We start from the raw sequence: 43,145 nt of genomic DNA, 5'->3' as shown, positions 1-43,145 counted from the left end.
CCGATTGTCCCTTACGGACGTTTCCACCTAAATCCAGAATATAAAGCCTATCAAATTCATCTACGAGATGTTGCCGCATACCGTCAAACATTTGTCCATCAATAAAACCGTTTTCGTTACGAATGCCACAATACCCTTATCATCAATTTTATCCATTGCCCATCGGAATGCCTTAATGTACGGGTCATAGAGTTTGTTTTTCGACTGTGCATTAGAATCTGCAGCAAACGTGTCTCGGACGTGGGCATCAACGCCTGCATGCGGCTTATTTTTATTGTTATCGTTCTCGTTTGTCTGTCTGGCATTGTAGGGGGGATTTCCGATAACAACGAACATTGGGACCTCTTTCTGTTCCTCCACCCGCAGCGTATTCTCAGGTGTGAAATAGGTAAACTCTCCAGTTTGGTGCGGCGCATCCATCAGACCGAACGTATCAAACGTATCCACGAAGCAGATATGTGGAAAAGGTTCATAATTCCCGGTTTTCTCGTAATAGGCGTGCTCAATGTTCAGACTGGAGATGTAGTAAGGGAGCAGCATCACCTCATTGCAGTGGAGCTCCTCACGGTATTTCTGTGGCAATCGCCGCCCCCGGATCTCCTGCATGAGTCGGACGATGAAGTTGCCAGTGCCAACAAATGGATCGATAATGTGAACCCCCATATTCGACAGTGAGCGTCCAAATTCGGTCATAAGAACATGCTCAACGCTTTTCACCATGAAATCGACAATCGGCTGTGGTGTGTAGACGATACCGTGCGTGTCGGCAATATCGACGGAGAAGCCTTGAAAAAACTGCTCGTAGACGGTATTTAGAAACGCCTGTTTCTGTGAGAAATCGGTGATAGTAGCAGCGGTTTTCTCAATCGCAACGTAGAACGGATCCAGAGGACGGAGGAACTCGGAGCGACTCGGAGAACGAAGGGTGAGGATCTGGATCACCTTCTCAATTTCTTGGGCGATGATGTTTCTGTTAGTAAAATCGGGATTATCGAAGACGGTGCGGAAAATTCGCTCGGTGAGGAGATGTTGAATGAGCATCTCTTCAACTTGTGCCTCAGTGAGGTTCGGATCAATGGATGCTCGGCATTGCTGATGGAAACTCTGGAAGGCTTGTCGGAACTGGGGATTGTCCTGCATTTCGATCTCAATACGCTTTGCGACACCGCTCCCTAACACCGGAACCTTTTCTTTGAATTCTTCAACAGCGGCATACCAATCAACGATATTTTCTTCCCGATACGCGAAGAAGGTGTTCAACAGATTGATAAGGTTGCTCGGATCCGTGAGGTCTACATCAAGTCGGAGATACCCATTTTGGTAGAGGAGTGCCCGGGTCGGTGACTGAACGATCATATTTTTAAACGGGTAGCCTGCCTCCGACTTCTGCCGTGCTTCTGTCGGGAGGTCATCGTGTGTATCTTTTGCTTCCCAATGTCCGTGTGGCAAGTCAAACGCATCAACGACTTCACCATCTATCTGGATCCGCCTTTTCTGTGGGGTGTAGCGTGTCTTTTCACATACGAGGATGAGGTTTGCTTGTCGGCAGTAGTGTTGGAGTAGATTTTGGAATGCGGTTCGGACTGCGCCTTCGTGTTCTGCGCCGACTTTCGCGTATTCGGCAAGTTCGGTGTAGTAGTTTCTGATGGGTTTATGTGTCGATTTGATGTTGAGTGTCGGCACGAGTTTTCTCCGTGTGTTTTGGCGGTTGAACTTAGGATAAGTCCAATTATACACGGATGTGAAGGACAATTTCAAGAGAAATTGTAGGGGCTATAACGTGCTGTCCGCTTGGGAAGATCGGCGAGGTTAGAAACCTCGCCTACCAATATTAAGCCGCTATAAGCATATCTTTGTATTTGCTGGGAAAATTAAAAAACGAACCTTTTCCGAACAGATATGACTAAAGAAGCAGAACCAAATTGTGAACGCCTTTCAAAAAGCATTGGAGGCATTCACAAAATCAAAATTCCAATAGGAGAAATAAAAATGAAGCAGAAAATTTTGACAATCGGTGCAATCGCAGTTATCGCAATCGTAGGTTTGTTTGTTTTTGAACACGCAACATCAGCACAGCGTCCCGACCGGAACGCACAAGGGCAACGCGGAAACCGTCAGGGCGGCGACCGAGGCGGCAGGGGAATGACGGGAATGATGAACCCGGCGTCTTTAGTCGATAATTCTTGGATCGATTTGACCTTCACGCTGAAAGTCGATGATGAGACACTCGTGAAGGCACGTCCTATCTATCAGATGGCTCGCGATAAATTTCAAGCGAAGATGAAAGAGGCACAGGCATCGGGTGACATGAGAGCCGCTATGTCGGAGATGCAAAGTTTTGCGGCAACCGTCGGGAAAGAGTTCCAAACGAACCTCAAAGAGGTATTGACCGAAGAGCAGATGACGAAGCTCAACGAATTGACGAAAAAACGTCAGATGGACCAGCAGCAACGCATGAACCGTTGGCGTGGCGGCGGTGGTGGCGGCGGCAGACAGTAATCATCGCACAGTAGCAAACGCAAATCTCATTCGTTATTGCACGTTAGGTCGGGTTTTTTGCCCGACCTTTCTCTTTTTAAAGCGATTTCTGTAGGAGCGAGCTGTGCTCGCGATTCTCGAAAAATCAATTACCCCTGTGTTCTTCAACCCAATCGAGAATCATCTCTCGGTTTTCAGCATCCCCGTGTTGCTGGAACCACTTGGCGAGATGTCTACCGGTTTCAATAAGGTGTGAATCTATATCTTCAGATGTGCCAGATTTTTTCGCAGCATTCAGCGCAAATTGATATTTTTCGACCGCTGCAGTCGATTGCTTTCGATGCATCAAGGCGATGGCAAGCAGACATCGGACCTTGACGAGGGTAGCCTCTCTCGTTTTAGTGCCACGTTTGCGGATTAACTGGGATTCTAATGACAATAGATTCCTGAAGGCAGGCATGTTAATCGGATCTTTCCGCAGAACAGTTTCAAAGCCAACGAACGCTTTCGCATGTTCGCCTTCCACGAGATAGAGATAGCCGATGGTGTTATAAATCTCGGTGTCGCGCGCAGACTCAGGGATCGCCTCAAATTCAGCGAGTGCGTCGGTGTATTGTCGTTGCCGCATGAGGGCGTTGCCCCGTCGGATTTTCAGGTTAATCTGCTCCTCTTTTGCCTGTGGATTCCCGGGTTCCTGTGCCAAAACGCGCGATATTTCCGTAGCAGCACGCTCGTAGTTCTCAGCACCTTGATAGGCGTTCGCCAGGCTCAACCGTAAATTCAGATCGGTCGGTGAGAGTTGAAGTGCCTTTTCAAGCAGTTGAATCGCTGTTCCGTAGTCTTCCATATCGCTGAGGCTTCGTGCATAGTGATGGGACGCTGCAATGAGGTTATGTAGGGCGTGATCGGCGTTTGGATTGATGTTATAAACGTGCTGAAATACCGATAACGCATCGGCGTAGTCGCCTTTTTTGAGATATAACTCCCCAAGCAAATTCCGAATATGCATGTCGTTCGGATGGAGTTTCTGCAATTCGAGATACACCGCCACGGCTGCATCTAATTCGCCTGCTTCACTATGTGCCTTCGCCTTTCGGGTAAATGCGTCGCTCAGGTTCGTTCGAGCAATTTGGAGCGTCGGCATCAACCGTAGAGCGTTGCGATACGCCTCAATTGCCGCGTCCCATTCTCCACGGTTTCGTAGCGATACACCGTAATTGTTATAGCAGTGTGCGAAATTTTGCTGTGTCAGTGCATCCACGGGATTCAGGTCGATCGCTTTTTGATAGTAGTCGATAGCCTTCTCAAAGTGTCCGGCTTGCGCGTATCCGTTTCCCATGAGTTGATAGGTAGGGGCGTCGAGGGGCTCCATCTGTAACACCCTTTCAAAGGCGGTGGTAGCGGTCTCAAAGTCTTTTGATGCCAATGCTTTGAAGCCTTTGGCTCGGAGGAGTTGATGCAGGTTTCGCCGCGCGGCTTTGTGATACGGGGCGATGTGCAGTGCCTTTTCAAAGGCGTGGACCGCCTTTTCAACGTCCTTTTTGTCGTAGTAGAAGATGCCGAGCGTATTGTAATCTGCCGCCGAGGGTTTCCCCGCGATCCGTTCCTCAACAAGTGCTATTGCTTGATCGGTTTTCCCTGTTTCGTGGTAGATGTGAATGAGTTTTTCTAGTGCGGGTTGAAACTTCGGATTTAACGCGCTACAGGTTTGGAAGGTCGCGATAGCAGCGGGTATATCGCCTTTGTCGAAGTAGACGGCTCCGAGCAGATAGCGTGTCCGCAGCTGCGTTTGAGGGTCTGCGTAGGGTTTCTGTTCAATCTCAGTTTTCAGTACCTTGATAGCGACATCGTGTTGTGACATATTAAGCGGGGTATTATAGAGCTTACGCAGCGTGGCTATATCGCGCGCACTCGGCAGTTGTGCGGTCGCTGTCGGATAACAGATGTCTCCCGGATGCGGACTGTGTCCCCACAAGCCGATTGCGTGCCCGAATTCGTGAACGCATACCGTGCGCATCTCTTCCTGCGACAATTCCCCGACAGTTCCGTAACCCTCTAACATGAGGATAACCTCTACTGTAAAACTGATCTCCTGTGGTGTCTCGGTTTCTCGGTCTTCAACCGTAGTGATAGAACCCACCTCTAATCCATTAGAAAAGGTGCCGATTTGGACGCTATCTTTGAGGCGTGTGAGTTCTGCACTGCCGAGTCGGGTATCTTGGAAATCGGCGAGGAGACCGGTATATCCCCAGCTGACGCGGATATCTGCGTTCTGCGGTGTCTCAGTTTCTTCGAAGCGGATAGCACCCTCGCTGGCGGTGTGCCAAGTTTCCATCGCATATCGGATTTCAGGGAGGTATGGACTCTCTCTAAGGACAGGGGAGATATACACCCGGATCGGCATCTCTGTAAAACGGGTGATGCGTCCCTGCGAGAAAAGCGTGATATAGTCAAAATAGTCCGCATAGTCCGCGTTTCCCGATTGTGGTGCTACATGTGCTGTTGTATGTGTTGTGAAAGCAGATACTATGAAGGTAATAACGAAGAATGTCTGTAAAATTCTGGTTTGCATAGAAAACCTTTTTCTTTCGTGATTTAACTCCGACTCGCCAATTTGTTTGAGAAGATGCTGATTAATCCGCCCAACATCAAATACCCGAAAATGACTTCCAGTGTAACGAGCAAACGCGCAGCGGCGTTATCCGCAACGATATCCCCGAAACCGAGCGTCGTGAAGGTAACAATGCTGAAATAGAAACAGTTCCAGAAGGTTAACGGCTCACCACTATAAGCACCTGTCGATTGATGGAAGCGAGGGGTCCAGTCTTGCAGCCAAGGTGGCATCCACGTCGGGAGCGGCATATACGCAAGCGCAAACAGAAACGCAAAAAAGAGAGACCAGAACGCCCAGAGGACCAAGCTCCGACCGTAGTCGGAACTCCATCGCCATAACTTTGCCAATATCGGATTTGCCTGATTGAACGCACGTATGAACTGCCGGTCGGCGACGTACCTTTGAAAAAAAGGGTTCGCGACCTCGTCGATGTATCGGCTATCTAAATAGAATTCGGTCGGACGGTGCTGTTTTCTGCCAAGTTTGGCTTTCACAGCGTGGAAAAAAGTGTCTGGGGTATATTTAACGTCGCCAAAGGCAGCGACGGAGACAAACTGTGCGGCGGTGAAGTGGGCAGTCCCGAAAAATGTGGCGTTGCTGAATGTTGTCGTTTCAGGGAACCATGTTCCTGTGCAGTCGAGGATGCCTTGGAACAGCACGCTACGAAAATTGACTTCAGTGAGGAAGTTCGTCTCATGGAAAACCGCGTTTTCACGGAATTGAACCCTGTGGAAATCAGCGGCGTTATAAAATCGCGCCCGCCAAAAACTGGCACTCTTGTGGAAGATTGCGCTGTGGAAATCGGCACGCCGTTGGAAGATTGCTTCACGGAATGCGCAGGGACCGTGTAAAATCGCTTCATCGAAATCAAGATCCGACTCAAAAAGCGTGCGCCGAAAGTCCACCTCTTGGTGGAAAACGACTGTCCGAAAGTTGACGATGTTTTTAAACGTACACCCGATGCAGGAGAGTCTCTTATTGAGGAGTATCCGGTCATTCGCGTCCCGTTCCAATTCGATAGAAAAGAGGTCAACAACCCCTTCGATCGTGCAATTCGTCAAGGTAACGGATACGGCATCGCTTTGCAAGGCGTCAAGGAAGGTCTGTGCTTTGATTGTTTCTCCGTGCTTCTCGTACATCTGTCTATTTTTACCTTGATATTTATTTTATATAATACAGTAGACGGTGTAGGTTGTGTTAAAAATCTGAAAGGAGATCGGCAAGTGGATTTTTGAGAATCGACTTCTTTTTCGATTGGACAATAGAATGGCTTCTCCCGTCTTTAAGATGATAAACCTCCACATCTTCAGGCATTAACCAACATAGTTTTGGAACACGCGCCTCCATTGCAGCAGCAGCCTCTGGATTTTTCTTTGACCGTCGCCCGGCGGTTAGGAGGTTTTTAAGCACCGCCAAAAGATATGGACTGTGGGTTGTCATAACGATTTGGCTGTCAATGTAATTTCGCATCAGGGCGATGATATGCATGAGGTGTTTCTGGGTTGTTGGATGGAGATGCGCTTCGGGTTCTTCAATCACGCGGAAAATCATTTCATTGTAAAGCATACTCATGAAGGCATCTTGTAGGATCCGAATGAGATTTTGATGCCCTGTCGAGGCGTTTTCTAAGAATGTTGTGCTCTCACCCGCTGGGTGAAAAAAAAGACGGGATTGAGAAATTTTGTCTGTCGTTTCGTATTCACCGTTTAAGATAAAGGAAATTTTCTTGAGCAGGAATTCCATCATCGGTTTATCGACATCTCTCGATTCTTCCTCGATCCTTTCGTCAAAAAGGCTCCGGAAGTTCTGTGTGCTGAAGATATCGAGGAATTCTTCATTTTTTTCCAAGAAGCGTGCGATAAGATGGAGATTGGCACGTGAACGGGTTGCGGCGCGCGTATTGAGGTCGCTTTTTATGCCACCATAGAAGATTCTTTTAAGGGCATCTGGGTAGTTGGCAGCGATATTTCTATCTGCCGGAATGAAGAGACCGTCACGATGTTTACCGGCTAATTTCTCCGTGATCTTGCTCATTCCGATCGCCATATTCAAAATGTAATGGAATTGATCGGCGTTCTTATTGAGTTGAGCGTCACTTTCTGAAGACGCATCTGTTTCTTTAGGAGCGTCAGACGCCGTTTCAGTGCTGTCGGATTGTTTTAGGTCAATGCTTTTCAGTTTCTCCAATAGGTTGTAACACAGGTCTTCAACTTCGTCCATAACGGTGGGTAATTCAATATGGAGCGATTTCTCATCGGTTAGCGTCAGTCTGATGGCACTTTCAGCTGTATAGTGATAAACGATTTCAAAGTCGCTATCGACATTTGGCTCGCGGGGTGGAGGGACGGAGGGATGGGTCTCCTCTTTTTCACCCTTCTTCTCTTCCGTTCCAATCTCTTGCTGATGACTATTTAGTTTTGCGAACCCTTTGGCATCACCAAAAAACTCACGGAATTTACGAGCGATTTGTGTGCGAAAGACCGTCGCCAATTCTTGTCCTGGCGTTTTCAAATGTTCTGGAGGGTAGGCATTAATGTGTCTGATGTGTTGGCGAAAGTCGCCGATTAACTCTTGGAAAAGATAGATCAGTTTCGCGAGGACGCTTTTCCCGCTGGCGGTTTCACCGATGAAAACCACCAAGGTTTTATCCATATCGATTTCTGCTTCGCGGATATTTATGAAATTTTTGACAAATAGTTTGGGCATGAAGCCTCCAAGGAAGGAATAGGATGTTGCTTGTTCGGATTGCATCAATGGCGATTTGATAACGCTCGCCATCTTGAAAGGTCAGATACGGTTTGTATGGACGCATCCTCACTACCTACGACATTCTTAACTTCGACTGGCGAGTTTATTCTTAAGCCATTGCCATATTGTGTTTGTCGTATAACGGACATCCTGATACGAAGCCGAGATAGCGAACCTTGCGGAAGTGAAATCTATTTTTCCGAGGAATTTTGAATGATTAAAAACAGCCCTTTCGGAAAAACGTCCTTGTGCGAAGTCCAACCCTTTATGCTAAAATCTCACGGACGAGCCGCGCTCTCTCCTCAACGCCCGTTAATCGATGGTCAAGCCCTTGGAACTTGAAGGTTAACCGCTCGTGGTCGATACCGAGTTGATGGAGGATCGTCGCATTTATATCGCGAACGTGGACAGGATCTTTGACGATATTGTAACTGAAGTCATCGGTTTCGCCGTGGACGACACCGCCTTTGATACCGCCGCCAGCCATCCAGCGCGTGAAGCATTTCGGGTGGTGGTCGCGTCCGTAGTTATCCGGCGTAAGCGTGCCTTGACAGTAGACAGTTCGTCCAAATTCGCCACCCCAGACGACTAAGGTTTCATCAAGCATTCCACGCTGTTTTAAGTCTGTGATAAGTCCAGCCGAGGGCTGATCGATATCGCGGGCTTGGTTGCGGATGTTTTTGGGCAGCTCCCCGTGTTGATCCCAACCCCGGTGGAAGACTTGCGCAAGACGGACATCGCGTTCCATCATCCGACGTGCAAGGATACAGCAGTTGGCAAATGTCCCGGGGGTTTTGACCTCAGGTCCATACAGTTCTAAGACGTGCTCGGGTTCCTGGGACAAATCCGTAAGTTCAGGGACACTCGTCTGCATCCGAAATGCCATTTCGTATTGTGAGATACGGGCATGCGTTTCGGGATCACCCACTTCCTCATAGAGTTCCTTGTTGAGTTCAACGAGGGTATCTAACATCTGTTTTCTCGTCTTTTCATTGACACCTTCCGGATTCGAGAGGAAGAGGACAGGATCACCTTGACTCCGTAGGAGTACGCCTTGGTGTTCCGACGGGAGGAACCCGGATCCCCACAGTCGATTATAAAGTGCTTGTGCGCCCTTCGGACCGCTCCATGTGGCGTTCATTACGATAAACGCGGGCAAATTTTCGTTTTCACTCCCAAGCCCGTAACTCAACCATGCCCCAAGACTCGGTTTACCCGGACTTTCATCACCGGTACAGAAGAAGGTGATAGCCGGATCGTGGTTAATCGCCTCGGTATGAACCGTCTTGATAATCGCAAGGTCTTTCGCCACCGCTCCCGTGTGCGGTAGCAGTTCGCTAAGCCATACACCGTCACCCCCGTTGTCATACTTCTTGAATTCAAATATAGAGGGTGCGATCGGGAATTTATCCTGTCCTGAGGTCATCGTTGTGAGGCGTTGACCCATCCGGACGGATTCTGGGAGATCCGTATCGAACCATTTCCCCATATTCGGTTTATAGTCGTAGAGGTCCAGTTGGGAGGGTGCCCCGGACATGAATAGGTAAATGGCACGTTTGGCTTTCGGCGCAAAGTGTGGTAACTCTGGTAAACCGCCAAATCTCGGTGTCGCCTGGCTCTCAAGCGCGTTGGCAATCGCATTCGGTAGCAACGTAGCGAGTGCCGCACCACCGAGACCTGACGCACATTTACCGAAGAATTGACGGCGTGTTTCAAGTTTCAAATATTCTTTAACCGGGTCCATTGTCTATCTCCTTGCTTAATCTACCCTTTATTCAGGACTTCGTCCAGGTTGAGAATCAGGTTTGCAATCATTGTCCATGCAGCGACTTCGACTGCATCTAAGGTTTCATCGGGTGGCGACTCACCGACAGCAATGAGTTCTTTGGCTGCTTCTGGGTCCGTTTCCAACTCCGCATAGTGGGCTTGGAACGTCTTCAAAAGCAGTGCCTCCTCCTTCGGTTTCGGCAGGCGAGCCGTTGCCATCTCAAAGATATAGGCGATACGTGCTTCGGGTGTTTCGCCGCCCTCCTTGATAGTGCGCTCTGCGAACGCACGCGCCGCTTCAAAGAATTGCGGATCGTTCATCAGCATTAACGCCTGCATCGGTGTGTTGGTCCGTTCACGGCGGATTGTGCAAGCTTCACGTGAAGGCGCGTCGAGAATGTTCATCTGTGGCGGGGGTGCCGTCCGTTTCCAGAACGTGTAGAGGCTCCTGCGGTATACCTTATCAGCCCCGGTATCTTGAACAAATGTGTCCGTGTTGGATCCGGTAAACCCGACGGCTTTCCAGAGTCCATCGGGTTGCGGGGGTTTTACACTCGGACCGCCAATTTTAGGATACAGCAAGCCGCTGAGGGCAAGAGCGTTATCTCGCACGATTTCGGCATCGAGTCGATACCTCGGACTCCGAGAGAGGAGGAGGTTATCTGCATCGCGTTCCAATTTTTCGGGCGTGACCTGTGCGCTCTGCCGGTATGTTGCCGAAGTGAGCATCAATTTGAGCATACCTTGCACATCCCACCCAGAGGCGATGAATTCCGTCGCGAGCCAGTCGAGAAGTTCCGGGTGCACCGGCGGTTTCCCTTGTGTCCCGAAATCTTCTGATGTTTCCACAATCCCCATCCCAAAGACGTTTTGCCAGAAACGGTTGATCGTGACACGGGCAGTCAGGGGATGCTCGGGTGAAAGCAACCAATTCGCAAAGCCGAAGCGGTTCGGTGCTGTGTCTTCAGGCATGGCTGGTAGCACTGCTGGCGTTTGCGGATATACCTGTTCCTCTCGGTGCTGGTATTCACCGCGTGCTAAGACGTATGCCCCTCTCGGTTCCTCTCGCTCTTGCATGACGAGCGTCGTCGTAACCGAAGCATCGAGGGTGTCCCGTTTCCCTTGGACCTCCGATAGATCCGCAAAAAGCGTTTTCAGTTCCCCGAAGGCGCGCTTGGTATTTTCATTGATTGTCTTATCTGGCGTAATGTTCTGCCGGTAGTAATCTCGAATCTGTTCCATCTGTGCGGTTTCACGTTCACCGCGAGATATTCCCGCGATATCGACAATATCTGCTGGCACCATCGGGGGTTCGCTTTCCATACGGAAGTAGAAACCGGAGGGACCCGAGTAATTGACGACTTTCAGGAGCAGCTTATTGTTACCGGGCTTGAGAGTGACCTGTATCTGCTCTTGGTCGGCAGCGGCATCCCGTTGAACGTTTTTGGCGAGGAGTTCCTGACCGTTCATCCAAACCTTCAGGGCATCGTTGCTCCCAATATAGAGTAGTGCTTTCTGTTGTGTAACAGAGACGATGTTTCGGAAGAGATAGGTGGCACTGTTTTCACCAACGATGTCGTTATGCACCTGTTCGTCAACCCAATGCGCGTGCTTCTCCCATTTGATGGTTTTTCCATCTACCTCATAGGTATCGCCTGTGTTGACCTCTTTCGTTTCAGGTTCGTATGCCTTATAAAAAGCGAGGTTGCCGTGTCCAGCAGTGAACGGACCCGCGGCGTGCCAGTCGTCCAAAGTGATTTTGGAGCCGATGGGATAGATCGTTGTGACATCTGTAAGCGCGAGGCGGAAGCGTCCGAGTTGCTTCTGTCGCAAATCATATTCGTGTTTGAGACGAATTTTCAATCTGCCACCTTCCATTCCAAAGGGGGCGGCGACAAGGAAGATGGCTTGCCGATTTTCACTCTTTCTGTCGAGTGCCCATCCCGTTTCCGGTTTCTCGTCAATCGCATTTGCAACGACACCCTCGAGATTGTTTTCTCCGAGTGCTTGCTCGTGGTCTGCCCATGCATGCACGACTTGAATACGCGTCCACGGGGCATCGGTATCGACGCTTTCAGTCTCATTTTCTACTTCTGCCCATGCTTCATCTGTGGATTCGCTGTTTGTTTGATCTTCGGCATCGGTTTCGAGGGTAGGCGTATTTTCTGCTTGTGCTTCAGTCTCGACGGTGCTTCCGGTCTCTGCTTGCGTTTCAGCATTAACCTCGGTATCCGTGCTTTCCGGTTCAGCGGGTGCCTCGCTATCCGCTACGGAGGGCGCGATGAAGAGCGCGAAATCCGTCAAAATAACATTGCCGTTACTACTTCTACCGAACCCATTTTCCGGCAGGGATTCGTGTGTGAGACCTTCTAAACGAACGGCACTCCATTTACCGGGTGGCAGTTCCGCAATAATCTCGTAGATTTCCTGTTCAGGATTGGTGCCACTGGCTAAGATAGAATTATCCTCTAAAACTTCAAGGGTCGCGTCACCTTTTGAGTAAAGCGAGTTCGGTTTCAGTGTTGTCCAGCGGGGTATCCTGTTTTCCCAAGCGATTTGCGTGGCATCTATTTCAGGGATAGGTGCTTTCGTCTGCGTATCCAGTTCGGCGATCTGTTCGTCAAACGCGGCGAGTTCGGCTTCCTGCTCTGGCGTCGGCAACTTCACAACAGGGGGAGAGTCCTTACGGTTGCCGTCCATCGCCTTTTCGGTAATATTGTTGAAATAGGCGTAGAGTTGATAGAATTCCTTCTGCGTGATCGGATCGTATTTATGATCGTGACACTGGGCGCATCCAACAGTTAGTCCCATCCAGACGGTTGAGGTGGTGTCTGCTCTGTCAATCGCGTATTGGACATAATATTCCTCATCGATCGAGCCACCTTCACTGGTCGTGACATGGCATCGATTAAAACCCGTGGCGATCTTTTGGTCAAGCGTCGGTTCCGGCAAGAGATCCCCGGCTAATTGTTCGATCGTGAACTGGTCAAAAGGCATATTTTGATTGAATGCCTCGATGACCCAGTCGCGATAGGGCCACATTTCACGGTAGTTATCTAAATGGAGTCCGTGTGTGTCGCCGTAACGTGCGACATCTAACCAGAAGCGTCCGAAATGTTCACCGTATTCCGGCTTTGCCATGAAGGCATCAATCACTTTTTCGTAAGCCTCGGGTGAATCGTCTGCGAGAAATTGGTGAATTTCCTCACGCGTCGGGGGTAAGCCAGTGAGATCAAGGCTTAGGCGTCGGATGAGCGTCCGCTTATCGGCTTCGTTTGCGGGGTGTAAACCTTCTTTTTCAAGGCGTGAGAGTATGAACGCATCAATGGGATTTCGGACCCAGGTGCCGTCCTTGACAGCAGGTGGCGTTGGACGGACGGGTGTCGTGAATGCCCAGTGCTCTTCCCATTTCGCACCTTCTTGGATCCACTGTGTAATCGCTTCAATTTGTTCCGGTGTCAGTGTCTTGTTGAAACCCGCAGGCGGCATGCGGTAATTGTCATCGTTGGAGGTGACGCGAATGTGGAGTTCACTCTCTTCGGGTTTACCGGGAACGATGACCGGATATCCGCTCGGTTCAGAGAACGCCCCGGCTTTCGTATCAATCCGTAGGTTGGCTTGCCGACTCTTCGCGTCTGGTCCATGGCAAGCATAGCAATTATCCGAAAGGATCGGGCGGATGTCGAGATTGTAATTAAGGGGGGTTTGTGGCGTTTCGTGGTGTTCCGCAGAGGCAGTCGGAAGTCCTAATACGGCGAGACAGAAACATACCAACAAGGCTCCCGTTAGTGGAATCGTATTGTTAGCAGTCTTCACTGGTATTCTCTCCCTTTTCAGCGTTGTAGGCAGCAATGCGGCATAAAAAACGCACGCTGCAGCTTGCTATAACGGTATTAGCAATTGTGACGCTTCGTTAACAAAAAGGTTTAGCAATATTACGCTATTTTACGATGCGGTTGCATTTTTGTCAAATATTTCCGGTTCTGATTGTCGAAATCTGGTGTATGCTCAATCGTAAGGAGATGTCCTACGGGACCCCAATCTTCTCAAAGATGATAACATGCTGCCACGGCAGGTCATCGAGCGTTTCTACCCACACAAGCGGATGGGGGGTCGCCTCTTTGATCACCTGCAACTCACTCATCTTGTGCAAACGCTTGATCGGCACACGCCTGTCTTCGGCGCGGTATTCCACGAAAACAACCCTGCCGCCCGTTTTGAGACCTCGGCAGATATTCTGCAGCATCTCATACGGATGCGAAAACTCGTGGTAGACATCCACCATAATCGCCACGTCTACGGAGGCCGGCGGCAATTTCGGGTCGGTGATGGTGCCCAAGACCCCTTTGACGTTCGTGATCCCTGCCGCCGTCATTTTCTCATCAAGCAGGTCGAGCATCTCCTGCTGAATATCAACGCCGTAAATGGTTCCTGTCTCACCGATTTTCGGAGCGATCCGCCGAGCGATGTAACCCGTCCCAACACCGATATCCGCCACGACATCCCCTTCTTTGAGTTTCAGCAGTTCGACGAGGATGTTTGGCATCTCTTCGCGTACACGTTCCGGACGCTCCAACCAGTCCGCGCCTTGGTGTCCCATCACGTGAGAGATTTCGCGTCCCATGTAGAATTTGCCGATACCGTCTCGGCTTGGCGTTCTCTGTGCATAACGCGTGCTGGCTGGACGCTCCGCATTTTGCGCATTTATGGCGTGACTCAGTAGGAGCACCACGCTAACAATCAGCAATTTCAGGGCAGGCTGTTTAGTCAACTCGCCAAGTTTTCTGAACATCAATTTGACTCCCTATTTTTTGAATCCTGTCCATCCTTAAAAGGTGGCTCACCACCTGCCGAGGTAGAGCCCTCGGTTTTCCATCGGTATCGGCACTCGGAGTCCCCGCTGCCGTTGTGAGTCAACGATTGCGAAGACCATCTCGGTGCTTCGGTGTGCGAGGTGGATGTTGCCTTGTGTCTCGGTATCCGTCTCGATCGCCTCGACGATGTCTTCGATGCAGCCAACCGTGCCGCTCTTGCGTTCGTAGGGTGGGAATTGCGCTTCCAAAATCTCGTTAAACTCCCCCTGCCGTTTGCGGAGATGGAAACCGAGTCCGTTATTGAGTGCACGCACTGTGCCTTCGCTACAGTTCACCTCAAATTCATAAGCCGTGCCGGGAATACTGATGCCGGTAATGCCGTTCTGGAAACGGATGAATCCCATGACGATCCCAGGATCGGTGTCCGTGCGGTTGTCCTCAAAATCGGCGTCATCCACGGCAACGTTGCCTTGGACGTATTCTATCGGAGAATCGCTTGCCAAGAAGAGCAGCATATCCGCAGCATGTGTGTAACCCCAAAGCGCGGAACCTCCGCTATAAGCGATGATAGATCGTCTTTCACCGAGTTCACCGCTTTCGAGGATCTCGCGCATCTTGATGTAGCCGGGTGTGTAACGCCGCTGCGTGCCGAGGTTGAACTTGACGTTGTATTTTTCGCAGACTTCTACCATGGCATCGGCTTCTTCCATAGACGCACACAGCGGTTTATCGCAATAGATGCCTTTCACACCGTTTTCCGCTGCGAACTGCGTGATGTCGGCATGATTCCCCGGACGTGTCGCGATGCTGACAATATCCGGTTTCTCTTCAAGGATCATCTCTTGATAGTCTAAGTAGTATTTCGGGATATTCCATTTGTTACAGACGTATTGTGCCTTCTCTTCGACGACATCTGCAGCGGCGACAATGTCTGTCCGCTCGAAAGCGGTATACCCTGCGGCGTGTGAATAGGGCAATGCCCCGTGCGGTGTCGCACGGACCTCTTCATCAATGGTGCCACCCATTCTGCCACAGCCAACGATGCAAGCACGATATTGATTCGTTCCCATTTTTTTAATTTTCCTTGCGGTTCGGTCAGTAAGGTGTTAAACGCTTAACGCTACGACATCTTGTTTGACGATTTCTTTCGTATGTCCATAAGACGCGGTTTGCACCAGCTCCTGGACTTCAGGTGTTAGTCGGTTGATGATTGTCTCCGGCAGCGTCGGGTTCCCTTCATATTGCGGACGATAGCGGAGAATCAGAAAGCGTCTGTCGCGATCCTTCGGTTTCCACTGTAAAATACCGTGTGTCAGGAGTTCAGAGATGACAACGAAATCCCCTGCCTTGGGGGTAATGTTTGTAAAAACGTCATCCGGTTCGGGATCAATGCCGTCGGGTCCCGGGATTAAAAGATCTTCAGGTCTCTCGAATTTGCTCTTATGCGAACCGGGGATAACAATAAGCCCACCGTCACCGGGCTGCACATCTGTCAGATAGAAAAACGCCACAAAATCGTTGCAGTAAATGTGGCTGTTCTGAACCTCGTAACGGGTGAGCCAGTGCCGTCCCTCACGTGCGCAGTGCAAACCTGCTGGATTTGTCCCCATCGGTTGCCTGTCCGGGTTGTGCTGTTCGAGGGTAAGCGTGCCGGTGACAAACCGGGGTTTGTCGAAGGTGAACTCTTTGATAAGGGACCAGATAGCGGGATGCACTGTCATCGCTTCAAGCGACCGATCAAAGGCGAATCCGTGTTCATATCTTCCGCCTTTGCCGGGTTCCAAGTCGCGCGGACGCGTCGTGAATCCTTCGGGACGTTCATCAAGCGGTGTATGGATATATTGATCCACAGCCGCCTGTGCCGCCTTCAGGGCATCGCCTTTGACTGCGCCTTTGAGGTGTAAGTAGCCCGTAACGTCGAACAGATAACGTTGTTCCGGTGTCATTTTTCACTCCTGTTGGATTGTTTGGACATGTTCGCTTTCCTGAATTATACACACCCTTTTAGTTTCCGTCAAATATCTTTTTATAGGACTTACGCATTTTCTCTTAAAGTCCCCCTGATAAGGGGGATTTAGGGGGTTAAATCACGGAAATACACTGTTTTTTGCCCAATTTGCGTAAGTCCTGTTTTTATTTAAAGATACACTTGCACACTGCCCCTTTCTGTAGTAAAATGTCTGAAAACGAAACAGAGGTTGTGTATGAAACTCGGATTTGTGAGTGCAATTTTGCCGGAGCAGACATTGGCAGAAGTTGTCCAGTTCGCGGCGGACACCGGCTATGATTGCGTTGAATTGATGTGCTGGCCCAAAGGAAAAGCCGAACGCCGTTACGCCGGTGTTACGCATGTGGATGCAGCGGAACTTTCCGAAAAGGAAGCGGATGAAATCCTGCAATGCGTCTCGGATGCCGGGATAACCATCAGCGGATTAGGCTACTATCCCAACCCGCTAACACCCGATGAAGCGGAAGCCGCTATCTATAGCGAACACCTCAAAAAACTGATGCTGGCGGCGGAACGTCTGTCCGTAGACATCGTGAATACCTTTATCGGTAGAGACCAGACCCGCACGATAGATGCGAATTGGCACCGTTTCAAACAGGTATGGACCCCCTTAATCCAATTCGCCGCCGACCACGGTATCCGCATCGGGATTGAGAATTGCCCGATGTTCTTCACCGAAGACGAATGGCCCGCCGGACAAAACCTCGCCTATTGTCCCGAAGTGTGGGAACGGATGTTTGAAGAGATTCCCGCCCCGAATTTCGGACTCAACTTCGATCCCTCGCATTGTATCTGGCTCCAGATGGACTACCTGAAACCGCTCGTTACCTTTGCGGATCGGATCTTCCACGTGCATGCAAAGGACGCTCGGTTGGACAGAGCGAAACTTGACGAGGTCGGCATCCTCGCAACGCCGTTGTCGTATCATACGCCGAAACTGCCGGGATTGGGGGATGTCGATTGGGGCAGTTTCTTCTCTGTTTTGAGCGATACCGGTTATGAAGGCGCAGTCTGCGTTGAGGTAGAAGATCGAGCCTACGAAGAGACCTTGGAAGCGCGGCAGCGCGCCTTAAACCAAAGCCATATCTTCCTGAGACAATTCATCGGATAAATCTGCTACGGTATAGCCTCAAGAACTAAGTCCGTAAGCGAAGCGGAGGGTTTTTGCTTGGATATTTCTGCGGATTTCCTCTGGATCTATGCAAAGAAAGATGAGACCTAAGACTCCCCTGACCGAACCGCAAGGTAAATTAGAAAACTGGTTGGACGTGGAATGTGCAACACTGGAGGAAGCCGGTTTACGCCGCCACCTCCGCACCGTCAGGAGTGCCCCAACAGGGACAATTAATCTGGATGGGCGCGATGTTGTATTGCTCGGTTCAAACAACTATCTGGGATTAAGCACGCATCCCAAGGTGATCGCTGCTGCTGTCGAGGCGACGCGGACGTTTGGCACTGGGGCAAGCGGTTCACGTCTCATCTCAGGGAATAGCGAACGCTACACGAGTTTGGAAACCAATCTTGCGGCGGCAAAGGGGACCGAAGCCGCACTCGTCTTCAGTTCCGGCTATGCTGCGAATACGAGTGTGATTCCCGTGCTTGCCGGGGAAGGCGACCTCATCCTCAGCGATGCGCTTAACCATGCCAGTATCATAGACGGATGCCGTCTCAGCCGTGCCACCAAAAAAGTCTATCGACACTGCGATATGGAACACCTCAAATCCGTGTTATCAGAATCCCATGCATTTCAGCGACGACTCATCGTGACAGATGGCGTTTTCAGCATGGACGGCGATATTGCACCCCTACCCGATATTTGTAACCTCGCTGCAGCGCGCGATGCAATGGTGCTGGTAGATGATGCACACGGGTTTGGCGTCTTAGGGAAGAACGGAGGTGGGACCCTCGCGCATTTCGGATTGGAAGCGGAAAACATTATTCAGATGGGGACGCTCAGCAAGGCGGTTGGCGCGCTCGGTGGGTATATTGCAGGGAGTCGCGCACTGATTGAATTGCTCATTAACAAGGCGCGTGGCTTTATCTTCACGACAGGACTGCCACCGGCAACGTTGGCTGCTGCAAATGCAGCACTTGATGTAATTCGCGCCTCGCCTGAACTGCAGCAACGTCTATTCTCGAATGCAAGATGTCTCAAAACTGCCTTGACGCATTTAGGGTACACCCTACTACCGAGTGAAACGCAGATTCTTCCCGTAGTCTTGGGCAGCCCGAAACGGACAACAGATATTGCGGATGCGTTACTCGCCGAGGGCGTGTTCGCGCCAGCGATCCGTCCGCCAGCAGTACCGCCAGACACGAGTCGTTTAAGGCTAACCGTCATGGCAACACACACCGAAGCAGAGATCCAACGCGCGATTGACGCATTTGCAGCAGTCCTTTCCTAAATTTCATCTCTTGAAATTTTTCTCCCTTCATGCTAAAATTAGGCAAATCTTAAGAAAGATGGTGAATCAAAAATGAGTGCAAAAGCACACATCATCGACTTTGAGAAACAGAACCCTATCGACCGAGGCACCGGCGTGAAAACCGTCCCGTTAGCCGGTAAATGGATTGATTCCACATCACTCACCAACGGCGTGACAATGTTTGACCCAGGTGCAGCGATCGCACGTCACTATCACAACTGCGATGAATCCGTTACAATTCTCGAAGGCGAAGCCGCCTGCGAGGTTGATGGTGAAGTCTTTACCATGAAAGCCTTTGACACGACATTTGTGCCAGCGGGTATCCCGCATCGGTTTTGGAATGAGAGCGATGCTCCCATGAAAATCCTATGGACCTATGCGTCTGTCAGCGTGACCCGGACCTTTACGGAGACAGGCGAAACCGTGGCGCATTTGTCCGCGGGGGATCAGGCGGTTGTCAAATAGGGGTTTTTAATTATCCGCAAGGAAAAATTAAAATACGAACCGGTGATTATTTTGTATGTCCTTCTTAAAATCGGATCCCGAGTCCGTAACGAAGTGGAGGACGACTCGAACACGAAAAGCATTAGATTCACAGATGCTATGACTTATCCGCAAGGAAAAATTAAAGATGTCCATTCAAACCTATATTAAGGACAATCAAGCCGCGCTTTGTGCCTTGCTTCAGGAACTCGTCAGGATTCCCACTGTCAACCCACCCGGCGAAAATTATGCCGAAATTGTTGGGCTCCTGGACGCGAAGTGTCAGGCATTGGGGATGCAGACCGAGATCGCCGAGGTCCCCACAGCGCGTGCTGCGCAGGTTATCCCGAATGCTGAAAGCCATCCACGACTGAATCTCATCGCGCGTTGGGATGTCGGGGCAGAGAAGACTGTCCATTTCAACGCACACTACGATGTGGTCCCCGTTGCAGGCGACTGGCGTTTCAATGACCCATTCAGCGGCGAGATTGAGGGGGAATGGCTTTACGGACGTGGTGCCGACGATATGAAAGATGCCATTGCTGCCCTTCTGTTCGCAATTCAGGCGGTTCAAGAGACGGGTGTCAAACCGCAGTTTAACATTGAGTGCTCTTTCACCTGTGATGAGGAGACCGGTGGCGAGTTGGGCGCGGGGTATGTCGTTGAGGAAGGGTTGGTTCGTGCGGATTACGTCGTCAATTGCGAAGGTGGTTCGGAGATGAACATCGGCAACGGACATAATGGGGTCCTCTGGTTAGAGGTTGAAGTCCAAGGCAAAGCAGCGCACGGCGCACAGCCGGATAAGGGGATAAACGCCTTTGAGAAGGCTGCTGAACTCGTGACAGCGTTACAACGGGTTAAGCGGAATTTGAGGTCGCCTGAGCGGGCATTTAAACTCACGGATGGCAGTGATCGGTATCCGACAGTGAACATCGGTGGAACGTTCCGCGGCACCGATGGCGATAAAGTCAACACCGTTCCGGCGCGCGTCACGTTCTCCATTGATCGACGGATTACACCCAACGAGGAGCTGGAATTTGCCGAGCTCGAATTGCGGGAGGCGATTTCTGGGGCGTGCCAATACTATCCCGATTTGGTCGCAGAGGCGCGAGCCATCTTGCGTATTGAGCCGTGTTTGACGGATATTAACTCACCGATAGCGCAGGCATTCGCCGATGCAGTGCGCAGAGTCCGTTTCAATCAGCCGAGATTTAAAGGCACTACCGGATTTACGGACTTGCACTATTTTGTCAATACAGGCTTACCCGGCGTTGGCTACGGACCCAGTGGCGAGGGCGGGCATGCCATCAATGAACGCGTGCATATTCCTGATCTGGTCAGAACCTCCGCTATCTACGCAACCTTCATGACGCGCGCAGAATTATAGTTTTGGAATGAGTCGGAGCAAACCAAGCTCCAGCATCCTTTGGGATGGCATTTGCTCACCGAATGTGTTATGATTTTTATATCATATTTGTACGCTATCGTGGAGGGAATCTTATACCAAATCTGAAAAATAAATTCGCATTTCAGAGATTTTGAAATGCTATGAGGATTCGGACGGATTAGACGGGCGAGGGGACCTCGCCCCTACGAGTGGGTTTTCGCTAATGAGAAACGGTTATTCAGAAATGGTATTACTGTTATGATTATCAATCGACTTATTGCAAAAAATTGAATGAACAAGTATGGAAAGAGAGTGAATTACTTCTACAAAGACCGGATAAAGATGATGAAGTGGATCAGGATCGTCTTACCCAGACCTTTCTGGAGCAGGTCAATATGAATGCGAAATTCCGAGAGATTGCACAGTTCCTCGGAAATGTTACCTACCTCCATTTAGTTCCGCAGCTGCTTCGCTTTGCGGCTTCAATTCAGGGTAGAATTGTTGAAGAAGATCCCTTTGGACAGGGATTTCTCGAACGAGTCGCCAGTGTTACGGAAAGAACGCGGCGTTCTCGGTTGAAAAAAATTGAATCAGCACTCCAGATCGCTGTGCCACAGTTTAAACAATTGGAGTTTTGCCGCGACGAAATCACAGGACATCCACATTTGCGGGCGCTCTATTCCCACTGGCGTGCGCAAGGAGTTTGGCAACGAGAAGATCAATTTTCCGATGGGACACTCCGGTTGCTTGGACTTCTATGGTCACTCCTTGAAAGTGACTCGGTTCTCTTATTGGAGGAACCGGAACTTTCATTGAACCTCGGAATTGTGTCGCAACTTGCGCCCTTGATTTCTCGGATGCAAAGAAGCAGACGACGGCAAGTCTTTGTTAGCACCCATAGTGATGCACTTCTCACAGAGCAGGGAATTGATGGCACGGAAGTTTTAATGCTAGCACCCACAGAAACGAATACAACGGTCATACCAGCGTGGGATATTAAGCCCGTCCGAAGGTTACTTGAAGCAGGTCTTACGGTCGGTGAGGCTGTGCTTTCAAAAACTGGTCCTGAACATGCTGCACAGCTGAGTCTATTAAAATGGGATTAAACAATGTAATTCTTGTCGTTCTGTTGCAGAATTTCTAGCCATACCCGTTAATCGTATTCCACGAAACACCGACGAGATCGGTTCTCCCAAGGAGTTCCTTGTATCACTTGCCCGAAGGAGCAGAAATACAAGATTGAGAGAGGCACTTGTGCCAGCACGAAACGATAAAACCGCAAAAACAGGAAATGAATATAACCCTCGGTTGATTCAGTTTGTCCGAGACCATTGGGATTTGGAACGCGCCGCTTCTGCCTCTCCAAGTTTAAAGCGAACAGTGGACCGAATCCGTCAAGGGAGAAATGTCAGTACTAACCGGTGAACAAAAAATTTCAACGCCACATTGAAAACTTTACCTGCGTGCAGTGTGGTGCCGCCGTCGAGGGGAACGGCTATACCAATCACTGTCCGGAATGCCTCTGGAGCCGGCATGTTGACGTGAACCCCGGCGACCGAGCCGCGTCCTGTCTCGGCTTGATGGAACCGGTAGGCTTTACGATAAAACACGGTGATTATATCCTGACCCACCGCTGCACAACGTGTGGTATAGATAAAAAAAACAACACATCAAAAAACGACAACTTCGAGGCGATCCTGAACCTACAGGGAGAATTAAACAATGTCTAAAAAAGGAATCCTCGTAATTATATCTATCTGTATTGCCGTTATCGCTGCCATCGTTCTGGCGGTGATGCTCCATTCAACTTCGGGCAAACTCGAACAGACACAGGCGGAACTGGCTGCTACCCATGCCACCTTGCGGAGAACTGAAACCGCAAGAGCCGATCTGGAGAAAAAGTTAACCGAAACCCAAGGCGCGCTGAAAAAAACGCGTTCAGAACTCAGCCAAACGCAGGAAATATTAGAAAATGAAAGCGAAGCCGCTCGGAAAATTGCCGCCGAGCGGAACGCGCTCCAACAGGACAAAAACGCGCTTGAACGCGAAAAAGAGGGGCTCCGCGCGAAACTGACCGAGATTGAATCGGAATTACAACGAATTCGGGTACAATCACAGCGTTCAATCGCTGCTATCCAAGAAAAATTTAAAGATACAGTCGGGGCAGTATTGGATGACGCTGGAAGGTTGAAACTCGATGTTAAAGGGAAAATTCTGTTTGAGACAGGCAGTGCGATCCTAAGCACAGAGGGGAAGGCACTTCTGGATGCAATCGCTGAGGAAGTTCTACTGAATACGAATTATGCTGATTATGCGGTGCGGGTCGAGGGGCATACCGATGACGCTCCTATTGGTGGTTCCGAACTCCGAAACTGGAACCTCTCAACCGAACGCGCAATCGCTGCCGTAAAATATTTACAGGTGCATGCGGAGGTCGATGCCCAACGCTTGGCGGCGACAGGATACGCGTTCTACCAACCGATAGATACCGCCGACACATCCGAAGCGAAAGCCAAGAATCGGAGAATCGAAATTATACTCGTGCCACCCCAAGACTTCTTATCTGAACTACTGACATCCCTCCAAAAGGTGATGGAATCTATTGAGACGAAGGGGTCTCAATAATTTCTGCTTGCTATTTAGAACCCCGTGAAACCGAGCGTTTCGCTTCAATAGCGAGTTCTGTCGCGCGTTTAATCAACCCTCTCGTTTCATTGATCTGATCGACCAGTCGCTCGTTTGTCCACGAAACAGCGGCAAGATACCGCAATTCGTCTGGGGTGTTCAAGGTCTCGGCACCGAGGGCGACCTGAAGTCCGCTTGGGGTGATATACCGCATCCCCGCGTTCACACCTGCACCATCGAATTCCAAGTTCATCGTGATGTCGCCCCTCGCGAAAGCCGGTTGAAATTCTTTGCTCAGTCCGACAAACAGACCGATAGGACTTTCTCCAAAAGCAAACCGCTGGGTACCAACGCCGAGGTGTCCAGAGAACTGATGAATCCGTGGCAGATTAAAGGTCTTGCTGATGGCAAGAAACGCTGCGGGATTTTCGTTCTCTTCCGCTTCCGAATTTCCCGAAAAAAGTCTATCGCTGAGCGTCTCGATCCCTATCGCTACACTCGGAATCGTGCCAACCTCTTGTTCTTTTAAAAGTTGAACCTTGAGGGTCGCAGTCCAATCGATGAAGGATGCAGCGTCGTGTTCGTTCCATAGGTATTTTAACCCGACCCCAACCCGATCAAACAGTCCGAAGTTGAGACGAATCGCAATAGCGTTGCCAAAGACGTTATTCTCTCCAATTGCGCGCAGGGTTTCCGAGGAATGCTGGAACGCCATATATGTGCCTGCCCCGAATATCCCGTGTTTCAGCACATTCCCCGTTGGGAGGTCCACCAATCCGCTTTCTGTAAATATTTCACCGCTGGCTGGATGTGAGATCGTGATAAAGGCAAGAAGGAACAGGAGGAATAAGATTTGGTATTTAACCATTGGTGTTAGCCCATATACCGGATACCGGAAGGCGTGCCGATGATGATTTTGTCGGCACGGTTCACAAATATCCCATTCTCCACTACGCCGGGGATGTTGTTCAGTTGCAACTCAACCGCTTCAGGCGCAGGAATCCCATCAAAGTGGCAATCGAGGATATAGTTTCCGTTGTCAGTGATAAGAGGAAACTGGTTTCCATCCTGTGCCGGTGAAAGACGTAACGTTGATTTTCCACAAATCCGGTTGACTTCGGTTTGTGTTGCCTCCCACCCGAATCGCACAATTTCGACAGGAAGTGGAAAGGTCGTGCCGAGGACACGTGATACTTTGCTTTCATCGACAACAATCAATATCTCTTTAGATGCGTTGGCGATGATTTTTTCTCTGACGAGTGCCGCGCCGCCACCTTTGATGAGGTTGAGGTCTTTGTCTACCTCATCGGCACCATCAATCGTCAGATCGAGACTCGGATGTGAAGCGAGCGTCGCGAGGGGTATCTGTTGTGCTGTCGCAATTTTTTCAGTGCCTGCAGAGGTCGGAATCCCTATAATATCAAGCCCTTCCCGCACCATCGCACCGAGTTTCAGGAGGGCATAGTAAACGGTGGAACCCGTCCCTAATCCCACAACCATGCCGGATCGGACGCGCTCTGTCGCTTTTTCTGCAGCAATTTTTTTCTGATTTTCTGTGTTCATGATACGTATAAGTTTACCAGAAAATCGTGTTCAAATCAAGAGATAATCTGAAATCCAGTAGGAGGGATCTCCGAATCTAAACCTTGACCCCTGACGGCTAATGATTTGACTTATTTCGCTGATTTTGGTAAAATAACCGTTATGAGGAATAAAATTCGCCGTAGCCAATTGGTCGTTGGACAGTTAGTCGCCGAACCCGGAACCCGAACAGAAGGACATATCAAAGTCGGCAGTATGCCCGATGGAACGGCTGTCCGATTGCCTGTTGTGCTAATCAACGGGACGTACCCCGGCAAAACACTTTACATACAAGCGATTAGTGACGGTGATGAACTCAACGGAATCGCCGTTGTTCACAGAGTGCTCTCTACGATCACACCAGAGCAGTTATATGGGAAGATTATCGCCGTCCCCCTCGTCAATTTTCACGCGTTTCATACGAAACAGGCGCTCAGCCCTGTAGACAACCGTAAAATGAACCGCTGTTTTCCCGGTAGGCGCGATGGAACATCGAGCGAACGGACAGCATATCATCTCTTTCGACGCGCCATTCAGCAAGCCGATTATTGTCTTGATCTGCACCAAGGTGGGGTACACCCGATGATCGACGAGGTCCGGGTGCGGGTTGACGAGAAACACGCGCTTCACGGTGCCTGTCTTGAACTCGCACGCGTTTTCGGCATAGGACATATTCTCAATCAGAAGGGACCCCAAGGACAACTCGCGCAAGCGGCACCAGAGGTCGGCATTCCAACAATTGATCCCGAATTAGGGGGCACCCACGGATGGGATGCAGAGAGCATCGAAAAGGGGGTGCGCGGTGTGCGCAATGTTTTACAATATTATAAATTCATTGCCGGAACACCACAGATTCCTGACCGACAGATCGTTGTTAAAAAGTTTGTACCCGTCCTCAGCAACGAAGGCGGATTCGTCTATTACAAGGCGGAATTGTATGATCGACTTGCGATGTATCAACCTATAGCGGACATCTGCGATGTGTTTGGCAAGGTTCGGGAGTCTATCCGTGCGCCAGTCGATGGTATTTTCTGGGCAAAACCCGTCTATCCAATGGTCGCCAGCGGTGGTATCATCGGCAAAATCGGCACACCGATCAAATATCTCTAATTTTTAATTTTACCTTGCGGGTAAACGACGTGGATTAGGACGCTGACGTGTCATTCTCAAGCGTCGCCCTCCGCTTCGCTTACGGGCTTGGTTTTCGTTTTCATTTCTTCCATGGATCCATCGCTTTATGAGGAGTCAATAGTTTGTATAAGCAAAATCGCGAAGCCTTTATAGAAAAGATGGGGCGTGGCGGGGTCGCTATCTTCGCCAGTACACCCCCCGCAATCTGGAATCACGACACCGAGTATAATTATCGTCCGGATCCGAATTTTTATTACCTTACGGGGTTTGAAGAACCAGAGTCGATCTGTGTCATCGCGCCCGATCATCCGAAACATCAATATATCCTGTTCGTGCGTCCGAAAGATAAGCAGGCGGAAATCTGGAACGGTAAGCGGGTTGGCGTTAAGGACGCTCGTAAACGCTACGGGGCAGATAAAGCCTATCCGATAGAGAAATTCAGTAAAAAAATCGGGAAATACCTACAAGGTGCCGAACGGCTTTACTATACGCTCGGCGCCAATGCGGATGTCGACGGTGAAATTCTCGCCCGTTTCACGCAGTCGGTCAGGTCACGCATCCGATCGGGCAAGGGGTTTGATACGCTTGTGGATCCGAGTCCTATTCTCAGCGAGCTGCGGTTAATCAAAAATGAGACGGAATTGCAGCGGACCCGATTGGCGACGGAGATTACCGTAGCCGGACACGTCGCCGCGATGAAAGCGGTGCGTCCGGGGTTGTATGAATACGAGTTGGAAGCACTCGTTGAATCCACGTTCCGTATGAACGGCGCAAACGGTGTCGCCTTTCCCACTATCGTTGCGAGTGGCGGAAACGCGACAACGCTCCACTATACAACGAATGACTGCCGGATTGAAGACGAAACCCTCGTCCTCATTGACGCAGGGGCAGAATACGGTCACTATTCTGGCGATGTGACCCGAACCTTTCCCGCGAACGGCACCTTCACTGAAGCGCAGCGAGAGATTTATCAGATTGTTCTTGACGCACACACTGCCATTATTGATGCTATCTGTCCGGGGGTTTCCATCGACGAACCGCACCAAAAGTCGATTGAGTTATTGACGGAAGGCATGCTCAGTCTCGGTCTCCTCAAGGGAAAAGCAAAGAAATTGATAAAGAAAGAGGCATACCGACAGTTTTACATGTACCGGATCGGACACATGCTCGGTTTAGATGTCCACGATGTCAATTGCGTCCACGAATCCAACGGTGATTTCAAAACCTTCCAACCCGGCATGGTGATGACCATTGAGCCGGGACTCTACGTCGCTGACGATACACAGGATGTGCCCCCGGCGTATCTCGGCATCGGGGTCCGCATAGAGGACGATATCCTCATCACAGAGGACGGGTGTGAAGTGCTGACGGACGGTGTCCCGAAAGAAATTGACGAAGTCGAAGCACTTGTCCAAGCGAGAAAATGGTAGCCTCACTTCGCAAGTTCTAATAGAGTAAAGAGTTGCAAGAGGGCACATCGTGAGCCTCAATTTTTCCTTGACCCTATGAGCCAAACCTGTTAGAATCTCCTTGGGGCACTTGAGCACGCGCCTGCGTGTGAAGTTGTGGATGTGCCTTCTGGGAGATACATACCAAGATAGAAAATTATCAAACGAGGTCTATATAGACGCGTGCAAGCTTTTTCGCCATTCTGGAAAATTTATCTTGACACGTGTTGTTTGAGCCGACTTTTTGATCCACCAACTCAAACACGTGTTATTGAGGAAGCCAAAGCTACTCATCAAATTCTCACTTACTGCTTTCGCGGGGATTGGCATTGGATTGCCAGCGATGTCATAATAGATGAAGTTGAGCAAACCCCGGATTTGGAAGAACGCACGCAGGTCGAAACCTTGTTAATGCTTACGCATCAGATTATCTCTGTCGGAGCAGAGGAAATATCAAGAGGTTTACAACTTGAATCGTTAGGTTTTAAGGAAAAAGATGCCTTGCATCTTGCCTGTGCTGAAAGTGGCGAGGCTGACATTTTCCTAACAACGGATGATAGGCTGCTCAGAAGATCACAACGGGCCCAAGCACGGCTTCACATCCAGGTCGAAAATCCAGAAACATGGTTACGGGAGGTGACAGGAAATGGACATTTTCCAGATGACGGATCTTGAGATTTATGAACTCGGCATTAAAGAACTTACAAAACAACTCGGCTCCGCGTATACAACACAATTCCTTCAAAACTGTAAACCGCGCACCTATGATTATACTGCTGAACGGCATAAATGGATGGACAAAGACCCGGATATCCGGACGCTTGCGAAACGTATCCAACAGGGAGCAGCATCGCGGAAAAAGGAGGAACGCCTCAAAGCCGAGCGGATTGCCGCATGGCGCGAAGGGATGTTAGAACTCACCGACATTGAAATCTATGAACTTGGATTTAAGATCTTAGCAGATGAACTCAAAGGCTACGGATTATTGAGGTTTATCACGCAGCATTTCAAACAGCTATGAAGTTACGGAAAGGAAAAACTAAAAGCATACTTGAAGGTTCTATTGACGCTGCTTTGTTAGCTGTTGAAACGAGTCCGCAAGGCAACAGTGAAAGATCCCTTTTGGAGGCACTCATCAGTTATGAACCCGAAGAACCTGTCAGTGGTATTTCGTTTCCAAGGCAGTCCAGAAAAGAAAATGAAGGGCACTTCACATTTGAAGACCTTTCTTAAAATCCGCGTCCTCCGTGTCCTCCGCGTCAATCCGCGATTCAGACAATTGACAAAATATTTACACCCCCGTTGATTTTCAGTTGATTCTAACAGGCAAATCGTGCTAAACTACACTATGCATCGTATGGAAATGAGGTACCAAGGGAGGCGATAGAAATGACAGAGCAAGATTTTCAGGACAGAATTTTTGAAGCCTTGTCGGGAATTGAATCGCGTTTAGAAAAACGACTCGATGCCATTGAGACACAGAGAAGAGAGGATAACGAGCGTTTAGAAAAACGCCTTAATGCCATTGAAACACAAAGGGAAAAGGATAACGAACGCTTAGAAAAACGACTCGATGCTATTGAAACCCACGTCGGGCAATTGAAGCACGATGTCGGATGGGTCAAAGGAAAATTGGAGGGGAAGCAGGAAGGCAGCGGTAGAATATTGACTGTCTTCACGACAGGGGCAGCAATTGCGGCAGTGATTATCGCCCTGATTGCCCTCTTCAGTTGATGGCGGTAAAGTGTCCAGCCACCTATAATAACCCACAGGAACAGCCGCTTCGCGACTTGCTCAAAATCCCACAGGCGGAAGGGATGTCTACCCTCATTTTACAGAATCCGAAGACCCGATCTCAAAGTCAAAGTTGAAGCAATAAGAGGATGCTAAAATCCGCGAAATCTGATAAATTCGCGACAATCCGCGATTCAGAATTATATTTTTTGGAGGAAACAGATGCCAAAACATGGAATTCCGAAGGCAAAAAAACTGAGAGGCATGAACAAATATCAGAAGAAAGCACATCGCCGGGGTGAAGACCGACTGCGCGGTAATGAGGTCGAATACTACCTCTCCCTCGCGTATTCTTCCAACGCCGATGATCGCGTCGAGGCGATGGACAACCTCTGTCCCTGCCACGTTCGGAAAAGCATTGACAAAGTGTGGGTGGCGCTCTACAAAGGCTTGGTTGATCCCGATCTGCGCGTCCGAAAAGCCGCGTGGCATACACTCGACGACGGCGGGAATCCGAACGATCCGAGACTGCAACCGCTCCTTGAAAGGATCGCTAAAGAGGAAACGGATCCGAGGCTCCGCCAAAATGCCCTCGACCTCATTGCTGCCACCCGAAAAGTTGAGGAGCAGAAGGAAGTGTTGTTGGGACAGAAAGCACATACCTTTGCTGGACGCTGTGATTGGTGTGGCGAGTCAAACGTGCCGGTCAGTTATGATTACGAGACCGAGTTTGAGACAAACGGCACTAAACGTTTCGCCTTCGTCTGTGAGGCGTGCGAATCCGTATAACGTTCAAGACTTAATCAATCAGTCATAGAAAATTAGTAAAGGGTTTCTCTCTTTTTTGGGGCTCTTGAAAAAAAATGAAGGAAAATTGATGCCGACGCAACAAAACAAATAATGTCCCAATTTATGGGCGCGTTTGCCGCTTTTGAAAAAAGTGAAGGGGAAATCAATTGCGGTTTTTGATGCGTTTTTACTGGGTTTGTGAATTTTGATGTTTCTATCCTTAAACCAAAGCAGTAGCTTGCAACAACGGCGCAAGCGGTTCTACGGAGAGGCAGGTAAAAGCCCAAACCCACCTGACCGAACCGCAAGGTAAATTAAAAAAATGATTCCTGATGATGTTTACGTCCACCAGACAGTGGAGGGCGATGCCGAGGCGTTCAACGAACTCGTCAATCGGCATCATTCAAAGATTTATGGGCTTGCGTACCGAATGCTCCGCAATCCCGAAGATGCCGCTGACGCGACACAGGAGACGTTTTTAGAGGCATACAAGTCAATTAAAGCGTTTCGATTTCAATCGCAGTTCGGGACATGGCTCTATAGTATCGGCATCAATACCTGCCAGCAGTATATCCGTAAATCGCAATCGCATGAACGCAAACTTACCGCTTATACCAGAGAAGCGGAAATAGATGGCGCGGTTTCTGAAACCGGATCCCCTGAAGGCGCAGTGGTCAATACAGAACAGAACGAAATGGTTCAAGGTGCCATCAGTCGGTTACCGAAGAAACAGCGCGAGGTCGTCATATTATACTATATGCAGCACCTCAAGTACCGGGAGATCGCTGAGATATTGAAGTGTTCGGAAGGCACTGTGGCTTCACGGTTGAATCAGGCACTGAAAAATCTCAAGCGGAAATTGAGCAAATATTATCTCTTGGAAGGGGGGGCTTGATGAATTTGAATTGCAAACAGACTCTTAACAATTTGCCACACCTCGTTCTAAACGGAGAGACGCGGACAGCAGAACCGACTGCTGAGGGAATTTCGCGACGCACCTTGTTGGAGCATCTGCGGACCTGTCCAGGCTGCCAAAGGGAATACGAAGCGTTGTGGCACACCGCAAGCGTGCTGGAGACGACAGAGGCTCCGGTGCCACCGCCGGAATTAGTCGGGAACATTCAACGCAGCGTTCGGCAACTCCATCGACAACAGCAACTTGCATTCTTCGCGGGTCCGTTAGCATGGTGCCTTGACCGATTGAAGGTGGATCTCTCGCCTCGGTTCGTCAATGCTGTCGTCTTACTCTTCTTTCTCGTCGCTTCCGGTTTTGTCATGAAACTGGCATTCTTTACGGAATCACAGGAACCCGAATTAGGTCTAACCGCAATGGAGAGGACACGGCTTGAACACGTCAAGATCTCACCGTCTCCATGGGCACTGGTTAAAGGCACTGAAACAAAGGTGGGGAACCTGGGCACACCGAAACAGCCTGTGATTGCTGTCCAGCATGCACGTGATTATTTCTTCAGTCCAACACAGGATGCATCGAAGATGTGGCCCACCGATACCGTAGATTATGAAGAACAAACAGGTGAAGCCAGCGTTGTGAGTTATTCCCAAAATGTCGGAAGTCAGAAACTTACCGTATTTTGGAATCACATTAAAACCGAGTTGTAGGTATACCAGCACGCCTGTGCTGCTCGGAGTGCCTTCATTTTAAAAATCCTTCCGTTAACGCAGGCGCGGTTTAGTAACCGCGCCTACACTTGCCCTTAGGCTCCATAATTACGCTTACCAGCATCAAAAAAGATTGACACACAACCGTTTTTTGTGTATAATCGCCTAAAGTTAGGTATACCTCACGGATAACGATCCTGTATTGGTATTAAAATTAGGCACAAAATCGCAATCTTGCAACACCGGCACAAAGGTAAAATTAAAAAAAGAGAATGGCTTCAGTGCAAAATACATCCCACGAAAAACCGCTCTTGGAAATTTCAGGCTTAAAAACGGTTTTCCCAACAGACGATGGTATCGTCAACGCCGTGAACGATGTCAGTTTTAAAATTGATCGCGGGCAGACTGTCGGGGTTGTCGGCGAAAGTGGCTGCGGAAAAAGCATCACTGGACTCTCGCTGCTGCAACTCGTGCCGTCACCCGGACGTATTGAAGCCGGTGAGATCCAATTTTATCGCAACGGTGAAGAGGCTCCGTTAGACATTGCACAGGTGGCACCAAAAAGCGAATTGATGCGCGAAATCCGCGGCAACGAAATTGCCATCATTTTCCAGGAACCCATGACCTCCCTCAATCCGGTCTATACGATCGGAAACCAGATTGCTGAAGCGATTGTCTTACACGAGCAGGTCGATAAAAAGACGGCACGTGAACGCGCAATTGAGATGATCGCGCGTGTCGGTATACCTGCCCCTACACAACGCGTCGATGAATACCCACACCAACTCTCGGGTGGCATGCGTCAACGCGTCATGATTGCAATGGCACTCTGTTGTTCACCGACACTCCTCATTGCAGACGAACCCACGACCGCTCTCGATGTGACCATCCAAGCGCAGGTGCTGGGTCTCATGCAGGAACTCCAAGCGGAGATGGGGATGGCAATTATGCTCATCACTCACGACCTCGGCGTTATCGCCGATCTCGCGGATGAAGTCGTTGTCATGTATGCAGGGCGCGTCGTCGAAAAAGGCACGGTTGATGACATCTTCTATAATCCGCTGCATCCTTACACGCAGGGATTGCTAAAGTCCATACCCGTCCTCGGGAAGACGCCGCAGAAAACCTTGCCCTCCATACCCGGGACGGTGCCACACCCCTTGACACTGCCGGTCGGATGCTCGTTTCAAGCCCGGTGTTCGGAGCGGATGCCAGCGTGTGAACAGATGCCGGAACTCATGGGAGAAACGGAAAATCGCGGACACGCTGTCCGATGCTGGCTTCATACTTTTTAATTTATTGCTCCTGGGCTGCGCTCCATTTCATTACGCGCAGGTTTTCGATTAAGTTTTACTGAGTTTGGAAATTTTGACGTTTCTTTTTTTACCCAAACCTGTAGCCTGCAACAATACACAGAAATGCCCCGGGGAATGTCACACGGAGAACCTTCATACCCAGGGAAGCCCACACGGGAGACCTCATACCGTTGATTCTGATTCGCAAAAACACGCAGGCGGATATACGTCGATGAACATTATACCATTTCTAAAAGTTTATATCGCATTAACCGCACCTGAGTGCACAGAGTCTTTGCGAATGCCACACGCGCATTCGCCAGTCTATGCTACAAGCAAGCACAAACTAAAAGTTTATGCTACAATTTCAATCAGAAATGGTATTATTTGCCAAACTCACCTAACCGAACTGCAAGGAAAAATTAAAAATCGGTAAACTGAAGTGCTTAGCCCGTAAGCGTAGCGGAGGGCGAGTCTACGGAGAGGCAGATAAAGTTCAAACCTACCCGACCGAACCGCAAGGAAAAATTAAAGAATGAAATTGCTTCAGGTGAACGATCTCAGAAAATATTTTCCGATACAGAAAGGTATCTTTCAACGCACTGTCGGTTATGTCAAGGCGGTCGATGGTATCAATTTTGATGTCCAACGCGGTGAGACGCTCGGACTCGTCGGTGAAAGTGGCTGCGGGAAAACCACAGCAGGACGATGCTTGCTCCGATTGATTCCACCCACAAGCGGGAGTTTCGTTTTCGGTGAGGAAGAGGTAGATTTAGCGAAGTTGACTCACCATGAGATGCGCCCGTATCGTAGACGTATCCAGATGATCTTCCAAGACCCGCATGCCTCGCTCAATCCACGGATGACGGTAGGAGACATCGTCGGAGAACCGATGCGCGTCAACCGGACCGAGAAAGGAACAGCACTTCAAGACCGGATTGTTGAGTTACTGGAATCTGTAGGTTTGAGATCGCAGGATACGCGCCGATATCCACACGCCTTCAGTGGTGGGCAACGTCAACGTATCGGTATTGCGCGGGCGTTAGCACTCCAACCTGAACTCATCGTGGCAGATGAACCCGTCTCGGCGTTAGATGTTTCCGTCCAAGCACAAATTCTCAATTTGCTGGCGGAGCTCCGTGAAAAATTTCAACTCTCTTATATCTTTATCGCGCACGATCTGAGTGTCGTTGAACATATCAGCGACCGCGTCGCTGTCATGTATCTCGGAAAAATCGTGGAGATCAGTGATGCTGAAACCCTCTATCAATCGCCGAAGCATCCGTATACGGAGGCATTAATATCCGCTGTGCCACTGCCAGATCCGAGTGCGCAGCGCAAACGTGAACACATCCGTCTTGAAGGGGATGTCCCCGATCCGTCTCAACCGCCCCCTGGATGCTATTTTCACCCGCGGTGCCGATACGCAACCGATATATGCAAACAGGAAACCCCGGAACTCCGTCAGGTAGCATCGGGTGTTCAGGTGGCATGTCATCATAGTGATACGTTGGCGTTACAGGGAGTGTAGTGATGTCAAAACCAAAGATGTCTGCAGACCAACTCTCCGAATGTAGAAAGCGACTCGAGCAACTGCAAATCCTTCGGAATGCAGCGAAAACTCTAATTATCTTACTGATTTTCATTGCGGGTTGTTCAGGAAACCCGTTAGAGGATACCTCCGATTTTCCGAGTGGAATTGAAGCGAAAGAGGCACCGATGTGGGCAAAGCTCGTTGCTGAAGACAAACTCCCCTCTCTCGCGGAACGGCTCCCAGAAAATCCGCTCGTCGCCAAGACGAATTTTGATGGCTATGAACGTCCCGGTCCCTATGGCGGCACGTGGCACCGGTTCCATACACATCCGGATTTGGGGACATGGAAGATGACAGCCGGGTATGCGCCACTCATCCGATGGAAATTTGATGCCTCTGGTCTGGAACCCGGTCTTGCTGAAACATGGGAGTTTAATGAGGATGGAAGTATCTTGACCTTGCATCTCCGCAAGGGGGTCAAATGGTCGGACGGACATCCGTATACCTCTGCCTCGTTTGCTTTCTATTATGACCTCTGCCTTGATGAACGATACAAATACAGCCCACCGGTTTGGTGCAAGGTCAACGGTATTCCGATGGAAGTCGAAACCCCCGATGATTACACGATTGTAATGAAATTCGCAGGTCCCAATTGGCTCGTGCCGCTCTGGTTGGCGACGGGTTTTTGGTGGTGTAATCAGTATAACATTCCCAAGCACTACATGATGCAGTTCCACCCGGATGGAAATCCGGAATACAAAGACTTCATCCGATTTGAGAAGGAAAACATCCCACACCAAAACCCGGAGCGCCCCACGTTATGGCCCTGGCGGGTGATAAAATATGAGAAGGGCGGTTTCCGGGTTGAGCTCGAGCGCAATCCGTATTACTATGTCGTTGATGAACTCGGCAGGCAGCTCCCTTATATTGACAGCGTCAAAACGAGTTTGGTGCCTGAGCCGCAGGTGCGCGTGCTCAAAATCCTCGCAGGGGAGATCGACTGCCAATACCGCGGGATGGAACTCCGCGATCTCGCACTCTATTTGAAGGGACAGGAGAAGGGAAACTATAAGGTCCGTCGCTGGAAAAGCACGGCTGGCGCACAACCCGCTATTTTGATTAACTGGACCGCCCCCGATCCTGTGTTAAGAAAACTCATTCGAGATCAGCGTTTCCGAAAGGCACTCGCTTATGGTATTGATCGTGTGAAATGTAATGAAATCGCATGGCGCGGCTTGTTGGAACCCCAAGCAGCAACCGTCAGCCAAGAGGGGTGGCACTTCGCCGATGAAGATGGACAGACCCTCTTTGAAGAATGGAAACGCGCCGATGCAGACTTTGATATTGATGCAGGAAACCGGCTTCTCGATGAAATGGGACTCATAGCACGTGATGAGGACGGTTATAGACTCCGTCCCGATGGCAAACCGATTGAGATGCTCATGGACGTGCCGAGTTCTAATCTGAATAGCCAAGAGAACGATATCGGATTAATTATTCAGGAGGGATGGGAGCAGCTCGGTTTGAAAACCCTGCTTTATACGCCTCCGGGTGCCGAATTAAGTCTGCGGCGCACGCTCGGTAAATTCACGATCAGTATGCACGGTGAAGCGGAGATGGATCTCTTCACGTATCCCGATTGGGTGTTTCCGACACTTCCGAAGTATTGGCATCCGAAGGTCGGGAAGTGGTATGAGACGGGGGGTGAAAAGGGTGAACCCCCTACCGGACCCCTAAAAAAGTTGCTTGATTTATACGACGAGATTAAGAAGGAACCCGATGAAAAACAACGACATCAATACGTCCGGGATGCAGTCAGGATTCACATTGACGAGGGACCGTTTCACCTCGGTTCTGCGGCGCGTTCACCATCGCTTTTAGTTGTATCAAACCATTTTCACAACGTCCCCAACGACGGCATTTTGGGTCCATGGGCGATTGTTACCCCCGCGACCAGTTATCCCGAACAGTGCTGGCTATCCAAGGAGACACACCCATAATTACCTATATCATTCGCCGATGTTTGATCGCAATTCCGACACTCATGGCGATTTCCATCATCTCTTTTATCATCATCCAGCTCCCGCAAGGCGATTACCTCGACCGCGAAATTCAGCGGTTAGAAGAGGAGTTCGGCGATAGCAGTTCACTGGCGCATGTTGAGGAATTGCGGGAACGCTACGGTTTGAACGAACCACTCTGGAAACGCTACTTTATCTGGATAACCGGTTTTGTGCGCGGGAACTTCGGCGAGTCGTTTGAGTATAAACGGGAAGTCCACGAACTGATATGGGATAGGATCGCCTTTACTCTGATTATCTCTGTAGGATCGCTTATCTTCACCTATGTTATCGCTATTCCCCTCGGTGTCTATTCCGCAACACACCAATACAAGTGGTCAGACCACTTTCTGACCTTCCTCAGTTTTGTCGGGATGTCCATACCGGCGTTTCTCTTGGCACTCTCGTTGATGGTATTCGCCTTTGACATCTTCGGTGTTCCACTGTTTGGGCTATTCTCGGCTTACTATGAAGGCGCGCCGTGGACCTGGGGCAAACTCAACGACCTGTTCAAGCACCTGTGGATCCCTGTTATCGTCGTCGGGATTAACGGGACCGCGAGTTTGATGCGGATCATGCGGGGTAACCTGCTCGACGTTCTCGGACAGCCTTTCGTCCAAACAGCGAGAGCGAAAGGGCTTAAAGAGATCGTTGTGGTGAGTAAACATGCAGTGCGGATTGCGATCAATCCACTCATCAGCATTTTAGGGATGAGTCTACCCGGTATTCTCTCCGGTTCAGCGATTGTCTCAATCGTCTTGGGGTTACCGACAGTCGGACCGATTCTTTTACGCAGTTTATTGAACGAGGACATCTATCTCGCGGGGACGTTGATTATGATGCTGAGCCTCCTTTTGGTTATCGGCAACCTGCTCGCGGATATAGCCCTCGCTTGGGTAGATCCAAGGATTCGTTATGAGTGATTTTTAATTTTACCTTTACATTACGGGCTACACAGTTTGGATTAATATATGCAATCTACAATTGAGACTGCGGAAGAAGTTAAGGATGCAGCCGAAGTAGGGCAACTGAGTTATCGCCAACTGATATGGCGCCGGTTTCGCAAGAATCGGATGGGGGTTATTGCGGGGGTCCTCTTGCTGGTCTTTTATATTCTCGCCAGTGGCGCCGATTTCTTTGCACCCTATCACTATAACGATATCAATATGCGACTGCGCCATGTGCCGCCCCAACGTCTCCATTTCTCGGTCGAAGATGGGTTCTATGTTCACGGCTTAAAGTCCGTCCGGAATCCAGAAAGTCTTGAGTTGGAATTCACCAAAGACTTGGCACGACGTCACCCCGTTGAATTCTTCTTCAAGGATGCCGAAGGCAAACGGCACCTATTCAGTTCCTCGGGTCCCATGTTCCTGTTAGGCACTGATCGGATGGGACGCGACCTGCTCTCGCGTATTATGTACGGAGCACGCGTCTCTATGACACTCGGCTTGGTCGGTGTGTTTTTGAGCATCATTCTCGGTTCTATCCTCGGCACTATCTCTGGCTATTGGGGCGGATGGGTAGACAATCTCATCCAACGTATTATTGAAGTCCTTTCGGCGTTCCCGGACATCCCGCTATGGATGGCACTCGGTGCCGCACTGCCGCCCGGTTGGTCGAGTATCCAAATCTATTTCGGTATCACCATTATTTTATCGATTATACGGTGGGGGGGATTGGCACGGCAGGTCCGCGGTAAGGTCTTGGCGTATCGGGAAAGTGATTTCGTGATGGCGGCGCGTGCCGCGGGCGCGGGACATTGGCACATCATCACAAGGCATTTGTTACCCGGGTGTTACAGTCATATCATCGTTATCGCTACACTCGCTATTCCGGGTATGATCCTTGGAGAGACTGCCCTCAGTTTTTTGGGGTTAGGAATTCGTCCACCGATGACGAGTTGGGGGGTCCTCTTGGAGGAGGCGCAGCGTGTTACCGTGCTACTCCATTATCCGTGGCTCATTTTCCCAGCACTCCCAGTACTTATTGTCGTGATTGCCTTTAACTTCTTAGGAGATGCCCTCCGCGACGCAGCGGATCCCTATTCAGATTAAAAGTAGCAGGCACACTCCGTGTGCCGTCCGCAAAATCCAGCAATTTACCTCTATTGTTTTTTTGGGAGAAAAAATGCCAACAAACATGGACCTCGGATTCTTTGCAACAGATGTTTCATTCACCGACAAAGCAGCGATCGTTACAGGTTCCAGTCGTGGTATCGGACGCGCAATCGCCATTGAATTGGCGCGCCAAGGTGCTGATGTCCTTATCAACTACAACCAGAATCGGGATGCCGCCGAATCCGTCCAACAGGAAATAGAGGCACTCGGTAGAAAAGCGGTTATTATCCAAGCCGACATCAGCGACCTGGAGGCACACGAAAAACTACTTGATACCGCACATAGTGCCTTCGGAAAGGTAGATATCCTCATCAACAACGCCGGCATCACCCGTATCGCTGACATTCTTGAAGAAACACCGGAACAGTTCGATCTGATTGTTAACACCAACCTCAAGGCAACCCACTTTCTGACGCAACGCGTCGCCAACTACATGGTGACAAACGAGATTCGTGGTTGTATTATCTATACGCTCTCGATTTCCGATATTATGGCGTCCGACAACCGAACCGCTTATTGTATCTCAAAAGCAGGGTTAGAGATGAGCATGCGTGCCTTTGCGGGACGCTTAGCAGGACACGGTATTAAGGTGAACGGCATCGCTGCGGGTGTAATTGATACCGACCTCTCGCGCGTCCGTATACCCGATTATGAGGAAGCCGCGGAGAAAGGCTATATCTTCATGGTCCGTGCTGGCGCGCCTGAGGATGTCGCCCACGCCACGATTTCTGCGATGCGACTTTACGATACCGGGGTCGTCCTCCCCGCCGCTGGTGGCGTGATGACACCGCTATTGAATCTCCGCTCCATGGCAGAGTTAAATATGAACAAAGAGAAGTGATTGGAGATGATAGTGAGACAGGATAAAACAACAATCGGGCAAGAGCAAATGGCGGTGTCCTTTTACCCCTCTGATAAGCGGGACAAAGGGGTTCTTTCCATTCTTCAGGCAAGGGGGGTATATCCCTTATACCATTTCTAAAAGATTATATTGCATTGACAGATCACCTCAAAGACTGCACAGGCTAACAGCCTATGCTACAAAGCACTCGTTTATTGAAGCATTTTCAATCAGAAATGGTATTACAACAAAACTTTAACCCAAAAGGCGCGCGAAAACAGGAGACCAAGATGTTTGATTTTCCCGGTCGTCCGATGCGTCCGCATCGATGGCACGTAAGAAAGAGTGGACACATCACGAAATCCCAGTTGCGCCATCGCGGCACAATACTGACCGAGGGCGAACTGATGGCGTTTGAGCAGGAGAGGGAAATGAAGACACCTGGTATCATAACCTTCGACGACTTAAACCGACCCAGATTTTTCCACTTCGATTCGATCGTTGAAGCTGAGCGAGAGAAGATGCTTCTGAATATCCACGATCGCGCACTACGAGAAATTTATTGTGAGATTCACGGCATAAAGATGCCCAGCCACCCAGAGACACATTTTTCGAGAACCGAGTTGTTAGACCGCGGACACTGGACGGAAGAACGGATCAACATGTTCTTAGAACCAGAGTCGTTTTCCACGTCTCTTCTTGATGTGCGTATCGAATATGTGATCTATTCTAAGACGGCCGTCCGCAAAGTGGAGAGATCCGAAGAGTATAAAGCTTTGTGGCAGGGAGAAAAAGAAAAGCGAGCCGCGAGACGCAAAGAAATCCGTGAGAAAGTAAAAATCACGCAATCACGCCTGATCTCCGAACGTGGCTGGACGAAGGGATTAATAGGCGACCTACTGGGCGAACCTGATCTACTCGTAGACAATCCACATTACAAAACGGCACCACAAATGCGGTTGTACTTCCTCGATCGCGTCAAAGAAATTGAGGAAACAAGCCCGCTTTTTGCGAAGCGACGCAAAAAGCGGGGTCCCAAAAATCCCCTTATGTCTAATAGAATCCCGAAGCTTTAGGTCAGGACGTCAGACCTGCTTCTGAATTCCACAAGTGCTTCTGTATGACGCTGTGGAGGTTTCCTCGGACTTTAGAGCGAGGTCTATCACTATGGGGACTTGTGCGCACGCGTTACATAATCCCAATATCCCGTAATATCGACTTTTTGATTTTACAGACCATCGTATACGCTGGATCGAAGACGTTCCCCATATCGTATTCTACCGCTTGCCCCAACAAGGTGTGTGCGGCACGTTTCTCCAAACCGAGTTCATCCAACCACCGGAGCAGTTCCGTCGTTGCGTGTTGCACCGCCTGATCCAACGGACGCGCATTCCCCGCTGCCAGAATATAATCGTTGTTTTCCGCACGGGGCCAGTTGATGCTTTTTCCCTTGAGTACTTCAACCGTGAACTGGACATCAAAAGAGATTTCGATCCCAGTCCCGACGATTTCACCATCACCTTGCACGGCGTGTCCATCACCCAGAAAAAAGAGCGCGCCGGGGACAAAAACTGGAAAATAGACGGTGACACCCTCCTGAAAACCGCGGTAGTCCATGTTACCGCCGTGTGTGGAGGAGGTCGCTGTCGAGATCGCTTGTCCTCGCGGCGGCGCAACCCCGAAACACCCCACCATCGGTTCAAGCGGGAGTGTGAGTTTACCCAACTGTGTTTCTGGTGTCGTTAACGTCGCCGTCCACTTCTCCACATCCACATGCCACTCTGCGAGACCACGACCGCCTTCCGGCATCTCGGACGCTGCGTAGTCCGGGTCGAGGACATTCGGAGCAACAGTCATAGCCGTCCGTCCGATGGGACGATTCGGGAGGATCCGATCGAAATGAACTGCTAACGTATCCCCCGGTTCTGCCGATTCAATATAAAAGGGACCTGTTTGTGGGTTTCCTCTTTCGGTTACCTGTGTATCGGTGGCATCGTAGCCTGCGTTGTCCACAGTGGTTGTGAAAACGGTATCCCCGCTCTCAATATGAAGTACCGGTTCGTGTGCACCAATTGCTGTGTAATAGACCCTCGGTTCAAAGTGATGTGTCGCCATATTTTAATTTTCCTTGGGGAGAAACAACGTGCGTTCCATCTTTAACGTGCGTTCTCAAATCCGCATCTCACACGTCATCGGCCTCATCGCCGGTGGACAGTTTCAATCGCCGTTTGACGCTAAAGCTCGTCGGAAATCCTCTGGACTTTCTGCTAAGATCGCGGCGCGATGTAGCTGCTTAAGATATTGGGAATCCTCAATTGTTTCTAATACCCGTTTGAAAGCGCTTGCCGCATCAGGCTCTAAGCGAAGTTCTAAGACTTCAAGGATGTCCTCACGGGCGCGTTTTTTCATACCCTGTTCAAGTCCCTGTTCAAGTCCCTGTTGGTGTGCTTCCGCTGTTGCTTTCTCCGTCCAGTATTCGATAATATTAGATTGCTGCATGGTTTCCTCCAGAATAATATTTGAAATCAGTTCCGATTTGTAAACTAAATTCCCTAAAACCGCAAGGCTCCCGAGGTATGCTGGCTTATTCGGGACATCAACGCTATCTGCGGTTTGGACACAGCGACGCAGCCATTCTTCAGCGTCCATATCCGTAGGACGTTTCATCAGCGGTGTAAAAGGGAGCAAACCCGTTGGCTTCGTATCAAGAATTGGCTTACCTTCCATTTCAATCAGCCGCAGGACTTGATATTCAATGAAGATCTGATGCCCTGCTATATTTTGCTCGTAAACGCCACGATCCCGTCGCCCCGCATCCGGTCGAAGATAAATGACACTTGAATACACCGGCAACCGATAGGTCTCGATCAGCCGAATGATATAGCCTGCCATTCGAAGTGACATTTCAGGATCATAACTGTCCGTCGTCTGAAATTCCAAATGGACCAAGGCCTCTTCACCGTTAAGTTCTACTTTGATGACGATATCTGCTTCGTGCATTTCAACGGTAGGTTGTTCAGGAACGATCAGTTCAACAAAAGTAGCGTCGCCTTTCTCAAAGTTTAGGCAGTGATTGACGAAGTCCATGGGGTGCGTTTGTGCTTGTGTTTTGCTAACGGTATCAAAGATCGCCATGCTGTTCCTTTTCTGAGTTCAACGAATTATACCATACATCTGCAATGTGAAACAAATTTTTATCCAGAGACATTCAATTTTCGGTTTTCTGAGTCAATTATCGGGAACAAGTCATGGGGTTAATGAAGATTAATTTATTAATTCGGTAATTTCCTAACGGGTCCGGTGCGGTTAGGAAACCGCACCTACCGGGCCGGGGAAAATATTGGATTACCGATTTATTTTCTGAAACTTCATGAACCCCATTTCACAGAGATTGCAGAAGGGCTTTGTAAGCGCGAGTTTCTTCATACACAAGGATCGGGGTTGGAAACCCCTCCAACAAAAGGGGTGTCATGACGGGGGATATATCTATAGAATCCGAGAAAGTGGGTGGCACGTCTATGGAGAGATCGGGGTTCAGATGAAAATGTTACGCAGCTAAGGGAAGGAGGGGACTGCCGAATTGCACAAAACATACCTTTTGTTACATTCGGAAGGAGAGCGGTCGGATTTTAAGACACCCGTAGC

Annotated in this window: 35 protein-coding genes and 2 pseudogenes; 24 read left to right on the top strand and 13 right to left on the bottom strand. The window is 49.8% G+C overall.

Translation table 11 applies throughout. The features are described from left to right. A pseudogene (locus F4X88_14595) lies at positions 1-1,683 on the bottom strand (N-6 DNA methylase). A 306-nt stretch (positions 1,684-1,989) separates the two neighbouring features. On the opposite strand from F4X88_14595, the gene F4X88_14590 reads away from it, so the two are divergent. Then, positions 1,990-2,499, top strand: a complete 510-nt coding sequence (locus tag F4X88_14590) for a hypothetical protein (GenBank protein ID MYA57518.1) — start codon at positions 1,990-1,992, stop codon at positions 2,497-2,499. 124 nt (positions 2,500-2,623) lie between these two features. Here the strand turns inward: F4X88_14590 and F4X88_14585 are convergent, their stop codons facing one another. The 8 genes and pseudogenes from F4X88_14585 to F4X88_14550 form a co-directional block, all read right to left on the bottom strand. Beyond that, positions 2,624-5,050, bottom strand: coding sequence for a tetratricopeptide repeat protein (locus tag F4X88_14585; protein ID MYA57517.1), 2,427 nt, complete (start codon positions 5,048-5,050; stop codon positions 2,624-2,626). A gap of 23 nt (positions 5,051-5,073) precedes the next feature. After that, entirely contained in the window at positions 5,074-6,231 is a 1,158-nt protein-coding gene (locus F4X88_14580) for a potassium channel family protein (GenBank protein ID MYA57516.1), read from the bottom strand. A gap of 58 nt (positions 6,232-6,289) precedes the next feature. Then, positions 6,290-7,870, bottom strand: a complete 1,581-nt coding sequence (locus tag F4X88_14575) for an AAA family ATPase (GenBank protein ID MYA57515.1) — start codon at positions 7,868-7,870, stop codon at positions 6,290-6,292. 235 nt (positions 7,871-8,105) lie between these two features. Then, positions 8,106-9,584 (bottom strand): DUF1501 domain-containing protein, encoded by a 1,479-nt coding sequence (locus tag F4X88_14570; protein ID MYA57514.1) that lies wholly within the window; start codon positions 9,582-9,584, stop codon positions 8,106-8,108. 2,615 nt (positions 9,585-12,199) lie between these two features. After that, positions 12,200-13,402: pseudogene (locus F4X88_14565) on the bottom strand (DUF1549 domain-containing protein). 232 nt (positions 13,403-13,634) lie between these two features. Continuing rightward, a complete protein-coding gene (locus F4X88_14560) occupies positions 13,635-14,399 on the bottom strand; it encodes a class I SAM-dependent methyltransferase (GenBank protein MYA57513.1) in 765 nt (254 codons plus the stop codon). Between the two features lie 48 nt (positions 14,400-14,447). Then, on the bottom strand, positions 14,448-15,491 hold the full coding sequence (locus F4X88_14555) for a Gfo/Idh/MocA family oxidoreductase (protein MYA57512.1): 1,044 nt from the start codon (positions 15,489-15,491) through the stop codon (positions 14,448-14,450). Positions 15,492-15,527: 36 nt separating this feature from the next. Continuing rightward, positions 15,528-16,367 (bottom strand): phytanoyl-CoA dioxygenase family protein, encoded by an 840-nt coding sequence (locus F4X88_14550; GenBank protein MYA57511.1) that lies wholly within the window; start codon positions 16,365-16,367, stop codon positions 15,528-15,530. A 258-nt stretch (positions 16,368-16,625) separates the two neighbouring features. On the opposite strand from F4X88_14550, the gene F4X88_14545 reads away from it, so the two are divergent. The 7 genes from F4X88_14545 (at position 16,626) to F4X88_14515 (ending at position 23,350) form a co-directional block, all read left to right on the top strand. Continuing rightward, positions 16,626-17,540 (top strand): sugar phosphate isomerase/epimerase, encoded by a 915-nt coding sequence (locus F4X88_14545; protein MYA57510.1) that lies wholly within the window; start codon positions 16,626-16,628, stop codon positions 17,538-17,540. Between the two features lie 100 nt (positions 17,541-17,640). Continuing rightward, positions 17,641-18,834: an 8-amino-7-oxononanoate synthase gene (gene bioF / locus F4X88_14540; protein ID MYA57509.1), complete on the top strand. Its 1,194-nt coding sequence runs from the start codon at positions 17,641-17,643 to the stop codon at positions 18,832-18,834. A 72-nt stretch (positions 18,835-18,906) separates the two neighbouring features. Beyond that, on the top strand, positions 18,907-19,320 hold the full coding sequence (locus tag F4X88_14535) for a cupin domain-containing protein (GenBank protein MYA57508.1): 414 nt from the start codon (positions 18,907-18,909) through the stop codon (positions 19,318-19,320). 166 nt (positions 19,321-19,486) lie between these two features. Continuing rightward, on the top strand, positions 19,487-20,725 hold the full coding sequence (locus F4X88_14530) for an ArgE/DapE family deacylase (protein MYA57507.1): 1,239 nt from the start codon (positions 19,487-19,489) through the stop codon (positions 20,723-20,725). 236 nt (positions 20,726-20,961) lie between these two features. Beyond that, positions 20,962-21,831, top strand: a complete 870-nt coding sequence (locus tag F4X88_14525) for an AAA family ATPase (GenBank protein ID MYA57506.1) — start codon at positions 20,962-20,964, stop codon at positions 21,829-21,831. A gap of 315 nt (positions 21,832-22,146) precedes the next feature. Continuing rightward, positions 22,147-22,455 (top strand): RNHCP domain-containing protein, encoded by a 309-nt coding sequence (locus F4X88_14520; GenBank protein ID MYA57505.1) that lies wholly within the window; start codon positions 22,147-22,149, stop codon positions 22,453-22,455. Beyond that, positions 22,448-23,350, top strand: coding sequence for an OmpA family protein (locus F4X88_14515; GenBank protein ID MYA57504.1), 903 nt, complete (start codon positions 22,448-22,450; stop codon positions 23,348-23,350). The genes F4X88_14520 and F4X88_14515 overlap by 8 nt, the downstream gene beginning before the upstream one ends. A gap of 10 nt (positions 23,351-23,360) precedes the next feature. Here the strand turns inward: F4X88_14515 and F4X88_14510 are convergent, their stop codons facing one another. Both F4X88_14510 and rpiA read right to left on the bottom strand, forming a co-directional pair. Beyond that, positions 23,361-24,218, bottom strand: coding sequence for a YjbH domain-containing protein (locus F4X88_14510; protein MYA57503.1), 858 nt, complete (start codon positions 24,216-24,218; stop codon positions 23,361-23,363). Between the two features lie 5 nt (positions 24,219-24,223). Further along, a complete protein-coding gene (gene rpiA, locus F4X88_14505; GenBank protein MYA57502.1) occupies positions 24,224-24,913 on the bottom strand; it encodes a ribose-5-phosphate isomerase RpiA in 690 nt (229 codons plus the stop codon). 141 nt (positions 24,914-25,054) lie between these two features. On the opposite strand from rpiA, the gene F4X88_14500 reads away from it, so the two are divergent. The 16 genes from F4X88_14500 to F4X88_14425 all read left to right on the top strand — a co-directional run bounded on the left by F4X88_14500 (position 25,055) and on the right by F4X88_14425 (position 40,576). After that, entirely contained in the window at positions 25,055-26,041 is a 987-nt protein-coding gene (locus F4X88_14500) for a deacylase (GenBank protein ID MYA57501.1), read from the top strand. A 143-nt stretch (positions 26,042-26,184) separates the two neighbouring features. After that, complete coding sequence (locus F4X88_14495) at positions 26,185-27,492, top strand: M24 family metallopeptidase (GenBank protein MYA57500.1); 1,308 nt, start codon at positions 26,185-26,187, stop codon at positions 27,490-27,492. Between the two features lie 174 nt (positions 27,493-27,666). Continuing rightward, positions 27,667-28,185 (top strand): type II toxin-antitoxin system VapC family toxin, encoded by a 519-nt coding sequence (locus F4X88_14490; protein ID MYA57499.1) that lies wholly within the window; start codon positions 27,667-27,669, stop codon positions 28,183-28,185. Further along, on the top strand, positions 28,157-28,531 hold the full coding sequence (locus tag F4X88_14485; protein ID MYA57498.1) for a hypothetical protein: 375 nt from the start codon (positions 28,157-28,159) through the stop codon (positions 28,529-28,531). Before F4X88_14490 ends, F4X88_14485 begins: the two co-directional genes overlap by 29 nt. Further along, positions 28,528-28,743: a hypothetical protein gene (locus F4X88_14480; protein ID MYA57497.1), complete on the top strand. Its 216-nt coding sequence runs from the start codon at positions 28,528-28,530 to the stop codon at positions 28,741-28,743. Before F4X88_14485 ends, F4X88_14480 begins: the two co-directional genes overlap by 4 nt. A gap of 156 nt (positions 28,744-28,899) precedes the next feature. Next, complete coding sequence (locus F4X88_14475) at positions 28,900-29,244, top strand: hypothetical protein (protein ID MYA57496.1); 345 nt, start codon at positions 28,900-28,902, stop codon at positions 29,242-29,244. A gap of 222 nt (positions 29,245-29,466) precedes the next feature. Next, entirely contained in the window at positions 29,467-30,033 is a 567-nt protein-coding gene (locus tag F4X88_14470) for a HEAT repeat domain-containing protein (protein ID MYA57495.1), read from the top strand. A gap of 322 nt (positions 30,034-30,355) precedes the next feature. After that, a complete protein-coding gene (locus tag F4X88_14465; GenBank protein ID MYA57494.1) occupies positions 30,356-30,928 on the top strand; it encodes a sigma-70 family RNA polymerase sigma factor in 573 nt (190 codons plus the stop codon). Further along, complete coding sequence (locus F4X88_14460; GenBank protein ID MYA57493.1) at positions 30,928-31,653, top strand: hypothetical protein; 726 nt, start codon at positions 30,928-30,930, stop codon at positions 31,651-31,653. The genes F4X88_14465 and F4X88_14460 overlap by 1 nt, the downstream gene beginning before the upstream one ends. A 272-nt stretch (positions 31,654-31,925) precedes the next feature. Continuing rightward, positions 31,926-32,948: an ABC transporter ATP-binding protein gene (locus F4X88_14455; protein ID MYA57492.1), complete on the top strand. Its 1,023-nt coding sequence runs from the start codon at positions 31,926-31,928 to the stop codon at positions 32,946-32,948. Between the two features lie 535 nt (positions 32,949-33,483). After that, on the top strand, positions 33,484-34,479 hold the full coding sequence (locus F4X88_14450; protein ID MYA57491.1) for a dipeptide ABC transporter ATP-binding protein: 996 nt from the start codon (positions 33,484-33,486) through the stop codon (positions 34,477-34,479). Between the two features lie 2 nt (positions 34,480-34,481). Further along, a complete protein-coding gene (locus F4X88_14445; protein MYA57490.1) occupies positions 34,482-36,482 on the top strand; it encodes an ABC transporter substrate-binding protein in 2,001 nt (666 codons plus the stop codon). Continuing rightward, positions 36,479-37,465: an ABC transporter permease gene (locus F4X88_14440; GenBank protein ID MYA57489.1), complete on the top strand. Its 987-nt coding sequence runs from the start codon at positions 36,479-36,481 to the stop codon at positions 37,463-37,465. Before F4X88_14445 ends, F4X88_14440 begins: the two co-directional genes overlap by 4 nt. Positions 37,466-37,513: 48 nt before the next feature. After that, on the top strand, positions 37,514-38,596 hold the full coding sequence (locus tag F4X88_14435) for an ABC transporter permease (protein MYA57488.1): 1,083 nt from the start codon (positions 37,514-37,516) through the stop codon (positions 38,594-38,596). Continuing rightward, entirely contained in the window at positions 38,559-39,500 is a 942-nt protein-coding gene (locus F4X88_14430; protein ID MYA57487.1) for an SDR family NAD(P)-dependent oxidoreductase, read from the top strand. Before F4X88_14435 ends, F4X88_14430 begins: the two co-directional genes overlap by 38 nt. 290 nt (positions 39,501-39,790) lie before the next feature. Next, positions 39,791-40,576, top strand: a complete 786-nt coding sequence (locus F4X88_14425; protein MYA57486.1) for a hypothetical protein — start codon at positions 39,791-39,793, stop codon at positions 40,574-40,576. Positions 40,577-40,688: 112 nt separating this feature from the next. Here the strand turns inward: F4X88_14425 and F4X88_14420 are convergent, their stop codons facing one another. Both F4X88_14420 and F4X88_14415 read right to left on the bottom strand, forming a co-directional pair. After that, entirely contained in the window at positions 40,689-41,615 is a 927-nt protein-coding gene (locus tag F4X88_14420; protein ID MYA57485.1) for an acetamidase, read from the bottom strand. A 102-nt stretch (positions 41,616-41,717) separates the two neighbouring features. Further along, positions 41,718-42,635 (bottom strand): hypothetical protein, encoded by a 918-nt coding sequence (locus F4X88_14415; GenBank protein MYA57484.1) that lies wholly within the window; start codon positions 42,633-42,635, stop codon positions 41,718-41,720. Positions 42,636-43,145 lie beyond the last annotated feature (510 nt).

Source organism: Candidatus Poribacteria bacterium, from assembly GCA_009839745.1.
In the GTDB taxonomy this organism is placed as follows: Bacteria; Poribacteria; WGA-4E; order WGA-4E; family WGA-3G; genus WGA-3G.
This window is presented reverse-complemented; position numbering and strand designations above follow the sequence as displayed.

Coding starts and splice junctions, on each gene's coding strand:
- F4X88_14510 (MYA57503.1), bottom strand. CDS start 24,218: ATGGTTAAATACCAAATCTTATTCCTCCTGTTCCTTCTTGCCTTTATC.
- bioF (MYA57509.1), top strand. CDS start 17,641: ATGAGACCTAAGACTCCCCTGACCGAACCGCAAGGTAAATTAGAAAAC.
- F4X88_14455 (MYA57492.1), top strand. CDS start 31,926: ATGGCTTCAGTGCAAAATACATCCCACGAAAAACCGCTCTTGGAAATT.
- F4X88_14470 (MYA57495.1), top strand. CDS start 29,467: ATGCCAAAACATGGAATTCCGAAGGCAAAAAAACTGAGAGGCATGAAC.
- F4X88_14420 (MYA57485.1), bottom strand. CDS start 41,615: ATGGCGACACATCACTTTGAACCGAGGGTCTATTACACAGCAATTGGT.
- F4X88_14550 (MYA57511.1), bottom strand. CDS start 16,367: ATGACACCGGAACAACGTTATCTGTTCGACGTTACGGGCTACTTACAC.
- F4X88_14570 (MYA57514.1), bottom strand. CDS start 9,584: ATGGACCCGGTTAAAGAATATTTGAAACTTGAAACACGCCGTCAATTC.
- F4X88_14465 (MYA57494.1), top strand. CDS start 30,356: ATGATTCCTGATGATGTTTACGTCCACCAGACAGTGGAGGGCGATGCC.
- F4X88_14515 (MYA57504.1), top strand. CDS start 22,448: ATGTCTAAAAAAGGAATCCTCGTAATTATATCTATCTGTATTGCCGTT.
- F4X88_14535 (MYA57508.1), top strand. CDS start 18,907: ATGAGTGCAAAAGCACACATCATCGACTTTGAGAAACAGAACCCTATC.
- F4X88_14430 (MYA57487.1), top strand. CDS start 38,559: ATGCCCTCCGCGACGCAGCGGATCCCTATTCAGATTAAAAGTAGCAGG.
- F4X88_14480 (MYA57497.1), top strand. CDS start 28,528: ATGAAGTTACGGAAAGGAAAAACTAAAAGCATACTTGAAGGTTCTATT.
- F4X88_14435 (MYA57488.1), top strand. CDS start 37,514: ATGCAATCTACAATTGAGACTGCGGAAGAAGTTAAGGATGCAGCCGAA.
- F4X88_14475 (MYA57496.1), top strand. CDS start 28,900: ATGACAGAGCAAGATTTTCAGGACAGAATTTTTGAAGCCTTGTCGGGA.
- F4X88_14415 (MYA57484.1), bottom strand. CDS start 42,635: ATGGCGATCTTTGATACCGTTAGCAAAACACAAGCACAAACGCACCCC.
- F4X88_14590 (MYA57518.1), top strand. CDS start 1,990: ATGAAGCAGAAAATTTTGACAATCGGTGCAATCGCAGTTATCGCAATC.
- F4X88_14575 (MYA57515.1), bottom strand. CDS start 7,870: ATGGCGAGCGTTATCAAATCGCCATTGATGCAATCCGAACAAGCAACA.
- F4X88_14580 (MYA57516.1), bottom strand. CDS start 6,231: ATGTACGAGAAGCACGGAGAAACAATCAAAGCACAGACCTTCCTTGAC.
- F4X88_14555 (MYA57512.1), bottom strand. CDS start 15,491: ATGGGAACGAATCAATATCGTGCTTGCATCGTTGGCTGTGGCAGAATG.
- F4X88_14450 (MYA57491.1), top strand. CDS start 33,484: ATGAAATTGCTTCAGGTGAACGATCTCAGAAAATATTTTCCGATACAG.
- F4X88_14425 (MYA57486.1), top strand. CDS start 39,791: ATGTTTGATTTTCCCGGTCGTCCGATGCGTCCGCATCGATGGCACGTA.
- F4X88_14485 (MYA57498.1), top strand. CDS start 28,157: ATGGACATTTTCCAGATGACGGATCTTGAGATTTATGAACTCGGCATT.
- F4X88_14545 (MYA57510.1), top strand. CDS start 16,626: ATGAAACTCGGATTTGTGAGTGCAATTTTGCCGGAGCAGACATTGGCA.
- rpiA (MYA57502.1), bottom strand. CDS start 24,913: ATGAACACAGAAAATCAGAAAAAAATTGCTGCAGAAAAAGCGACAGAG.
- F4X88_14500 (MYA57501.1), top strand. CDS start 25,055: ATGAGGAATAAAATTCGCCGTAGCCAATTGGTCGTTGGACAGTTAGTC.
- F4X88_14560 (MYA57513.1), bottom strand. CDS start 14,399: ATGTTCAGAAAACTTGGCGAGTTGACTAAACAGCCTGCCCTGAAATTG.
- F4X88_14585 (MYA57517.1), bottom strand. CDS start 5,050: ATGCAAACCAGAATTTTACAGACATTCTTCGTTATTACCTTCATAGTA.
- F4X88_14445 (MYA57490.1), top strand. CDS start 34,482: ATGTCAAAACCAAAGATGTCTGCAGACCAACTCTCCGAATGTAGAAAG.
- F4X88_14460 (MYA57493.1), top strand. CDS start 30,928: ATGAATTTGAATTGCAAACAGACTCTTAACAATTTGCCACACCTCGTT.
- F4X88_14530 (MYA57507.1), top strand. CDS start 19,487: ATGTCCATTCAAACCTATATTAAGGACAATCAAGCCGCGCTTTGTGCC.